The organism is Sporosarcina sp. ZBG7A (genome assembly GCF_000813425.1).
Classification (GTDB): domain Bacteria; phylum Bacillota; class Bacilli; order Bacillales_A; family Planococcaceae; genus Sporosarcina.
On the sequence record NZ_JWIB01000008.1, the window covers coordinates 57672 to 115342 of the forward strand.

Annotated in this window: 65 protein-coding genes (2 of these 65 cut by a window edge); 64 read left to right on the top strand and 1 reads right to left on the bottom strand. The window is 42.6% G+C overall.

All coding sequences use genetic code 11. The features are described from left to right. The 5 genes in view from pknB to spoVM are tightly spaced (at most 13 nt apart) and all read left to right on the top strand, a layout consistent with a single transcriptional unit that may run on beyond the window. Window positions 1-536: the 3' end of a Stk1 family PASTA domain-containing Ser/Thr kinase gene (gene pknB / locus RL70_RS02665; RefSeq protein WP_039041886.1), read on the top strand. Its footprint begins 1444 nt before the window's first position; the window shows 536 of its 1980 coding nt (coding positions 1445-1980); its start codon lies beyond the left edge, outside the window; it ends in the stop codon at window positions 534-536. A 13-nt stretch (window positions 537-549) separates the two neighbouring features. Further along, window positions 550-1431, top strand: a complete 882-nt coding sequence (rsgA, locus tag RL70_RS02670) for a ribosome small subunit-dependent GTPase A (protein WP_039041887.1) — start codon at window positions 550-552, stop codon at window positions 1429-1431. Window positions 1432-1436: 5 nt separating this feature from the next. Continuing rightward, window positions 1437-2105, top strand: a complete 669-nt coding sequence (gene rpe, locus RL70_RS02675) for a ribulose-phosphate 3-epimerase (RefSeq protein WP_039041997.1) — start codon at window positions 1437-1439, stop codon at window positions 2103-2105. Next, window positions 2102-2755, top strand: coding sequence for a thiamine diphosphokinase (locus tag RL70_RS02680; protein ID WP_039041888.1), 654 nt, complete (start codon window positions 2102-2104; stop codon window positions 2753-2755). The genes rpe and RL70_RS02680 overlap by 4 nt, the downstream gene beginning before the upstream one ends. A gap of 13 nt (window positions 2756-2768) precedes the next feature. Then, window positions 2769-2921: a stage V sporulation protein SpoVM gene (spoVM, locus tag RL70_RS17720; RefSeq protein ID WP_156028917.1), complete on the top strand. Its 153-nt coding sequence runs from the start codon at window positions 2769-2771 to the stop codon at window positions 2919-2921. Window positions 2922-2955: 34 nt separating this feature from the next. Here the strand turns inward: spoVM and rpmB are convergent, their stop codons facing one another. After that, window positions 2956-3144 (bottom strand): 50S ribosomal protein L28, encoded by a 189-nt coding sequence (rpmB, locus tag RL70_RS02685; protein WP_039041889.1) that lies wholly within the window; start codon window positions 3142-3144, stop codon window positions 2956-2958. Window positions 3145-3358: 214 nt separating this feature from the next. On the opposite strand from rpmB, the gene RL70_RS02690 reads away from it, so the two are divergent. From RL70_RS02690 to flhF, 59 genes are all read left to right on the top strand, one after another. After that, the gene (locus RL70_RS02690) at window positions 3359-3721 is read left to right on the top strand and encodes an Asp23/Gls24 family envelope stress response protein (protein ID WP_025785100.1); all 363 of its coding nucleotides are present in this window, start codon (window positions 3359-3361) and stop codon (window positions 3719-3721) included. A gap of 17 nt (window positions 3722-3738) precedes the next feature. After that, window positions 3739-5397, top strand: coding sequence for a DAK2 domain-containing protein (locus RL70_RS02695; RefSeq protein ID WP_039041890.1), 1659 nt, complete (start codon window positions 3739-3741; stop codon window positions 5395-5397). Between the two features lie 134 nt (window positions 5398-5531). Then, complete coding sequence (sdaAB, locus tag RL70_RS02700) at window positions 5532-6194, top strand: L-serine ammonia-lyase, iron-sulfur-dependent subunit beta (RefSeq protein WP_039041891.1); 663 nt, start codon at window positions 5532-5534, stop codon at window positions 6192-6194. Window positions 6195-6207: 13 nt separating this feature from the next. Next, window positions 6208-7116, top strand: a complete 909-nt coding sequence (gene sdaAA, locus RL70_RS02705) for an L-serine ammonia-lyase, iron-sulfur-dependent, subunit alpha (protein ID WP_039041892.1) — start codon at window positions 6208-6210, stop codon at window positions 7114-7116. Continuing rightward, window positions 7097-9145 (top strand): ATP-dependent DNA helicase RecG, encoded by a 2049-nt coding sequence (gene recG, locus RL70_RS02710; protein WP_039041893.1) that lies wholly within the window; start codon window positions 7097-7099, stop codon window positions 9143-9145. Before sdaAA ends, recG begins: the two co-directional genes overlap by 20 nt. A gap of 144 nt (window positions 9146-9289) precedes the next feature. Further along, complete coding sequence (gene fapR / locus RL70_RS02715) at window positions 9290-9868, top strand: transcription factor FapR (protein ID WP_039041894.1); 579 nt, start codon at window positions 9290-9292, stop codon at window positions 9866-9868. After that, a complete protein-coding gene (gene plsX / locus RL70_RS02720; RefSeq protein ID WP_039041895.1) occupies window positions 9865-10857 on the top strand; it encodes a phosphate acyltransferase PlsX in 993 nt (330 codons plus the stop codon). Before fapR ends, plsX begins: the two co-directional genes overlap by 4 nt. Then, window positions 10854-11795, top strand: coding sequence for an ACP S-malonyltransferase (gene fabD / locus RL70_RS02725; RefSeq protein ID WP_039041896.1), 942 nt, complete (start codon window positions 10854-10856; stop codon window positions 11793-11795). Before plsX ends, fabD begins: the two co-directional genes overlap by 4 nt. Next, complete coding sequence (gene fabG / locus RL70_RS02730; RefSeq protein WP_039041897.1) at window positions 11795-12541, top strand: 3-oxoacyl-[acyl-carrier-protein] reductase; 747 nt, start codon at window positions 11795-11797, stop codon at window positions 12539-12541. The genes fabD and fabG overlap by 1 nt, the downstream gene beginning before the upstream one ends. Before the next feature lie 309 nt (window positions 12542-12850). Then, entirely contained in the window at window positions 12851-13087 is a 237-nt protein-coding gene (locus tag RL70_RS02740; protein ID WP_025785086.1) for an acyl carrier protein, read from the top strand. A 124-nt stretch (window positions 13088-13211) separates the two neighbouring features. Then, complete coding sequence (rnc, locus tag RL70_RS02745) at window positions 13212-13979, top strand: ribonuclease III (protein WP_039041899.1); 768 nt, start codon at window positions 13212-13214, stop codon at window positions 13977-13979. Window positions 13980-13981: 2 nt separating this feature from the next. Continuing rightward, entirely contained in the window at window positions 13982-17545 is a 3564-nt protein-coding gene (gene smc, locus RL70_RS02750) for a chromosome segregation protein SMC (RefSeq protein WP_039041900.1), read from the top strand. 23 nt (window positions 17546-17568) lie between these two features. Beyond that, a complete protein-coding gene (gene ftsY / locus RL70_RS02755) occupies window positions 17569-18585 on the top strand; it encodes a signal recognition particle-docking protein FtsY (protein WP_039041901.1) in 1017 nt (338 codons plus the stop codon). 63 nt (window positions 18586-18648) lie between these two features. Continuing rightward, window positions 18649-18981 (top strand): putative DNA-binding protein, encoded by a 333-nt coding sequence (locus RL70_RS02760; protein WP_025785080.1) that lies wholly within the window; start codon window positions 18649-18651, stop codon window positions 18979-18981. A gap of 13 nt (window positions 18982-18994) precedes the next feature. Next, window positions 18995-20350 (top strand): signal recognition particle protein, encoded by a 1356-nt coding sequence (ffh, locus tag RL70_RS02765; RefSeq protein WP_039041902.1) that lies wholly within the window; start codon window positions 18995-18997, stop codon window positions 20348-20350. 102 nt (window positions 20351-20452) lie between these two features. Then, window positions 20453-20725: a 30S ribosomal protein S16 gene (gene rpsP / locus RL70_RS02770; RefSeq protein ID WP_039041903.1), complete on the top strand. Its 273-nt coding sequence runs from the start codon at window positions 20453-20455 to the stop codon at window positions 20723-20725. A gap of 15 nt (window positions 20726-20740) precedes the next feature. Beyond that, complete coding sequence (locus RL70_RS02775; protein ID WP_025785073.1) at window positions 20741-20974, top strand: KH domain-containing protein; 234 nt, start codon at window positions 20741-20743, stop codon at window positions 20972-20974. A 92-nt stretch (window positions 20975-21066) separates the two neighbouring features. Then, on the top strand, window positions 21067-21582 hold the full coding sequence (gene rimM, locus RL70_RS02780; protein WP_039041904.1) for a ribosome maturation factor RimM: 516 nt from the start codon (window positions 21067-21069) through the stop codon (window positions 21580-21582). Next, complete coding sequence (gene trmD / locus RL70_RS02785; RefSeq protein WP_039041998.1) at window positions 21582-22316, top strand: tRNA (guanosine(37)-N1)-methyltransferase TrmD; 735 nt, start codon at window positions 21582-21584, stop codon at window positions 22314-22316. The genes rimM and trmD overlap by 1 nt, the downstream gene beginning before the upstream one ends. Before the next feature lie 124 nt (window positions 22317-22440). Beyond that, the gene (rplS, locus tag RL70_RS02790; RefSeq protein WP_039041905.1) at window positions 22441-22785 is read left to right on the top strand and encodes a 50S ribosomal protein L19; all 345 of its coding nucleotides are present in this window, start codon (window positions 22441-22443) and stop codon (window positions 22783-22785) included. Between the two features lie 101 nt (window positions 22786-22886). After that, a complete protein-coding gene (gene lepB / locus RL70_RS02795; RefSeq protein WP_039041906.1) occupies window positions 22887-23444 on the top strand; it encodes a signal peptidase I in 558 nt (185 codons plus the stop codon). A 17-nt stretch (window positions 23445-23461) separates the two neighbouring features. Continuing rightward, complete coding sequence (gene ylqF, locus RL70_RS02800; protein ID WP_039041907.1) at window positions 23462-24316, top strand: ribosome biogenesis GTPase YlqF; 855 nt, start codon at window positions 23462-23464, stop codon at window positions 24314-24316. 103 nt (window positions 24317-24419) lie between these two features. Beyond that, entirely contained in the window at window positions 24420-25202 is a 783-nt protein-coding gene (locus RL70_RS02805) for a ribonuclease HII (RefSeq protein WP_039041999.1), read from the top strand. Beyond that, window positions 25199-27190 (top strand): hypothetical protein, encoded by a 1992-nt coding sequence (locus RL70_RS02810; RefSeq protein WP_039041908.1) that lies wholly within the window; start codon window positions 25199-25201, stop codon window positions 27188-27190. Before RL70_RS02805 ends, RL70_RS02810 begins: the two co-directional genes overlap by 4 nt. After that, on the top strand, window positions 27187-27468 hold the full coding sequence (locus tag RL70_RS02815; protein ID WP_025785064.1) for an EscU/YscU/HrcU family type III secretion system export apparatus switch protein: 282 nt from the start codon (window positions 27187-27189) through the stop codon (window positions 27466-27468). The genes RL70_RS02810 and RL70_RS02815 overlap by 4 nt, the downstream gene beginning before the upstream one ends. A 128-nt stretch (window positions 27469-27596) precedes the next feature. Then, complete coding sequence (gene sucC / locus RL70_RS02820) at window positions 27597-28757, top strand: ADP-forming succinate--CoA ligase subunit beta (protein WP_025785063.1); 1161 nt, start codon at window positions 27597-27599, stop codon at window positions 28755-28757. A gap of 18 nt (window positions 28758-28775) precedes the next feature. Next, window positions 28776-29678 (top strand): succinate--CoA ligase subunit alpha, encoded by a 903-nt coding sequence (sucD, locus tag RL70_RS02825; RefSeq protein ID WP_025785062.1) that lies wholly within the window; start codon window positions 28776-28778, stop codon window positions 29676-29678. Between the two features lie 64 nt (window positions 29679-29742). Beyond that, complete coding sequence (dprA, locus tag RL70_RS02830; protein ID WP_039041909.1) at window positions 29743-30594, top strand: DNA-processing protein DprA; 852 nt, start codon at window positions 29743-29745, stop codon at window positions 30592-30594. 120 nt (window positions 30595-30714) lie between these two features. Further along, a complete protein-coding gene (gene topA, locus RL70_RS02835) occupies window positions 30715-32793 on the top strand; it encodes a type I DNA topoisomerase (protein ID WP_025785060.1) in 2079 nt (692 codons plus the stop codon). Between the two features lie 24 nt (window positions 32794-32817). Continuing rightward, the gene (gene trmFO / locus RL70_RS02840) at window positions 32818-34128 is read left to right on the top strand and encodes an FADH(2)-oxidizing methylenetetrahydrofolate--tRNA-(uracil(54)-C(5))-methyltransferase TrmFO (RefSeq protein WP_039041910.1); all 1311 of its coding nucleotides are present in this window, start codon (window positions 32818-32820) and stop codon (window positions 34126-34128) included. Window positions 34129-34411: 283 nt separating this feature from the next. Next, the gene (gene xerC, locus RL70_RS02845) at window positions 34412-35311 is read left to right on the top strand and encodes a tyrosine recombinase XerC (protein ID WP_039041911.1); all 900 of its coding nucleotides are present in this window, start codon (window positions 34412-34414) and stop codon (window positions 35309-35311) included. Window positions 35312-35323: 12 nt separating this feature from the next. Beyond that, window positions 35324-35869 (top strand): ATP-dependent protease subunit HslV, encoded by a 546-nt coding sequence (gene hslV, locus RL70_RS02850; RefSeq protein ID WP_039041912.1) that lies wholly within the window; start codon window positions 35324-35326, stop codon window positions 35867-35869. Beyond that, window positions 35866-37266 (top strand): ATP-dependent protease ATPase subunit HslU, encoded by a 1401-nt coding sequence (hslU, locus tag RL70_RS02855; protein ID WP_039041913.1) that lies wholly within the window; start codon window positions 35866-35868, stop codon window positions 37264-37266. The genes hslV and hslU overlap by 4 nt, the downstream gene beginning before the upstream one ends. 81 nt (window positions 37267-37347) lie before the next feature. Next, window positions 37348-38124, top strand: a complete 777-nt coding sequence (codY, locus tag RL70_RS02860) for a GTP-sensing pleiotropic transcriptional regulator CodY (protein WP_039041914.1) — start codon at window positions 37348-37350, stop codon at window positions 38122-38124. 356 nt (window positions 38125-38480) lie between these two features. Further along, entirely contained in the window at window positions 38481-38873 is a 393-nt protein-coding gene (gene flgB / locus RL70_RS02865) for a flagellar basal body rod protein FlgB (RefSeq protein WP_039041915.1), read from the top strand. A gap of 2 nt (window positions 38874-38875) precedes the next feature. Next, a complete protein-coding gene (gene flgC / locus RL70_RS02870; protein ID WP_039041916.1) occupies window positions 38876-39337 on the top strand; it encodes a flagellar basal body rod protein FlgC in 462 nt (153 codons plus the stop codon). Between the two features lie 22 nt (window positions 39338-39359). Then, a complete protein-coding gene (gene fliE, locus RL70_RS02875) occupies window positions 39360-39662 on the top strand; it encodes a flagellar hook-basal body complex protein FliE (protein ID WP_039041917.1) in 303 nt (100 codons plus the stop codon). Window positions 39663-39724: 62 nt separating this feature from the next. After that, window positions 39725-41323 carry a flagellar basal-body MS-ring/collar protein FliF gene (fliF, locus tag RL70_RS02880; protein ID WP_039041918.1) on the top strand — a complete coding sequence of 533 codons (1599 nt, stop codon included), beginning with the start codon at window positions 39725-39727 and terminating at the stop codon, window positions 41321-41323. A 13-nt stretch (window positions 41324-41336) separates the two neighbouring features. Then, window positions 41337-42350 (top strand): flagellar motor switch protein FliG, encoded by a 1014-nt coding sequence (gene fliG / locus RL70_RS02885; protein WP_039041919.1) that lies wholly within the window; start codon window positions 41337-41339, stop codon window positions 42348-42350. Further along, window positions 42343-43116, top strand: a complete 774-nt coding sequence (gene fliH, locus RL70_RS02890; RefSeq protein ID WP_052245738.1) for a flagellar assembly protein FliH — start codon at window positions 42343-42345, stop codon at window positions 43114-43116. The genes fliG and fliH overlap by 8 nt, the downstream gene beginning before the upstream one ends. A 2-nt stretch (window positions 43117-43118) precedes the next feature. After that, window positions 43119-44450: a flagellar protein export ATPase FliI gene (fliI, locus tag RL70_RS02895; RefSeq protein ID WP_039041920.1), complete on the top strand. Its 1332-nt coding sequence runs from the start codon at window positions 43119-43121 to the stop codon at window positions 44448-44450. Continuing rightward, the gene (gene fliJ / locus RL70_RS02900; RefSeq protein ID WP_039041921.1) at window positions 44447-44899 is read left to right on the top strand and encodes a flagellar export protein FliJ; all 453 of its coding nucleotides are present in this window, start codon (window positions 44447-44449) and stop codon (window positions 44897-44899) included. The genes fliI and fliJ overlap by 4 nt, the downstream gene beginning before the upstream one ends. 4 nt (window positions 44900-44903) lie before the next feature. Next, window positions 44904-45509: a MotE family protein gene (locus tag RL70_RS02905; RefSeq protein WP_052245739.1), complete on the top strand. Its 606-nt coding sequence runs from the start codon at window positions 44904-44906 to the stop codon at window positions 45507-45509. A gap of 45 nt (window positions 45510-45554) precedes the next feature. Then, window positions 45555-46835 (top strand): flagellar hook-length control protein FliK, encoded by a 1281-nt coding sequence (locus RL70_RS02910; RefSeq protein WP_039041922.1) that lies wholly within the window; start codon window positions 45555-45557, stop codon window positions 46833-46835. A gap of 3 nt (window positions 46836-46838) precedes the next feature. Continuing rightward, window positions 46839-47486: a flagellar hook assembly protein FlgD gene (flgD, locus tag RL70_RS02915; RefSeq protein ID WP_039041923.1), complete on the top strand. Its 648-nt coding sequence runs from the start codon at window positions 46839-46841 to the stop codon at window positions 47484-47486. 22 nt (window positions 47487-47508) lie between these two features. Further along, window positions 47509-47883, top strand: coding sequence for a TIGR02530 family flagellar biosynthesis protein (locus RL70_RS02920; protein ID WP_039041924.1), 375 nt, complete (start codon window positions 47509-47511; stop codon window positions 47881-47883). Window positions 47884-47983: 100 nt separating this feature from the next. Further along, window positions 47984-48778: a flagellar basal body rod protein FlgG gene (gene flgG, locus RL70_RS02925; RefSeq protein WP_039041925.1), complete on the top strand. Its 795-nt coding sequence runs from the start codon at window positions 47984-47986 to the stop codon at window positions 48776-48778. Window positions 48779-48855: 77 nt separating this feature from the next. Beyond that, window positions 48856-49077: a flagellar FlbD family protein gene (locus RL70_RS02930; protein ID WP_039041926.1), complete on the top strand. Its 222-nt coding sequence runs from the start codon at window positions 48856-48858 to the stop codon at window positions 49075-49077. Beyond that, window positions 49067-49495, top strand: a complete 429-nt coding sequence (fliL, locus tag RL70_RS02935; RefSeq protein ID WP_039041927.1) for a flagellar basal body-associated protein FliL — start codon at window positions 49067-49069, stop codon at window positions 49493-49495. The genes RL70_RS02930 and fliL overlap by 11 nt, the downstream gene beginning before the upstream one ends. A gap of 37 nt (window positions 49496-49532) precedes the next feature. Beyond that, window positions 49533-50534 carry a flagellar motor switch protein FliM gene (gene fliM, locus RL70_RS02940; protein WP_039041928.1) on the top strand — a complete coding sequence of 334 codons (1002 nt, stop codon included), beginning with the start codon at window positions 49533-49535 and terminating at the stop codon, window positions 50532-50534. Beyond that, entirely contained in the window at window positions 50527-51696 is a 1170-nt protein-coding gene (fliY, locus tag RL70_RS02945) for a flagellar motor switch phosphatase FliY (protein ID WP_039042002.1), read from the top strand. Before fliM ends, fliY begins: the two co-directional genes overlap by 8 nt. Before the next feature lie 18 nt (window positions 51697-51714). Further along, window positions 51715-52077 (top strand): response regulator, encoded by a 363-nt coding sequence (locus RL70_RS02950; RefSeq protein ID WP_025785037.1) that lies wholly within the window; start codon window positions 51715-51717, stop codon window positions 52075-52077. Next, a complete protein-coding gene (locus RL70_RS02955; RefSeq protein ID WP_156137878.1) occupies window positions 52058-52759 on the top strand; it encodes a flagellar biosynthetic protein FliO in 702 nt (233 codons plus the stop codon). The genes RL70_RS02950 and RL70_RS02955 overlap by 20 nt, the downstream gene beginning before the upstream one ends. Then, the gene (gene fliP, locus RL70_RS02960; RefSeq protein WP_039041930.1) at window positions 52752-53417 is read left to right on the top strand and encodes a flagellar type III secretion system pore protein FliP; all 666 of its coding nucleotides are present in this window, start codon (window positions 52752-52754) and stop codon (window positions 53415-53417) included. Before RL70_RS02955 ends, fliP begins: the two co-directional genes overlap by 8 nt. 12 nt (window positions 53418-53429) lie before the next feature. Further along, a complete protein-coding gene (fliQ, locus tag RL70_RS02965) occupies window positions 53430-53699 on the top strand; it encodes a flagellar biosynthesis protein FliQ (RefSeq protein WP_025785034.1) in 270 nt (89 codons plus the stop codon). A gap of 5 nt (window positions 53700-53704) precedes the next feature. After that, complete coding sequence (gene fliR, locus RL70_RS02970; RefSeq protein ID WP_039041931.1) at window positions 53705-54481, top strand: flagellar biosynthetic protein FliR; 777 nt, start codon at window positions 53705-53707, stop codon at window positions 54479-54481. Between the two features lie 4 nt (window positions 54482-54485). Beyond that, complete coding sequence (flhB, locus tag RL70_RS02975; RefSeq protein WP_039041932.1) at window positions 54486-55565, top strand: flagellar biosynthesis protein FlhB; 1080 nt, start codon at window positions 54486-54488, stop codon at window positions 55563-55565. A gap of 25 nt (window positions 55566-55590) precedes the next feature. After that, window positions 55591-57624, top strand: a complete 2034-nt coding sequence (gene flhA, locus RL70_RS02980) for a flagellar biosynthesis protein FlhA (RefSeq protein ID WP_039041933.1) — start codon at window positions 55591-55593, stop codon at window positions 57622-57624. Continuing rightward, on the top strand, window positions 57621-57671 hold the 5' end (the start) of the coding sequence (gene flhF / locus RL70_RS02985) for a flagellar biosynthesis protein FlhF (protein ID WP_039041934.1). The gene runs 1068 nt beyond the window's last position; 51 of the gene's 1119 nt are visible here — the first part of the coding sequence; it begins with the start codon at window positions 57621-57623; the stop codon falls past the right edge of the window. The genes flhA and flhF overlap by 4 nt, the downstream gene beginning before the upstream one ends.

A 57671-nucleotide genomic window follows, 5' to 3' on the forward strand; every position in this document is an offset into this window, starting at 1 on the left:
GGGAAACAGATGTTGTCTTCACAGTAAGTAAAGGTCCCGAAACGAGGACGTTGGAAAGTTTGATCGGCTTCACGGACGATCAGCTGAATGCTTATGCAACTTCCTCAGGTTTCAATATCATTGTCGTCAAAAAGAGTAACTCGGATACCATTCCTGAAGGACAGGTCATGAAACAGGAACCATCTGCTAGCCAATCGCTACCTATCGGATCGAAAGTCAACGTAACGGTTTCAAAAGGGCCAGCTCAAAGGCCTGTTAAAACTTTCGTGAAACGTATTAAGATTCCTTACGAAGCGATGGAGGATGATGGATCGCCTGATGACGGTGAAGAAGAGCGAGTCCCTCAAACTGTACGAATCTACATTCAAGACCGTGCGAACTCCATGACCGATCCAATAAAGGAATTTGAAATAACAGAGGATAGAGAAGAACAAATTAAAGTCGAGTTGGAAGAAGGTCAACGAGGCGGCTATAAAATTCTTCGGGGAACAACAATCATCGAAGAAAAGACGTTTGACTACAAAGATATTCAATAAGGATGGGGATAGGATGCCGGAAGGTCAAATTCGAAAAGCGATTAGTGGGTTTTATTATGTAAAGTACGATGGAGGAACGGTGCGCTGTAGAGGAAGAGGTGTATTTCGAAAGCGGAAGATCACTCCGCTTGTCGGAGACTGGGTAACGTACGTGCAAGAAGGGGAAGAAGATGCGACGATTACTGAAGTTCATCCACGAAAAAATGAATTAGTACGCCCGCCAGTATCCAATATTGACTTGGCGCTACTCGCTGTCTCTATCGTAGAGCCGACGTTCAGTTCTAACTTGCTGGATCGCTTTCTTGTCCTTGTCGAGTCGCATCATATTGAGCCGGTTATCTGTTTAACCAAAAAAGATAAAGCTGATGAAGCTGAGTTGCAGGCGGCTGAAGAGGCGGCTGCGTATTACCGATCGATTGGTTATTCGGTCTTGATGACTTCTATTGACGAACCAGGACTCTTGGAAAAGTTGCGTCCTTATTTGGAGGGACAGACTACCGTTCTTGCAGGTCAATCTGGAGTTGGGAAATCGACATTGTTGAATACACTATTACCTAATCTATCCCTTGAAACAGGTGAGATCTCGGAATCACTTGGTCGAGGTAAACATACAACACGTCATGTTGAATTACATGAAGTAGGTGGTGGTTTAGTGGCAGATACACCAGGGTTTAGTTCTTTGGAATTTGAAACCCTTGAAAAACAGGAATTGGGAAGCTGTTTTCCGGAGTTCCTTGAAGCCTCGGAACAATGTAAATTTAGAGGATGCCTGCACTTGAAAGAACCTTCTTGTGAAGTGAAAAGACAGGTGGAATCCGGCGAAATCCTTCAAAGCCGATATAATCATTACTTGCAGTTCTTGCAAGAAATATCTGATAGAAAGCCGAGGTATTGAATAGTATGTTAAAAATAGCACCTTCTATCTTATCAGCGGATTTTGCAAAGCTTGGGGAAGAAATCAAAGAAGTGGAGCAAGGAGGTGCGGATTGGATTCACGTCGATGTGATGGACGGCCATTTTGTCCCGAATATTACAATTGGACCATTGATTGTTGAAGCAATCCGCCCTGTTACAACCTTGCCATTAGATGTCCACTTGATGATCGAAGAACCAGATCGCTACATTGAGCAATTTGCAAAAGCAGGAGCGGATTACATTACGGTCCACGTTGAGACATGTCGTCATCTGCATAGAACGATTCAGCTAATCCGCTCTCATGGAGTGAAACCAGGCGTTGTGTTAAATCCACATACACCTGTTGAAACCATTCTCCATGTGCTTGAGGATATTGACCTTGTTCTATTCATGACAGTGAATCCTGGATTTGGCGGACAGAAGTTCATATCTTCTGTCGTTCCTAAAGTCAAACAGCTCTCTGATATAATTAAAGAGCGTAATCTGTCCATCGAGATAGAAATTGACGGTGGAATTACACCTGAAACGATTGGAACGTGTGTGGAGGCGGGCGCAACTGTATTTGTTGCAGGATCAGCGGTTTATAATCAGGATGACCGTGCTGCGGCGATCCAAAACATCCGTACTGCAGGTGAAAAGGCGCAATCCAAGTGAAGACGATCATAATATGTGCAGGGGGGCCAGAGGAAGAAATTATCCCTCTGGCTCTCTTTTTAGATGAAGAAACAGAATTCATAGGGGCTGATCGTGGCACTCTCCAACTGCTAGATGCAGGAATCGTTCCATTGGCGGCAGTTGGAGATTTCGATTCCGTTAGTGAAGAGGAAATGGAGAAAATAGAGGCGTCAGGTTGTTTCATTGAAAGACGTCCTCCAGAGAAAGACGAGACCGATACTGAACTTGCATTAAACCTTGCTTATTCTTGGAATCCGGAAAGGATTATCTTGACTGGAGTAACAGGTGGACGTCTAGACCATATGTTTTCCGCAGTTCAACTCCTAGTTCGTAACGCAGGGGAGATGAAGTCCACACAATTGACCCTAGCGAACAGACAAAATGAGCTGACACTACTTCAAAAAGGTACTCATATCTTCAAGAAGAATGACCGATTTCCGTATCTATCGTTTTATAGCATGACAGAAGCTGTAAGGGATTTGACGTTGACTGGAGTGAAGTATGAAGTATTCTCTGAAGACATACATCTTGGTGATACTCGCTTCACAAGCAACGAGATTGTTGAACCATCTTGTACTATCTCACTGCAAGCCGGCATATGTTTAATGGTAAGGAGCTCAGATTCCTGAAAGGAGTGGGGAGTTGCGGATTTATACTTTTACATTGCCTAAGTTTGTAAGTGGAATTGTACGAAAGTGCATGGTCGTGTTTTCTAAGGAGGATACAGCGAAAGCGAAATCGACCTCTACAGCATCTAAGAAGCGAAAAAAGCGACATGAAAAAACGCCGGGCTGAAATTCAGCCTGGCGTTTTTATTGGTTGCGGTCTATTATACGCGTTGAACTTTACCTGATTTAAGTGCGCGGGCAGATACCCAAACACGCTTCGGTTTGCCGTTTACAAGAATACGGACTTTTTGAAGGTTCGCACCCCATACACGTTTGCTAGAGTTCATTGCGTGGGAACGATTATTCCCTGCACGTGCTTTGCGACCAGTAATTACACATTCCTTAGCCATTTTATAACCTCCTCGCGAATGATGATTAAGCGTTTCACTTATAATTCGCATACTAGATTAATTTATCATATCCGTCTATCCCATGCAAGCTTTTTTCTCTGTTCTCTCAAGCAATTTTCCTTTACACGTTAAAGAAAACGCTTGCTTTCTTTTCTTATATGCTTGTATATAGTACAATGTGAACAGTGAAACTGGATTCAGGAGGGATAACGGCATGTCAATTCAAATGGAAAACGATTATGGAAAAATTGATATAACGAATGAGACAATCGCCCGGATCGTCGGTGAAGCTACAATAGAGTGCTACGGAGTTGTAGGAATGGCCTCTAGACATCAAATTCGGGACGGACTGACAGAAATTCTGAGAAAAGAGAACTTCGGTAGAGGTGTCATCGTTAGAAACGCAGGTGCTGACACACAAATTGATTTGTATATTATTGTCGGTTACGGGACAAAAATCACTGAAGTTGCCTACCAAGTACAATCCAAAGTACAGTATACACTTAAAAAATCACTCGGGATGAAAATCGGTTCCGTCAATATTTATGTACAGGGCGTTCGTGTGACGAACCCGTGAAGGAGGAACACAGTTCTATGAAGTTGATGGATGGACTACAGTTTGCAGAGATGGTGAAAATGGGCGCATACCACCTTAAACAAAATGCTGATTATGTGGATTCCCTGAATGTATTCCCAGTTCCAGATGGGGACACTGGAACAAATATGAATTTATCGATGACTTCGGGGGCAAAAGAGACGGAAGCGAACGTTTCTGAACACCTAGGGAAGACCTCACAAGCATTGTCTAAAGGGTTATTAATGGGCGCTCGTGGAAATTCTGGTGTGATTTTGTCACAGTTATTCCGTGGTTTTGGAAAATCAGTTGAAGACAAAGAATCGTTAACCGCAAGTGAATTTGCTGAAGCGCTCCGATATGGTGTGGAAACGGCTTATAAAGCGGTAATGAAGCCTGTGGAAGGCACGATTTTAACTGTTGCAAAAGATGCAGCAGCTGTTGCTGTGGAAACAGCAACGACGGAAACGGATCTCATTCAGTTAATGGAAGCGGTTTTGACAGAAGCAAAAGCTTCACTCAAAAGGACACCAGATTTATTGCCAGTCTTGAAAGAGGTAGGCGTTGTAGATAGTGGCGGACAAGGTCTTGTGTACGTTTACGAAGGATTTTTGGCTTGTCTTAAAGGTGAAGAATTGCCAGAACGAACAGTTGTCCAGTCGATGGACGAACTTGTAAATGCAGAACACCATCGTAATGTACAAGGTTTCATGGATACTGCTGATATTGAGTTTGGTTATTGTACGGAGTTCATGGTGAGATTTGAAGACGAAAAAACGAAGGACCATCATTTTGATGAAAATGACTTCAGACTACAATTGAACGAAATGGGAGATTCTTTACTAGTCATCTCTGATGAGGAGATTGCGAAAGTACATATCCATACAGAAAACCCAGGGAATGCATTATCTTGCGGTCAACAGTATGGTTCCCTCATCAATATTAAAATTGAGAACATGCGCCAACAACACATGGACATTGTAGGGGATCAATCAGCACGTAAAAATTCCACTGCAAAGAAAACACCTTATGCAATCGTGACGGTTGCAATGGGTGAAGGAATTGCAGAGTTGCTCAGAAGTATCGGAGCCTCCTACGTAATTGAAGGCGGGCAAACGATGAACCCTTCTACTGAAGATATCGTCAAGGCGATTCAAGAAGTTGGGGCGGAACGTGTTCTGATCTTACCGAACAATAAGAATATCGTGTTAGCTGCTGAACAAGCGGCTGAAGTGATTGGAATTGAAGCGGCAGTCGTTCCAACGAAGTCTGTACCTGAAGGGCTCGCAGCCATTTTAGCGTTTAACCCTGAAGCAGACGTGACGACGAATGCAAAATCCATGAACGCAGCAGCTTCTGTTGTGAAAACCGGTCAGGTAACTACAGCAGTGCGAGATACTTCGATTGATGGCGTTTCAATTCATACAGATGATTACATGGCCATATCGAATGGGAAGATTACAGTAGCTACACCTTCACTAGAAACCACAATGAAGTCATTAATTGACGATATGATCACAGAAGATGATGAAATCGTAACTGTGATTTACGGTGAAGACGTTTCTGAACAAGATGCAAAACAAATGGTTGCTTATATTGAAGGTCAGTTCGAACACGTCGAAATTGAATTGTATAACGGGAAACAGCCGTTATACCCTTATATTTTGTCGGTGGAATAACAGAACATGAAAAGCGTCACGACTCCTAGTCGTTGGCGCTTTTTGTCCGTTTATAAGTAGTTATGAATTTTGTTTTCTAGCAGCTGTTCGTGTAGAATGAATACTAGGAATATGGGTAAAAGGGGGAGTTATTGTTGAAATTCAGATCCGTTTTTGAAATTATTGGGCCAGTCATGATTGGACCATCATCATCACATACAGCAGGAGCTGCACGTATTGGACTTGTAGCGAGAGATTTGTTTGGACGTCAACCGGAATGGGCGACGATTCACTTATATGGTTCGTTCGCAGAGACTTATAAAGGCCATGGAACGGATGTTGCGATTATCGGCGGACTTCTTGGATACGATACGTTCGACGAGAGAATCCGCACAGCGTTTGAAGATGCGGAAAGGCTGGGCATGTCTTTTGAATTCATCGCCGAAGTAGAGGAGATGGACCATCCGAATACTGCAAAACTAGTCATCGGAGATAAAGAAGGCGTCATGGAACTCATTGGAATCTCAATTGGTGGGGGCACGATGGAAGTGATCGAGCTGAATGGTTTTCCACTTCGCTTATCCGGACATTTCCCGGCATTACTCGTTGTCCATGATGATCGTGCGGGTGTTATTGCTAATGTATCGAACGCAATTGCTGCGCAAGATATGAATATTGCTCATATGGAAGTTGGACGTAAAGAGAAAGGGAAAATGGCGCTTATGGTTATTGAAGTCGATCAAGTCGTCAACGATGAGCTGATTGAAGAATTGCGTGCACTTCCAAATGTTACACAAGTATCGACATTGGCGAACTAAGGGGGCAGTTAAAATGGATGTTTTGTTTTCAAACGTAAAAGAACTTGTCGAGGTTGCTGAAAAAGAGCAACAACCGATTTCAGAGATAATGATTCGTCAAGAAATGTTATTAACGCGTAGATCACGTGAAGATATAGTTGCACAGATGGAAAACAACTTAGCAGTTATGGAGAGTTCTGTGGAAGAGGGATTGAAAGGTGTCCACTCTTCATCCGGTTTAACGGGTGGCGATGCAGTTCTTATTCAAAATTACATGAAAACGGGTAAATCTTTATCCGGAGAACTTTTGTTGGATGCAGTTAGTAAAGCGGTCGCAACGAATGAAGTAAACGCTGCAATGGGATTAATTTGCGCAACTCCTACAGCAGGAGCTGCAGGGATTGTCCCAGGTACGTTGTTTGCGGTGAAAAACAAATTGAATCCGACACATGAACAGATGGTCAATTATTTATTCACAACTGGTGCATTCGGATTTATCGTAGCGAATAATGCATCCATTTCCGGTGCTGCAGGTGGATGTCAAGCGGAGACAGGATCTGCTGCATCGATGGCGGCAGCAGCGATTGTTGAAATGGCTGGAGGAACGCCACAACAAAGTGCGGAAGCCTTTTCGATAGTGATGAAAAATATGCTCGGTCTCGTCTGCGATCCGGTCGCAGGGCTCGTCGAGGTGCCGTGCGTGAAGCGTAATGCTATGGGAGCAGCCAAAGCGCTCGTTGGTGCCGACATGGCGCTTGCTGGAGTCGTGAGCGTTATTCCGACCGATGAAGTCATTGAAGCAATGCATAAAATCGGTCAGTCGATGCCTTCTGCTTTGCGTGAAACCGCAAAAGGTGGACTCGCTGCTACACCGACAGGAAAAGCGTTGGAAGCGAAAATCTTTGGTAAGGACAAGGAATCACGTGACACGGTCACTAAATGAGCCCGTTACCTTACTAAAAGGAATTGGCAAGTCAGCTGGCGAGCAGCTGGAAAAGCTAGGTGTCGAAACAATTGAAGAATTAGTTATGATGTTTCCGTACAGGCATGAGGATTTCAGGCTGAAAGATTTGTCTGAGACACCTCACGAGGAGCGCGTAACGATAGAAGGACGGGTGGAGAGTGTTCCATCCGTCCTGTTTACCGGGAAGAAACGTTCGCGGATGCAAGTTCAGTTGTTAGTCGGAAACCATCTTGTTAAAGCGGTATTTTTTAACCAGCATTATTTAAAGGATCGAATGAATCCAGGACAGATCGTGACCATAACAGGGAAATGGGATCGAGGTCGCCAGCTCATTAATGTGAGCAATTTTAAAGACGGGCCAAAAATCGGACAAGCTGACTTTGAACCTGTTTATAGTTTGAAGGGTGTTGTTAAACAGCCGACGTTCAGAAGATGGATGAGGACAGCGCTAGACGATGTCGTGCATGAAATTCCCGAAACGTTGCCTGTGCAGTTGCTAGGCTCTTATAAAATTCCAGGAATAGCGGAAACGCTTGAAATGGTTCACTTTCCGAACAGTCCAGAAGACGTGAAACAGGCACGACGTCGTGTTGTGTATGAAGAGTTGTTGCACTTTCAGTTGAAGATGGCTGCACTCAAGAAAGTGCGTAAAGCGGCAGGAAAAGGCACGACTATTGGGTATGACTTGGAAAAATTGAAGCAATTCATCTCTAGTCTGCCGTTCGAGCTGACGGGCGCTCAAAAACGGGTGGTCAATGAGTTATGTGCAGAGCTGAAAAGCCCGTTACGTATGAATCGTCTGCTTCAAGGAGATGTCGGTTCCGGCAAGACGGTTGTAGCAGCCATTGCGCTATATGCCGCCATCACTGCAGGTTTCCAAGGAGCTCTCATGGCTCCAACAGAAATTTTGGCGGAACAACACGCAGAGACACTAGCTAGTTGGCTCGAGCCGGTGGGCGTAACGGTGGCGTTCTTGTCTGGATCTACAAAAGGGAAAGCACGACGTGAAATCATAGCTCGACTTGAAAGTGGAGAAATCGATTTGCTCATTGGTACGCATGCCCTAATTCAGCCAGATGTGAACTTCCATAGGCTTGGCCTGGTCATCACGGATGAGCAACACCGTTTCGGGGTTGAACAGCGTCGAGTACTTCGTGACAAAGGGGAGAGTCCTGATGTTCTCTTTATGACGGCGACACCAATTCCGAGGACACTGGCAATTACCGTGTTCGGTGAAATGGATGTTTCTTTGTTGGATGAAATGCCGGCAGGACGAAAAGAGATTGAAACCCACTGGTTAAAAGAAGATTCACTCGCACCAGTTCTCCGTCGAATGGAAAAAGAATTGCAATCGGGTAGGCAAGCGTATGTCATATGTCCGCTCATAGAAGAATCTGATACGTTGGACGTTCAGAATGCTGTTGATGTTTTCGGCCAGCTATCGACGTATTTTGCGGGTCGTTTTACCGTGGGGCTGATGCATGGAAGACTGCACTCGGATGAAAAAGATGAAGTCATGCGTGATTTCAGTGAAGGGAAAACTGATTGCTTAGTGTCGACGACTGTTGTCGAAGTAGGAGTGAACGTACCGAATGCGACGTTTATGCTAATCTATGACGCGACACGCTTTGGCCTTGCTCAGCTTCACCAATTAAGGGGACGTGTCGGTCGTGGTGCCGATCAATCGTATTGTGTGTTATTAGCAGATCCGAAGACAGAAGAAGGTAAAGAGCGCATGATGACGATGGCTGAAACGAATGATGGGTTTTTATTGGCTGAAAAAGATCTTGAGCTCCGTGGATCGGGCGACTTCTTCGGCAAGAAGCAAAGTGGATTACCCGAATTTAAAATGGCGGATTTAATACATGATTATCGTGCGTTGGAAACGGCTCGACAAGATGCAGAACAGTTGTTGGAAATGGATGCGTTTTGGACAGATCCTGATTATAAGAGCCTCCGGACAACTGTGGAAGAATCAGGCGTGTTGCAAAATGAGCGTATTGATTAACAACTGAAAACGGCACCTATATTTTTGAAAGAAGTTATGCAATGTGAATTTTGGAATGCAAAGAGAATGTCCACTCTTGCATTCTTTTTTTTATCTTTATATACTGTTACTATTACCAAGTGCTAAACGTGAGGAGTGACTATGTTGCGAGTACCTAAAAAAGATCGTCAGCATCAGCTGGCACAGCTGTTAGATGCTACTCCTTTTTTAACGGATGAAGAAATCGCACAGCACTTCAACGTGAGCGTGCAGACCATTCGGCTGGACCGTCTTGAATGTGGAATTCCTGAATTGAGGGAACGCATGAGGACTGCGGCGACTGAAACGATTGCGGATAAAGTAAAAGCGCTGCAACAAGAAGAAGTGATCGGAGAAATCATTGATATCGAATTGGATAGCAAAGCGATATCGATTCTCGATATTACACCACTCCATGTGTTCCAAAAAAGCGGCATCGCCCGTGGACACCATTTGTTCGGACAAGCGAATTCACTAGCTGTTGCTGTTCTTGACGATGAGCTCGCACTTACGGCGAAGTCTGTGCTACACTTTGTCAAGCCAGTTAAAGCAGGAGATCGTGTCATAGCTCGAGCGATTGTCCGTGAAAAAAGGGACAATCGAACTCTTGTCGATGTGACTTCAACAGTTGGAGATGAAAAGGTCTTCAGTGGTGAATTTCAAATGTATCGCTCCACAGGAACGAGTCAGGAGGAAGTTGAATGAAAATCGCAGTAGACGCGATGGGGGGCGACCATGCCCCAAAAGAAATTATCGCAGGCGCATTGCAAAGTCTTCAAGAATATAACGATATACATATACAGCTGTTTGGCGACGAGGAAAAAATGAAGCCTTATTTAACAGCACACGACCGTTTAACCGTCCATCATTGCAGCGAGGTCATTACCTCGGAAGATGAGCCTGTAAGAGCGGTCCGACGAAAAAAAGATGCATCTATGGTCCGTATGGCGAAAGCAGTGAATGATGGTGAAGCAGACGCTTGTGTATCCGCAGGAAACACAGGTGCATTGATGGCAGCGGGGTTGTTCATCGTCGGTCGAATTGACGGTATTGAAAGACCTGCCCTTGCTCCGACGCTACCGACGATTGGTGGAGAGGGATTCGTTTTACTTGATGTTGGAGCGAATGCTGACGCGAAACCGAGCCAGCTCGTTCAATATGCGATTATGGGAAGTATTTATGCAGAAAAAGTTCGTGGTATTCAAAATCCGAGAGTTGGCTTGTTGAATATCGGGACAGAAGCAGGTAAAGGAAATGACTTAACAAAAGCTACTTATGATGAGTTAATGAAAGCCCCATTGAACTTTATTGGCAATATTGAGGCACGTGATTTGTTAACCGGTACAACAGACGTTGCTGTCACAGATGGGTTTACAGGTAATATGGTATTGAAAACGATAGAAGGAACAGCTTCAGGTTTGTTTTCTATGATTAAAGATGTGTTTGCATCTTCCATTAAAACGAAAATCTCTGCAGCACTTGTAAAAGACGATTTGCGTGGCTTGAAAAAGCAGATGGATTATACAGAATACGGGGGAGCAGGTCTATTCGGTTTGAACGCCCCAGTAATTAAAGCACATGGATCGTCCAATGCAAATGCAGTAAAAAATGCAATCCGTCAGGCACGTATCATGGCGGAACATCACGTGAGTGAAACAATTCGTGAAACCATTAAAGAGGAGGAGACACGATGACAAAGGTAGCGTTTCTATTCCCGGGACAAGGTTCCCAAAAAGTGGGCATGGGTGTTGAATTAGCAGCACAAAAAGGAAGTCAGCGATTTTTTGAAACAGCAGATCGCGAATTAGGATTCGGGTTAAGTGGATTGATAACAGACGGGCCACAGGAAGAATTGACAGTCACATATAATGCTCAACCCGCATTGTTAACTGTTGGGGCAATGATATCTGACCGTTTGAAAGAGGCGGGAATTCAGGCGTCTTATACGGCAGGTCATAGTCTGGGAGAGTACACAGCGCTTTACGCATCAGGGGTTCTTTCCTTTGAAGATGCAGTGAAAACGGTGCACAAACGTGGATTATTCATGAACGAAGCAATGCCTGCAGGTGAAGGTGCAATGGCAGCAATCCTTGGACTTGATTTAGAAACACTGACTGAGGTGACGAAAGCGGTCTCTGCTGAAGGGAATCTTGTTCAGCCAGCAAATCTCAACTGTCCAGGACAAGTTGTTATTTCTGGAACAAAAGCTGGAGTGGATGAGGCGTGTATCCGCTTGAAAGAAGCAGGAGCTAAACGTGCCCTCATGCTTGACGTGAGTGGTCCGTTCCACTCTGAACTTATGCGTCCAGCAGCAGGAAAACTCGGTGAAGTGCTAGAAAGTATAGATATGAATGAAGCGGAAGTTCCAGTCATTGCCAATGTGACGGCTCAACCCGTAACAGAAAGCATTGAAGTAAAACGTTTGTTGATCGAACAGTTATCGTCACCTGTCCGATGGGAAGAATCCGTTCGTCAAATGCTTGAATTAGGGGTAACGCAATTCATAGAGTGCGGACCTGGTAAAGTACTGAGCGGTCTCGTTCGTAAAATCGACAGAAATGCAACGGTTTGGCCAGTATACGATGAAGAGACACTGAATGCAGTGATAGAAGCGTCGAAGGAGTGGTCGTAATGGGGAAGTTTGCAGGGAAAACAGCGGTTGTGACGGGTGCGTCTAGAGGGATTGGGCGTGAAGTTGCATTATTACTCGCTCGTGAAGGTGCGAATGTGACGGTTAACTACAGCGGAAGTCAGGAGCGAGCTGAGCAAGTCGTTCAGGAAATTGAAACGAATGGCGGCAAAGCGATTGCTGTTCAAGCGGATGTAACGTCAGCTGATAGTGTGAAAGCTCTTATGGAACAAACCCTTGAGACATTCGGATCGATTGATCTCCTCGTCAATAATGCAGGGATTACGAAAGATAATTTGCTCATGCGTATGAAAGAGGACGAGTGGGATGCGGTTATCGATACGAATTTAAAAGGTGTTTTCTTATGTACAAAAGCGGTATCCAGACAGATGATGAAGCAACGTGCAGGTCGTATCGTGAACATGGCGTCAGTTGTTGGAATCGCAGGGAACCCAGGCCAAGCAAACTATGTAGCGGCGAAGGCTGGCGTGATCGGACTGACGAAAACGACAGCCAAAGAACTTGCATCTCGTGGAATCACGGTCAATGCAGTCGCACCTGGATTCATCACAACAGACATGACAGATGCATTAGGTGAGGATATGAAGGATCAGCTACTTAGTGGAATTCCTTTAGGATCACTAGGACGACCTGAAGATGTTGCAAAAGCAGTAGCCTTCTTCTTGTCTGATGATGCTTCTTATGTAACTGGACAAGTATTGAATGTAGACGGCGGCATGGTTATGTAAGTGGGGTGCGTTTTTAATCTCTTGAATTGGATTATTTTTAACTTGATGCTAGTTGATTGAAGTGAAAGATGGCGACTCCAGAGGGAAATGCGAAGATTGAAGACCCCGCAAGGAGCAACGCGTCTGAGGAGGCTGAGATCAAGCCCCTCGGAAAGCGTCCACCTGAAACGGAAATCAACGGTGGCCAGGGCTCGGGGTTGCTTCAGAGAAAACGACAAGGTAAAGAGCACGTTGACGGTTTCTCCTCCAGCACCTGTCGCCCCTAACCAGGCTGCCTACGCTTTTTACTTTGAAAGGAGGTGAAATACAGTGGCTACAGTCTTAGAGCGTGTTACAAAGGTAGTTGTCGACCGTTTGGGAGTCGATGAAAGCGAAGTGAAACCAGAAGCTTCTTTCACTGATGATCTTGGTGCAGACTCATTGGATGTTGTTGAATTGGTTATGGAACTAGAAGACGAATTCGACATGGAAATTTCTGATGATGATGCTGAAAAAATCAGTACTGTTGGAAGTGCTGTCTCATATATCGAAGAAAAAACTAAATGAGTATAGCACAGAGACTCTTTCGACCCTTCACATAAGGTCGGGAGTGTCTCTTTTCTATTTTGCACTACGCTAGCGGACAGGGTAGAATAAAGAGGAACTTGTTAAAGAAGGGCGGATTTTTTGAATGACGACGAATAAAAGAGTAAAAGATAAGCCAGCTAAGACCGTGTTACCAGTAGCGGTACGGAAAAAGTTTGAGGAGCTGCAAGAACGACTTGAAGTTCGCTTTGAGAATGTATCCTTGCTGTACAACGCATTTACCCATTCATCCTATGTGAATGAGCATCGAGGTAAGAAGTACTCGGACAATGAACGGTTGGAGTTTTTAGGAGATGCTGTTCTTGAGCTGGCTGTGTCGCAATATTTATTTGCAACTGAACCGAACAAAAGTGAAGGAGAGCTAACGAAGTTGCGTGCAGCTATTGTTTGTGAACCGTCCCTTGTGACGTTCTCTACCGAACTTAACTTTGGAGAGTATATCCTTTTAGGAAAAGGCGAAGAGCTAACTGGCGGACGCACACGACCTGCTCTACTAGCAGATGTGTTTGAAGCTTTTATCGGAGCCCTTTATCTCGATCAAGGATTTGAAGTGTCGATTGATTTTCTAGAACGTACGGTATTCCCGAAAATTGGACTTGGAGCTTTTTCGCATGTGATGGATTACAAAAGCCGGTTACAAGAAATTGTCCAACAGACAAATCATGGGCAGCTTAACTATCGGATTGTTGAAGAATCAGGTCCTGCACATGCGAAAAAGTTTCTCACATACGTACAACTTGGAGACACAAAACTTGGAGAAGGTATCGGGAGATCGAAAAAAGAAGCTGAACAGGAAGCGGCTCGTCAGGCGATCCAGCAGTTATTGGATGAGCATACGAAAGAGGAGAGCTGAACGTGTTTTTAAAACGTCTTGAAATTATTGGATTTAAATCATTCGCCGAAAAGGTATCCATTGAATTTGTACCTGGTGTCACGGCCGTTGTTGGCCCAAATGGTAGCGGCAAAAGTAATATTATCGATGCCATTCGATGGGTACTCGGTGAGCAATCTGCCAAATCGTTGCGAGGAGCGAAAATGCAAGATGTCATTTTTGCCGGCAGTGATTCTAGAAAACCTTTAAACTTTGCAGAAGTGACATTGGTTTTAGATAACACAACAGGGCTATTTCCGCTCGATTATACTGAAATCAGTGTAAGTAGACGAGTGTTCCGCTCGGGAGAGAGTTCCTTTCAACTGAACGGGCAGGCATGTCGTCTAAAAGACATTAACGATGTCTTCGTTGACTCAGGTCTAGGGAAAGAAGCATTCTCAATCATCTCACAAGGGCGGGTTGACGAAATATTGAATAGTCGACCTGAAGACCGGAGAAGCATATTTGACGAAGCTGCAGGCGTCTTGAAGTATCGGATGCGTAAAAAGAAAGCAGAGTTCAAGCTTATTGAAACAGATGATAATCTGGATCGTATTTTAGATATCTTAAAAGAACTCGATGATCGTATGGAACCGCTCGCTGCGAATGCCCGCGCTGCTGAGCGTCATGGCAAACTTGTGACTGAACTGAGAGATGCCGATGTGCGTCTTCTCAATGTGGAGGCATCCTATCTGCAAACGGAACTATTGAATAATAAAACAGTTGTGGAAAGCAAGACTAAAAACAAACTTGAACTGGAAAAAGAAGCGAATATCGCTGAACAACAACTGCAACAAGCTAAATCTTCACTTTCTTTTTTAGATAAAAAGATTTCAGAGCTTCAAGAACAACATGTGGTATCAAGCTCTGAAGCTGAGAAGTGGGAAGGGCGAAGACTTCTTTCATTAGAAAAACAACGCAACGTCAAAGATCGCTCCAAGCGTCTTACAGAGGATTTGGAAAGCTTAAAGCAATTGCTTCTCCAACTGGAAGCGAAAAAAGCAGAACTCACAGAACATAATCATGAAACTGAACTTCAATTATCTAGTAAGTCGGAAGAAATGACGTCGATTTCGAGAAAATTGAAACGTTCTCTTGCTGAAACTGAACAAGAAATCGAAAATCTTAAATCGACATATATTGAAGTGTTGAACGAAGAAGCCACTGTTCGCAATGAGTTGAAACATATTGAAGAACGGCTTACAGGTGAGCAGTATTCATCGGAAAAGAGTGGCAAGCAAACGGAAGCACTTCGATCTAAACTCGACACACTTCATGAACTGAAAGAACAGCAAACTGCTGAACTTGGTAAGCTTAAGCGAAACATGGAGGAAGCGACGAAACAGGTAGCAACAAATCGATCGCAGCTTCAAAAAACAGAAATCCAGCTTGAAGAGACGAAAACAATGCATCAGCAAGCTGTTAATAAGCGCTACGAACTACAAGGAAGACTTCGTGCTTTAAAGAGTATGGAAGCTGATTTTTCTGGGTTTTATTCGGGTGTTAAAGAAGTTCTCGTAGCTAAACAATCGGGAACACTCCAAGGAATAGAAGGCGCTGTAGCCGAACTGATATCTGTTGATAAAAAACATATCAAAGCAGTGGAGACTGCGCTCGGTGGGGCGATGCAACATATTATCGCGACAACTGAGCGAGATGCAAGAGCTGCCATCGGCTTCTTGAAAAAGAAGAATGCAGGGCGCGCAACGTTCTTGCCGCTCGATGTGATGAAGGCGCGATTTGTTCCGAAAGATGTTTTATCAAAAGTCAATCATCATCCTGACTTTGTTGGAACGGCCGATCAACTTGTAACTGTACAATCAGCTTATCGAAATGTGACGGCGAATTTGCTCGGAGCATCCATTGTTGCAAAAACACTGAATGGTGCGTCTGAAATCGCTAAACTTGCTGGCTATCGATTCCGAATTGTTACTCTCGATGGGGATGTTGTGAATGCAGGAGGTTCCCTTACAGGTGGGGGTTCAAAAGTACAATCTACCGTATTCTCCCGTAAAGCTGAACTGGAAACATTGACGAGTCAACTCGATCAGTTGAATCATTCCATTGGCGCCGCAGAAGAAAAATTAAGTGCCATCAAACTGACGATTGCTAGTGAAATGCAAAAAGCTTCGGTATCCGCGCAAAGCACGGATGAACTACAGCTTGCTATCACTCGTATTGACTCAAACCTTCAAGAGACGACTTTTGAAATTCGAACTGCTGAATCTGAATGGAAAACGATTGAAGCAGGAAGAAAAGGTTCAGAGGATACGCGTAGTTCATTGTTTGTAAAACGAGATGAACTACAGCTGCAACGTGAACGTTTGACAGCACAGCAACAAGAAATTCAAACTTCAGTTGCTTCTCTAGAACGTCTCGCTGCAGATCGGCGCAACGAAGAGCAAGCCCTTCGGGAGCGTTATAGTGAACTGCGTGAAGAAACAGCGATTTTACGTGAACAAGTCACCAATCGATCGTCTCTTGCAACCTCGGCGGAACAAGAACTCCAAGATGCAAAACGCAAATTTGTTCAAACGGAAGAAGAACTTCAATTTTTGTCAGGTCAAGAAGAAGGAGAAGTTCTAACCCCTGAAGAAATTGAACAACGAATAGCTGCAGAGACAAATATTGTAACTGAAGTGAAATCAGAATTACTCGCTAAACGGACGGAACGGGATCAACTTTCATCTTCTTGTGACGAGCAGGAGATCACACTAAAACAGATTTCTGACCAGATTCGGATGATTTCTTCAGAACTTGGCAATTTGAATGTCGTGTTTTCTAGAAATGAAGTGAAGCTGGAGTCAGTCCTTATACGTTTGCTTGAAGACTACGGACTTTACCCTGATTATGAAGTTCCTGAAGATTTCAATGCGTCCGATGTGAGATCTCGTGTGGAACAGTTGAAACGAGAGGTTGAATCCTTAGGTCCAGTGAATCCAGGAGCAGTCGAAGAGTACAAAGAAGTGCTCGAAAGACATACTTTCCTAACTGATCAACGAAACGATCTACTAGAAGCGAAAACGACGCTAGAAGAAGCGATGTCAGAAATGGATATGGAAATGAAAATGAGATTTAAGTCCACGTTTGACGCCGTACAACAGCGTTTCCGTACCGTTTTCAAGGAAATGTTTGGCGGTGGGGAAGCGGATCTTGTTCTAACAGATCCGGAGAACCTACTTGAAACAGGTGTGGATATCATCGCTCGACCACCGGGGAAAAAGCTTCAGAATTTGAGCCTTCTTTCAGGAGGAGAACGTGCATTGACAGCAATTACGTTGTTGTTTTCCATTATCGAAGTACGCCCAGTACCATTTTGTATATTGGACGAAGTCGAGGCAGCATTGGATGAAGCGAATGTCATTCGGTATAGCCGATATTTGAAAAAGTTTTCGGAGGATACTCAGTTCATCGTCATTACCCATCGAAAAGGGACGATGGAAGGAGCCGATGTCTTGTACGGAATTACGATGCAAGAATCTGGCGTATCCCGACTCATATCAGTAAAAATGTCCGAAGTTCCGGAAACCGCGTTAAGCACACCATAATTTTATAAAGGAATGTGAGAATGATGTCTTTTTTTAAGAAAATGAAAGAGAAAATCACAGGCACAAATGATTCGGTAACGGTGAAATTCAAAGAGGGTTTAACTAAAACTCGCGATTCATTCACGTCTAAAGTGAATGATTTGGTTGCCCGTTTCCGTGAAATTGACGAAGAGTTTTTCGAGGAATTAGAAGAGGTCTTGCTTCAAGCGGATGTTGGATATGAAACAGTAATGGAATTGATCGACCTACTGAAAGTCGAAGTGCAACGCAAGAATATTAAAGATACAGCTGGAATTCAAACGGTTATTTCTGAAAAGCTTGTTGAAATCTATAATTCTCAAGGTGAAATTGATAATAGCTTGAATATCCAAGAAGACGGAATCACAGTCCTTCTCATGGTAGGAGTAAACGGTGTAGGAAAAACTACGACAATTGGTAAACTAGCTTCCCGTTTGAAAGCTGAAGGAAAGACCGTCATGCTTGCAGCAGGTGATACATTCCGCGCCGGGGCCATCGACCAACTTGTTGTTTGGGGTGAGCGTGCTGGAGTTGAAGTGATTCGACAGTCTGAAGGATCCGATCCTGCTGCAGTTATGTTTGATGCCGTTAGTGCTGCAAAAAAACGCAATGTGGATGTCTTGATTTGTGATACAGCTGGTAGATTACAAAACAAAGTGAACTTGATGAATGAATTGAAAAAAGTTCACCGTGTCATCGACCGTGAAATCCCGGGAGCACCTCATGAAGTGTTACTCGCACTTGACGCGACAACGGGTCAAAATGCATTGATTCAAGCAGAAACGTTTAAAGAAGCTACAGACGTGACCGGGATTGTTCTTACGAAGCTTGACGGGACTGCAAAAGGTGGAATCGTTTTAGCAATCCGTAATAAGTTGAATATTCCTGTTAAGTTTGTAGGATTAGGTGAAGGCATCGATGATTTGCAGCCATTTGATCCTGAAAAGTATGTGTACGGACTTTTTGCTGATGGGTTGGAGTTAGAAGCGGATCAGGAAGTTGAAGAGGATAAAGACAAGTAAAATACCTTGACGGACTATGAGGCAACAGCTACTATTAAGAGAAGGTCTGAGGAGGAATTGTACATGCTAGAGAAAACGACACGTGTTAACTTCCTCTTTGATTTTTATCAATCATTATTGACGGATAAGCAGCGCATTTATATGGAACTGTATTACCTAGACGATTTGTCATTAGGCGAAATTGCGGAGGAATACGAAGTGTCCAGACAAGCTGTCTATGATAATGTCCGCAGAACAGAAGCGATGCTCGAAGACTATGAAGCAAAACTTTCGTTGTTCAATAAATTTCAAGAACGCTCAGAGTTAATCGAGCAGATCGAACAGCGACTTTCCACTGAAAAAGCGCTGACAGATGAAGTACAAATTTTATTACAACAAATTAAAGAACACGACTAAGGGGGCTCTATGCATGGCTTTTGAAGGATTAGCGCAGCGCCTGCAAGGGACGCTTCAGAAAATCACAGGCAAGGGTAAAATTAGTGAAGCTGATGTAAAAGAAATGATGAGAGAAGTCCGCTTTGCGTTAATCGAAGCGGATGTCAATTTGAAAGTCGTAAAAGAGTTTGTGAAGACAGTTAGTGAGCGTTCGGTCGGTCAAGACGTCATGAAGAGTCTGACACCTGGTCAACAAGTCGTGAAAATCGTAAAAGATGAACTCACAAAGTTGATGGGAGAAGAGCAAACGGCTATTCAGTTTGCCCGTAAGTCGCCAACTGTCATTATGATGGTTGGTTTACAAGGTGCCGGTAAAACAACGACATCTGGGAAACTTGCAAATTCGTTGCGAAAGCGGAACAACAAATCTCCATTACTCGTCGCAGCAGACGTTTATCGACCTGCAGCCATTCAGCAGCTGGAAACGATAGGGAAGCAATTGACGATTCCTGTTTTTTCTATGGGAACTGATATCTCACCTGTGGAAATTGTTCGTCAAGCACTCAAAAAAGCAGATGAGGATCACAATGACGTCGTGATCATTGATACGGCAGGACGATTGCATATTGATGAAACTCTTATGCAAGAGTTGAAAGATATTCGTGAACTTTCATCGCCTGATGAAGTCTTCCTCGTTGTAGACTCAATGACTGGTCAAGATGCGGTAAACGTGGCGAAAAACTTTGACGATGCGATTGGTATTACAGGTGTCGCTCTTACAAAACTTGATGGAGATACACGTGGTGGTGCGGCACTTTCAATTCGTGCAGTTACTCAAAAGCCCATCAAATATGTCGGTATGGGTGAAAAAATGGATGCGCTTGAGCCATTCCATCCTGAACGTATGGCCTCCCGGATTCTCGGCATGGGTGATGTGATGTCTCTCATTGAAAAAGCTCAGGAAAATGTCGATGAAGACAAAGCGAAAGAACTTGAACAAAAGCTTCGCACACAAACCTTCACTTTGGATGATTTCCTAGATCAGTTGCAACAAGTGAAGCAAATGGGTCCACTTGATGAGATTTTAAAAATGATGCCAGGATTCAACAAAATTAAAGGTCTTGACAATGCAAAAGTCGATGAGAGCCAAATGGGGAAAGTGGAAGCAGTCATCTACTCGATGACAACGCAAGAACGCACCACACCTGAGATGATTAACGCGAGCCGTAAAAAACGAATTGCGAAAGGATCAGGTACTTCAATCCAAGAAGTCAACCGATTACTGAAGCAGTTTGAAGAAATGAAAAAGATGGTCAAGCAGATGACCGGTGCACAACAACGTGGTAAAAAGAAGATGAAAATGCCGGGAATGGATGCTTTTTTTAAGTAATTTTATTCGAAAAACAAGGTGTTAAGAAAAAACACTTTACAAACAACAAAAAGCTTGATAATATACTATCTTGTGTGAAACTATTCGGAGGTGCAACTAAAAATGTCAGTAAAAATTCGTCTTAAACGTATGGGTGCAAAGAAATCACCTTTCTATCGTATCGTAGTAGCAGATTCACGAGCTCCTCGTGATGGCCGTCAAATCGAAACAGTTGGAACTTACAACCCGCTTACAAAGCCGGCTGAAGTGAAAATTGACGAAGCAAAAGTTTTGGATTGGATGCAGAAAGGCGCTAAGCCATCTGATACAGTTCGTAACTTGTTCTCAGAACAAGGTATCATGGAGAAATTCCATAACGCAAAACTTAGCAAGTAATCAGGAGGTGCGCTAATGGAGCAGCTGATTAAGACAATCGTAAAACCGTTAGTCGATTATCCCGAAGCGATTCACGTCGAACAGGATGAACAAACGAATCGGGTTGCCTACAAACTTTCTGTCCACCCTGAAGACATGGGGAAGATCATTGGAAAGCAAGGACGTGTCGCAGATGCGATACGGACAATTGTTACATCAGCTGCAGGCAGCCACCGAGGTAAACGAGTTTACCTGGATATCGTTGACTAACACTGCGTAAAGGGAGGAGCCTCGGTTCCTCTCTTTTTCTATATCAATGAATTTTTAACTTCATATAAACGAACAAAGGAAGTGAATGGATTATGCAATGGTTTAACGTCGGGCAACTCGTCAATACGCACGGAGTACAAGGTGAGGTACGAGTCACTCCTCGGACAGACTTCCCAGAAGAACGGTTTGCAGTCGGTAGTGAACTATCCCTGTTCATGCCAAACGAAACTACACCCATCAAGCTTAAAATCTCAGGAGCGCGCATTCACAAAAACTTCTACTTGCTCACTTTTGAAAACCACTTCAATCTTAGCCACGTAGAAAAATACAAAACCGGTATGCTGAAAATATCAGAGAAGCAACTTGGTGAACTTGAGGAAAACGAATTCTATTATCACGAAATCAAAGGTTGCGATGTCGTCACTCTCGAAGGGGACTTAATCGGCAAGGTTACAGACATATTAGAAACCGGCGCAAACGATGTGTGGACAGTTACACCAGCCCAAGGTAAACCACACTACATTCCTTATATTGAAGATATCGTCAAAGAGATTGATATCGAAAATAAGAAAATTACGATTGAGGTCATGGAAGGGCTTCTTTCATGATGAATATCAATATTCTCTCGTTATTTCCAGAAATGTTCGAAGGGGTCCTTCATACTTCGATTCTGAAGAAAGCTCAAGAGAACAAAGCTGTCTCATTTTCAGTTACTGATTTCAGAAACTACTCCGAGAATAAGCATCACAAAGTTGACGATTATCCGTATGGTGGAGGCGCCGGAATGGTATTGAAGCCAGAACCGCTCTTCAATGCGGTTGAAGCTGTCACAAAGGATGCTACAAAGCCGCCTCGAGTCATTCTGATGTGTCCCCAGGGAGAACGTTTCACCCAGGCTAAAGCTGAGGAGCTGGCGTCAGAGGAGAACCTTGTTTTCATCTGTGGCCATTATGAAGGATATGATGAGCGGATCCGAGAGCATCTTGTGACAGACGAACTTTCAATCGGAGATTTTGTGCTAACTGGCGGTGAAATTGCGTCGATGGCGATTATAGATAGTGTCGTACGTTTGCTGCCAGGAGTGCTAGGGAATAACGTGTCATCTGTGGAAGATTCTTTCTCAACAGGGTTGCTAGAGCATCCACACTATACACGCCCAGCGACCTATAAGGGCCATTCAGTGCCAGATGTATTACTATCAGGAAATCATGGTGAAATTGACAAGTGGCGTACGGAGCAATCACTTAAACGTACACTCGAACGTCGTCCAGATTTGTTAGATAAAATTTCGTTGACATCGGAGCAAGAAAAGATGTTGAAGCGACTGAAATCTAGCCGGTGACTGTTGCACACAACCTCGGTTTATGCTAATATGATATACGTGCTTCTATGTAAGCACATACTTAACTGATGTTCCGCTGCGGTCATTCATCGCAAGAGCCTCTAAGGATAGGAGAGAAAAAATCATGCAACAACTAATTGCAGATATTACAAAAGATCAGCTTAAAAGCGATCTACCGGCATTCCGTCCGGGAGACACAGTGCGTTTGCACGTAAAAATCGTTGAGGGAACGCGTGAGCGTATTCAGCTATTTGAAGGTGTCGTTATTAAGCGTCGTGGAGGCGGAATCAGTGAGTCATTCACAGTTCGCAAAATCTCTAACGGTGTTGGCGTGGAGCGTACATTCCCTGTACACACACCAAAAATCGTAAAATTAGAAGTTACTCGTCGTGGTAAAGTACGTCGTGCGAAGTTGTACTACCTTCGCAACCTACGCGGAAAAGCTGCACGTATCAAAGAACTTCGATAAGCATAGAAAGATCAGGAGACCGTTTATACGGCCTCCTTTCTTTTTGCCTCTAAGTGGAATTGAAGGTACAATGGGTTTAATAGACTACAGGGGGCAATGGCATGAACGAAAAGAAAAAGAAAAATGAAACCTTTGAATGGGTGAAAGCGCTACTTATTGCATTTGGAATTGCAGCGATCATTCGTGTTTTTCTCTTCACGCCGATTGTTGTAGATGGAGTCTCCATGATGCCGACACTGGAAGACGGCGACAAAATGATTGTGAACAAAATCAGTTATTCAATTGGCAAGCCGGATCGTTTCGATATCGTTGTATTCCATGCACCTGAACAAAAAGATTATATTAAACGCGTCATTGGGCTTCCCGGCGATACCGTAGAATATAAAGATGATGTTCTTTATATAAATGATCAAGCGTATCCGGAACCTTATCTGGATGCATATAAAAAAGAGATTACAGAAGGCACGCTAACTGAAGACTTTACGTTGGAAGAGAAGATTCAACAGCAAACCGTTCCTGAAGGGCATGTGTTTGTAATGGGGGATAATCGAAGAAAAAGTAATGACTCGCGACATATTGGTGTAATCGACATAGATGAAATTATAGGGACGACAAAATTTGTTTTCTGGCCGATGGATGATATTGGGCTAGTGGATTGAGAAAGTAGGGGGAGCAGATGACCATTCAATGGTTTCCCGGTCACATGGCGAAAGCCCGAAGAGAAGTAACAGAACAGTTGAAACTTGTAGATATTGTATTTGAACTTGTAGATGCACGACTTCCATTATCTTCTCGGAATCCGATGATCGATGAAGTCATTCATCAAAAACCAAGAATACTAATTCTAAACAAAATGGATTTGGCGGATGAACATGAAACTGCTAAATGGATTCGATATTTTGATGAGCAAGGCATTCGTGCAGTCGCAATTAACTCTTTTGAAGGCAAAGGGCTGCAGGCTGTAACGAAGGTAGCTAAAGAAGTTTTGGCGCCTAAAATTGAGCGGATGAAAAAGCGAGGGATCCGTCCAGGTGCAATTCGCGCGATGATTGTCGGAATTCCGAACGTTGGAAAGTCAACGCTAATTAATCGACTTGCTCATAAGAACATAGCTAAAACAGGAAATAAGCCAGGTGTCACAAAAGCTCAGCAATGGATTAAGTATGAAAAAGAATTAGAACTGCTTGATACGCCGGGAATTCTATGGCCGAAGTTTGAAGATCCTGAGATAGGTCAAAAGCTCGCGCTGACAGGTGCGATTAAAGACACGATTGTAAATATGGAAGATCTAGCGATGTACGGTTTAAGATTTTTGTCTAATCGTTATTCAGGACGATTAGAAGAACGGTATGGCTTCGCTACAGTAGAGGACAATACGGCCGAACTGTTTGAAGCAGTCGGTGCACGTCGAAAAGCCTATACGACTGGTGGAGAAATCGACTACGATAAAGTTGCAGAGCTAATCATACAAGATGTCAGAACAGGTAATTTTGGAAGGTTAACATTCGACTGGACAGAAGAACAGGAGTGACCTAGCCGGAGCCGGCAACCGGCTTCGGCTTTTGTATATCTAAAAATCAGTGGAGTGACCGATAAAAGAGGTAAGGAACTGAAGAAGGATGGAAGGTGAGCGTGTGAAAACAATACAATCGATTAAATTACTACTCAAAGAAACGAACGAGCTTGAGCCGTGGATGGCGGAGTTGTCAAAGGATGAACGTAAAGGAGTACAACAAGCGCTCATTAGCTGGAATAGAGCGTATGACAAACGCTGCGCTTCTAAGGCTAGCCACATAGAGAAACAGCAATTTGATGCTTCGTATGCACCGTTTGAAGGAGCTCGAGTAGCGGGGACGGACGAAGCTGGCAGGGGCCCTTTAGCAGGTCCAGTTGTGACAGCAGCTGTCATTCTGCCACTTGAAGCAGACGAGCTGATCGGATTGGATGACTCTAAACAGATCCCCAAGAAAGAACGCGAACGCCTTGCAGAAATTATCAAACGAATCGCGGTAGCTTGGTCTGTGCATGTGCAATCTGCTAAACGGATTGATGACATCAATATTTATGCAGCGACACGCGAATCGATGGAACAGGCAATTTCCACATTGTCTATTGAACCTGATCAAGTCCTTGCGGATGCGATGCCACTAACAGTAAACTGTCCATCTGTCTCTATTGTGAAAGGAGATGCTCAAAGTTTAGCGATAGCTGCCGCATCCATACTTGCGAAAACGACAAGAGATCAGTTGATGGATGAATTACACGAGGAATATCCAATGTATCGTTTTGATAAACATGCAGGTTATGGTACGCCAGAACACCTGGATGCGCTCAAAGATCATGGTCCGAGCATTCACCATCGGAAAACATTTGAACCGATCAAGACAATGATCGCAAGAAAGGCGGCTGACAGATGAACAATCCGTCAATATCCCCAAACCTCAAACCAGCCAATTTAGGAAATGTACAATCGTCACAGTCCGCTCAACTAAGAGAAGGGCAACTTTTCCATGGGACGATCAAACAACTATATCCAGGTGAAATGGCGGAAGTCCAAATCGGCAACCAAAAGCTTAATGCAAAATTAGAAGTCCCACTAAAGGCGGGAGACTCTTATTATTTTCAAGTGAAGGCAACTGAACCTGAATTACAGTTGAAATTGGTCTCTGGACCACATGCGCAAGGGGAGAGTCAAAGCGCGAAAATCGGCAGTTTGCTCGATACTTTACAACTTACTAAGACGCCAGAAATGCGTAAACTTGTGGACTTTTTCATGAAACAGCAAATTCCTATCACCCGGGAATCATTGATTGCAGGTGAAGCACTTCTGAAGCAAACGTCACCTGGACAACAGCAGGAAGCGCTTCAATCGATAGGGAAGTTGGTGTCCCTCAAGTTACCTATAACACCCCAACTGTTTCATGCGATGATGGGCATTAAAACGAAAGCGGGGCTTCAAGGTGTCCTTGATGCACTTCAGCAGGCAGTCAGCGCGGATAGCAAAATCCCCTCCACTCAAAAGACGGATATTCAAACGATTCTTCAGCAAATAAAACAGCCGTTATTGGAAGCTAATGGAGGCAAACTGTTGGCACAAACACTTTCGACTGCACTGGACAAAACAGCTCCTCCCGAACTTAGGTTCCAAGCGGTCCAACTTCTAAAGTCAGCAGGGATCTTACCTGCACAAACATCTCTTGCCAATCTTCCAACCATGTTAGCAAAGCTTGTCAATTCATCTCAAAACACCCAAGTTCAAATGCAGACTGTTGAAAAACAAGTGGCGCAACAAACCAATACTACTTCTAGTGCCACTGGACAATCGGAAAATGCTCCTAAAATGGACGCAAAGCAGTTGTTAACAGCGCTTCAACAAGCAACAGCTGGTGCAACTAAGCTCCCTGTAGGAGCATCCGCAGAACTCCAACGAATCACTCAACAAACGGATTTACCTACAGGTGTGAAAACCCAGTTAACGAATTTTTTATCAGCTCATTCTCAAACTAATGAATCTGCAAGCGCCTTACTTGCGAAGTTTAGTGAGACATTATTCAGTGTAGCCACAAAACAAATGCTACTTAGCCAAAATCCCGCTCAGTCTTCTGCGAATTCTAGTTCCACTTCATTACAAACGGGGATGCCGGCTCTGTTACAAGCAGTACTTGATGCTCAAGGGGGGCTAGACAAACTCCCTGCACTTGTTAAACAAGCTATGCAATCGAATGCCCCTGTCATTCAATCCTTCTTAGCTGCAGCAGAAGCGGCAACAAGTGAAGAACTTTCAGGCAGTACTATTAAACAAGCAATACAATCTGTATTAGTAAAGCTGGGTGTTCACTACGAAGCAGGTCTCGCATCAAAAGAACTTCACATTTCACAAATTCAGGATTCCCTAAAACCTCAGCTTGTTGCACTTTTACAAGAAGGTTTGGCAGGAACAGCTCTACGCGAAGCAGCAGAAACAGTCGTTTCAAGATTGAATGGGCAACCTCTACAATCCACAGAATCTGGTGTACAACAGCAGATAATCATGCAAGTACCACTTCACTTGCAGGGGAAGAGAATTGAAGCAACGATTGAGTGGAACGGGCGGATGAAAGAGGATGGTAAGATTGATCCGGATCATGCACGTGTCTTGTTTTACTTAGATTTAGAGGCGCTTCACAAAACAGTGGTCGATATGCAAGTACAAAACAAAGTAGTGACATTAACTATTTTCAATGAAGATCCTACATTGAAAATGCTAGGAGCGGTCCTTGAGGATAGACTAGCTGAAGGATTAGATGCGGAAGGATATCGTCTTTCCGCTGTCCGTTTTAAACAATTCCAAGAAGAAGTGAATACTCCGATTAAGTCTAGCATATCTGCAGATAGCGGAACGCAAGGAGTCGATTTCCGGATATGAGTGAAAAGCGATATAAGCGCCGTGAAGCAGTCGCGTTGACCTATTTGCCTGAGCTCAACGAAGCACCGAAAGTGACGGCCAAAGGAAAAGGTCAAATTGCGGAGAATATACTCGAGAAAGCTCGAGAACATGGTGTTCCTATACAAGAAGATCCAAGTCTAGTGGAATTACTCGGTCAGTTAGAAGTAAATGAGACGATTCCTGATCAGCTATATCAAGCGGTGTCGGAAGTTCTGGCCTATGTTTACAGATTAGATCGTTCAAAAAGCGGAAAATAAACAGTTTAAGACTGTAGTAGAACAGAAATTTCGCACTTTACGAGTACAAATATGGACATAGTATGACAAGTTTACTACAATAGAGTACGCAGTAAAGAATAGTTATCAGTTTGATTGGAGGATATAAGATGAATATCCATGAATATCAAGGGAAACAACTGCTTCGTGATTATGGAGTTGCAGCTTCAAAAGGGATTGCAGCATTTTCTCCAGAAGAGGCAGTAAAAGCAGCGAAAGAACTTGGCACTGAAGTATTTGTCGTAAAAGCGCAAATTCATGCAGGTGGTCGAGGTAAAGCGGGCGGCGTCAAAATTGCTAAAAATCTTGACGAAGTACGTGCTTACGCAAAAGAACTTCTTGGCAAAACGTTGGTGACTCACCAAACGGGTCCTGAAGGGAAAGAGGTCAAGCGTTTACTTATTGAAGAAGGCGCTGACATCAAAAAAGAATACTACATCAGTCTTGTTGTAGACCGTGCTACGGATCGTGTTACACTTATGGGATCTGAAGAAGGCGGAATGGATATTGAAGAAGTTGCAGAAGCGACTCCTGAAAAGATCTTCCATGAAGTCATCGACCCAGTCTCTGGATTGACTGGATTCCAAGCACGCCGTATGGCATTCAACATGAATATTCCTGCACATCTTGTGAACAAAGCAGCGAAATTCATGACAGGTCTTTACCAAGTATTCGTTGAAAAAGATGCTTCTATCGTAGAAATCAACCCACTCGTTGTCACAGGTGATGATCAAGTGCTTGCACTTGATGCTAAATTTAACTTTGACGACAACGCATTGTTCCGTCACAAGGACATCGTTGAGTTGCGCGACTTCGAAGAAGAAGACGCAAAAGAAATCGAAGCTTCCAAGTATGACTTGAGCTATATTTCTCTAGACGGGAACATTGGTTGTATGGTCAATGGTGCTGGACTTGCTATGGCTACAATGGATACGATCAATTACTACGGCGGATCACCCGCAAACTTCCTTGACGTTGGGGGCGGCGCGACTGCTGAAAAAGTAACTGAAGCGTTCAAAATCATCCTTTCAGATGAGCATGTTAAAGGAATTTTCGTTAACATCTTTGGCGGAATTATGAAATGTGATGTTATCGCTGAGGGTGTTATCACTGCAGCGAAAGAAGTCGGCCTTGAAGTACCACTAGTTGTTCGCCTTGAGGGAACAAACGTGGAAAGAGGTAAAGCATTGCTGAACGAATCAGGACTTAATATCATTGCAGCTGGCTCAATGGCAGACGGCGCGCAAAAGATTGTTGAAATCGTAGGCTAAGAAAGGCAGGGACAAACGATGAGTATTTATATCGATAAAAATACAAAAGTAGTCGTCCAAGGTATCACTGGCGGGACTGCAAAATTTCATACCCAGCAAATGCTTGAATACGGAACGAAAATCGTTGCAGGTGTAACACCAGGCAAAGGCGGCACAGAAGTTGATGGCGTTCCTGTATTCAATACAATGGAAGAAGCTGTCAAAGAAACCGGCGCAAATGTTTCCGTAATCTACGTACCAGCACCTTTCGCAGCAGATGCAATCATGGAAGCGGTAGACGCTGAACTTGATATGGCAATCTGTATTACAGAGCACATTCCTGTTCTTGATATGGTGAAAGTAGTACGTTACATGGACGGTAAAAAGACACGTCTTGTTGGACCGAATTGTCCTGGTGTCATTACACCTGAAGAATGTAAAATCGGTATCATGCCTGGATACATTCATACAAAAGGTCACGTAGGCGTAATTTCACGCTCTGGTACATTGACGTACGAAGCGGTTCACCAACTATCTGAAGCAGGTATCGGTCAAACGACGGCTGTTGGTATTGGTGGAGACCCTGTCAATGGAACAAACTTCATCGACGTGTTGAAAGAATTCAACGAAGACGAAGATACGTACGCAGTTGTTATGATTGGTGAAATCGGCGGAACTGCTGAAGAAGAAGCAGCTGAGTGGATCAAAGCCAACATGAAGAAACCGGTTGTAGGATTCATCGGTGGACAAACGGCACCTCCAGGAAAGCGTATGGGCCATGCTGGTGCCATCATTTCTGGCGGTAAAGGAACTGCTGACGAAAAGATCAAAGCACTCAATAACGCTGGCGTAGAGGTTGCAGAAACGCCATCTGTTATCGGAGAGACATTGATTAAAGTAATTAAAGAAAAAGGGCTATACGAAAAGTGTAAAACCCACTAATATAGAAGATGCAGCGTATTCAATGGATACGCTGCATCTTTTCTATACAAAGAGGAGAGATTTAATGAAGCTTTCTGCACAAGAACATCAGCTTTTGAAACTTCACTATGCGTTGCCTGTCCCTTATCCCCAACTTGCTAGATTGCTTGAAAATAACCTTGACCATAAATGCGTACCTAATTTATCACAAAAACAACGGACAAACCTGAACCTGAAACTTGCCCAACTAACCCCACTCCCTCTCTTAGATTTGCTACTCGAAAAAGGAATCATCCCCATTCCTTATACACATCCTGATTATCCCGAACGACTAAAACAGTTAATAGATCCACCTGCCGTACTTTATACGAAAGGTAATCAGAGTTTACTGAAAAAACCAAGTAAAGTTGGAATAATTGGTTCTCGCAAAGCTGGGAAATACTCGGTCTGTGCTATGGACATGATTGTCCCACCACTCGTCCAACATGGATCTGTAATTGTTTCAGGACTTGCGAAAGGTGCAGACACAATGGCTCATCAAGCTGCTATAAAATTTGGTGGTCAGACATTAGCGGTACTTGGACACGGGTTCCTTCATCTGTATCCGAAAGAAAATGCGGAGCTTGCAGCAACTATGGCAAAAGAGCACCTTTTAATAACTGAGTATCCGCCATACCATCCACCTGCTAAATGGACATTCCCAATGAGGAACCGGATTATAAGTGGACTGTCCAACTCCATTGTCATTACGGAATCCGCAGTGAAGAGCGGAACGATGAGTACAATTGAGCATGCTCTCGATCATGGAAAAGAAATATTTGCAGTCCCTGGACCGATAGACTCGCCATTGTCATTAGGGCCGAACAAATTATTAGATGAAGGAGCACGACCGATTTGGAGTGGCTTTCAAATCATAGAATCTCTTGTCGAATCTTGACGAGAGAAATGTCTTTTTACTAAAATAGTTGCTTTTCCATGAAAACTGTTATACATTTTGCAACAGATATTCTTTTAGATGAATAAATACAAAGAACCTCTTTAAGGGGGGCACATTAGAATGGCAGATTACCTAGTAATCGTGGAATCACCAGCAAAAGCAAAGACAATTGAACGCTATTTAGGAAAGAAATACAAAGTGCGCGCATCCCTTGGCCACTTAAGAGACTTGCCTCGCAGTCAAATGGGCGTCGATGTAGAAAACAACTATGAACCGAAGTATATTACGATTCGGGGAAAAGGCCCGATCCTACAAGATTTGAAAAAAGAAGCAAAAAAAGCGAAAAAAATCTTTCTCGCGGCTGACCCCGACAGAGAAGGGGAAGCAATTGCCTGGCATCTTGCGCATCAGCTTGGTGTGGATGATCATTCCGACTGTCGCGTCGTCTTTAACGAAATTACAAAAGATGCAATTAAAGAGTCGTTTAAAAATCCACGTCCAATCAATACGGATTTAGTAGATGCCCAACAAGCGCGTCGTATTCTTGATAGGCTCGTTGGCTATAATATCAGTCCGATTCTATGGAAGAAAGTCAAGAAAGGTTTGTCAGCAGGTCGTGTTCAATCTGTTGCCTTGAAGCTCATTATTGATCGCGAAGAAGAAATTAAATCCTTCGAACCTGAAGAGTATTGGTCAATCGGTGCTGGATTCAGTAAAAAAGAAGGTGATTTTGAGGCTTCTTTCTATGGAACAGCTGGTAAGAAAGTCAAACTGACAGACAAAAGTCAAGTAGACGAGATTCTCTCTAACTTGGATGGAGATGACTTTAAGGTACACCAAGTCGTGAAGAAAGAACGTAAACGTAATCCTGCTGTGCCATTTACAACGTCTTCACTACAGCAAGAGGCAGCACGTAAGTTGAACTTCCGTGCGAAGAAAACGATGATGATTGCCCAGCAATTGTACGAAGGGATTACAATCGGTAAAGAAGGAATCGTCGGACTCATTACGTATATGCGAACGGATTCGACGAGAACATCCGAGACGGCTCAAGCTGAAGCGAAATCTCATATTGAGACGATGTATGGTGAAGAGTTTACACGTAAAACAAAAGCGGCTAGCAAGTCTTCAGCTGCGAAGACACAAGACGCTCACGAAGCCGTCCGTCCAACATCTGTCCTACGTACACCTGAAGCGATGAAAGCGTTTTTATCAAAAGATCAGTTGAAATTATACAAACTCATTTGGTCGCGTTTTCTCGCAAGTCAAATGGCACCTGCCATTCTTGATACGGTGACTGTAGATTTACTTAATAATGATGTACAGTTCAGAGCAACAGGATCCCAAGTGAAGTTCCAAGGATTCATGAAAGTGTATATTGAGAGTCATGATGATAAGGAAGAAGAAAAGGATAATGTCCTTCCTCCGCTTACTGAAGGGGAAACGGTCAAGTGTGCTTCGATTGATCCGAAACAACATTTCACTCAACCGCCTCCACGTTATTCCGAGGCACGCCTTGTGAAAACTTTGGAAGAGCTAGGGATAGGACGACCATCGACGTATGCGCCAACATTGGATACTATTCAAAAAAGAGGCTATGTCACTTTAGATGCAAAACGATTTGTTCCAACTGAATTAGGTGGAATTGTCAATGCTGCGGTCAACCAATATTTCTCAGACATCACCAATGCGGAGTTTACGGCTAAAATGGAACAAAGTCTGGATCATATTGAAGTGGGAGAAATCCCCTGGGTAACGGTCATTGATGAGTTTTACAAAGACTTTGAAAAGCATTTGAAAGTCGCAGATGAAGAAATGGAAAAAATCGAAATTAAAGATGAGCCTGCCGGAGAAGATTGTGAAAAGTGTGGGTCTCCAATGGTCTATAAAATGGGTCGTTATGGTAAGTTCATGGCCTGCTCAAACTTCCCGGATTGTCGTAATACAAAAGCGATCATTAAACCGATAGGCGTGACTTGTCCGCTTTGCAAAGAAGGGGAAGTCGTCGAACGGAAGAGTAAGAAAAACCGGATTTTCTATGGTTGTGATCGATATCCTGAATGCGAATATATTTCTTGGGATAAACCAATTTCGAGACCATGTCCGAAATGTGAAAGTACACTTGTTGAAAAACGATTGAAAAAAGGATTGCAGATCCAATGTACGGAATGTGATTATAAAGAGAAACCACAAGAATAATTTAGCTAGAGAGAAGGGTTCAATGTGACACCAATTGTAAATGTCATCGGTGCAGGACTTGCGGGAAGTGAAGCGGCTTGGCAAATTGCAAGCAGAGGGGTACAGGTCCGTTTATATGAAATGCGACCTGTTCAACAAACTCCAGCGCATCATACAGACAAATTCGCAGAACTCGTTTGCAGTAACTCGTTACGTGCAAACTCACTGACGAATGCTGTAGGTGTTATCAAAGAAGAAATGCGACGTCTTGACTCGATCATTATTGCAGCAGCGGATGCTTGCTCCGTTCCTGCTGGTGGAGCACTTGCTGTCGATCGTCATGAGTTCTCTGCGCATGTAACGGAAAAAGTACGCAATCATCCACTAGTGGAAGTTGTAAATGAAGAAGTGACGGGGATTCCTGAAGGCATAACAGTGATTGCGACAGGTCCACTCACTTCTCCCGCTCTGGCTGGAAAAGTTCGTCAGCTTACTGGTGAAGAGTACCTATACTTTTATGATGCGGCAGCACCTATCGTCGAGAAAGATTCTATCGATATGGACAAAGTGTACTTGAAATCACGTTACGACAAAGGAGAAGCTGCTTATCTCAATTGTCCGATGAATGAAGAGGAATTTGCTGTATTTTACAATGCATTAGTCAATGCGGAAGTAGCGGAACTTAAAGAGTTTGAAAAAGAAGTGTACTTCGAGAGTTGTATGCCTGTTGAAGTTCTTGCAAGTCGAGGTGAGAAGACACTACTGTTTGGTCCGATGAAGCCAGTTGGATTGGAAGATCCGAAAACCGGTAAACGTCCAAAAGCCGTCGTACAGCTTCGCCAAGATGATGCAGCTGGAACTCTTTATAACATTGTCGGATTCCAGACGCACATGAAATGGGGCGCACAAAAAGAAGTATTGCGACTCATACCAGGTCTTGAAAATGTTGAAATTGTACGTTACGGTGTGATGCATCGGAACACGTTCATCAATTCACCGAGAGTGTTGCAACCAACCTATCAGCTAAAAGCCAATCCGAATTTATTCTTCGCGGGTCAAATGACAGGCGTTGAAGGGTATGTGGAGTCTGCGGGAGCAGGTTTAGTCGCAGGTATGAACGCAGCAAGACTTGCTTTAGGTGAAGAACTCTATGTTCTACCGCATCAGACAGCATTAGGTAGTATGGCAAGATATATTACTGAAGCAGATTCAAAGAACTTCCAGCCAATGAACGTGAACTTTGGATTATTCCCAGATTTAGGAGAACGTGTCCGTTCTAAACTAGAGCGAGCTGAAAGACATGCGAATCGGGCACTCGAAGCGCTGGATACGTTTAAGAGTGATAACCAACTATAAGAAATGTGTAAAGAAGGAAGGTATTACCTTTCTTCTTCTTTTTAATGTATGAATATGAGGTTTTTGTGAACTTTTAGTGGCAATGTAGAAACAGAATGTGTAGAGGTCAGACTTCCTAGGGGCTCATAGTTGAAGAAATACCAGTAAATCGTGTATAGTAAATCGTGGATGAATTTGAATTAAAGGAGTAATCAGCATTTTCAATTAGTTTGGGTAATCGAATACGCTAGTTGCCAAGCGTTTAAATGATGATTATTTATTCATTTTTCGGGAGGTGTGTTTTATGGATGAAAAGACGCTCCAAATGCGTAACGAGTATATCATGTACGTCCGTTTGGAAAAAAACTATTCAGTCCACACTGTATCCGAATATGAAAAAGATGTAGATGAATTTCTTGAGTTCTTAAAAACTGAAGGTATTCTTACGATAGAGAGCATTACATATCAAGAAGCACGGCTTTTTGCGTCGCGTCTGTATGAGCGCGAATTATCGAGAGCAACCATTTCGAGAAAGATTTCTTCAGTTCGTTCATTCTTTCGATTTGCCAATTCCCGATATGACATTAATGACACGGCATTCCGTTTACTACACCACCCTAAAAAGGAAGAACGGCTTCCTGCTTTTTTTTATGTGGAGGAACTTGAGAAGCTTTTTGTTGCGTGTCTTGGAGAAAAACCTAGAGACCTGCGAGATCGAGCTTTACTTGAACTTCTCTACGCTACAGGTATTCGCGTAAGTGAACTTACATCAATCTGTTTAAGTGATATCGACAACGATCTTGGTATTGTTCGCGTTATGGGTAAAGGCCGAAAAGAGCGCTACGTTCCATTCGGCAGCTTTGCGCAGTCGGCGATCGAGCGATACATAGAAAATAGCCGGTCTTTCCTTATGAAAAGTACTAAACACGATCGATTATTTGTTAATTTACGAGGCGGCCCTCTTACTGAACGGGGTGTCAGGCATGTGCTAGATGCCATTGTTGAGCGAGCATCCATCCAGTCAAAAGTTTATCCCCATATGTTGCGTCATACGTTTGCAACCCATTTACTATCTGCTGGAGCGGATATGAGAACTGTCCAAGAACTACTCGGACACAGTGATCTGTCTTCGACACAAATATATACCCATACAACGAAAGAGCATTTAAGAAGAACCTATATGAATACGCATCCGCGTGCTTAGGAGGAAATTTAAATGGAATTTCATGCAACTACGATTTTTGCCATTCGGCATAAGGGAGTTTGTGCAATGTCTGGTGATGGTCAAGTGACCATGGGAGAAAGTGTAGTTATGAAACATACCGCAAAAAAAGTCCGCAGATTATTTAACGGGAACGTACTCGCAGGATTTGCAGGGTCTGTTGCCGATGCATTTACACTGTTCGATCTATTTGAAGATAAATTGACAGAGTACAACGGTAATCTACAGCGGGCGTCTGTGGAACTTGCAAAAGAATGGCGAGGCGACCAGATACTTCGCAAACTAGAGGCAATGCTACTTGTGATGAACGACGAGAGTCTCCTCCTAGTATCAGGAACAGGTGAAGTGATCGAGCCTGATGATGGCATTCTTGCGATTGGATCAGGTGGAAACTATGCATTAGCAGCTGGACGTTCACTTGCAAAATATGCGGGGGAGTCCTTGACTGCTGAACAGATTGCTCGCGCAGCACTTGAAACGGCTTCTGAAATTTGTGTATTTACAAACGACAAGATTATCGTGGAGGTGCTGGGGGAATGACTTCACAACAACTAACGCCAAAAGAAATGATTGCATTTTTAAATCGTTACATTGTTGGGCAAGATAAGGCGAAGCGAGCAGTGGCGGTTGCAATACGAAATCGCTATAGACGTAACTTGTTGACTGACGAAGAAAAAAACGAAATCATCCCGAAAAACATTTTGATGATTGGACCAACCGGAGTAGGGAAAACGGAAATCGCACGTCGCATTGCAAAACTCGTGGATGCGCCTTTTGTAAAAGTCGAAGCAACGAAGTTTACAGAGGTTGGTTACGTTGGACGAGACGTTGAATCTATGGTGCGTGACCTCGTTGAAACGGGTGTCCGGATTATCAAGGAAAAACAGCGCGCTCAAGTGAAAGGTCAAGCAGCGGTTCAAGCGGAAGAACGCTTAGTGGAATTGCTCGTTCCTTCAAAGAAAAAGAAGGGATCTATGCAAAATCCGTTTGAAATGCTGTTTGGTGGGCAAAAGAATGAGAGTGACGCTGAAGAGCATGAAGAAGTTACAGAGATGACACGTAAGCGTAGTGAAATTGCTGACTTGCTGAAACAAGGAAAGCTTGAAGAAGAGCAAGTGACTGTTGAAGTCGCTTCCCAACAGCCTTCCATGTTTGATGCGCTTCAAGGTTCTGGAATGGAACAGATGGGGTCGAATATGCAAGATGCTCTTTCTTCGCTTATGCCGAAAAAAACGACAACAAGAAAACTTTCTGTAAAAGATGCAAGAAGAGTATTAGAAGCCGAAGAAGCGGACAAACTAATTGATCATGACGAAATTGCACGCCAGGCAGTCCAGTTAACGGAGCAATCTGGAATTATCTTCATTGATGAAATGGATAAAATCGCAAGCAAGAGTGGCGGCTCTTCTAGTGCTGACGTCTCCCGTGAAGGGGTTCAACGTGATATTTTACCAATTGTAGAAGGCTCAACTGTGAATACGAAGTATGGTGCGGTGAAAACCGATTATATTTTATTCATAGCTGCGGGTGCTTTCCATATGGCAAAGCCGTCTGATATTATACCGGAATTACAAGGGCGATTCCCGATTCGTGTTGAATTAGACAAATTAACCAAAGAGGATTTTGTCAGGATTTTGAAAGAGCCAGATTTCTCCCTTCTTCGACAATACGAGAAACTTCTGGCAACAGAGGACGTCCTGTTAGAGTTCGCAGATGATGCTATCAATCGAATCGCTGAAATTGCATTCGATGTGAATGATAACACTGAAAACATCGGTGCAAGACGACTTCATACAATTGTCGAACGTCTACTTGAGGAACTTTCGTTTGAAGCATCAGATATTGGTCCAACAAGCATTAAAATTACACCTGCTTATGTCGATGAAAAGTTGCAAGGTATCGTCAAGGACAAAGATTTGTCACATTTCATCTTGTGACAAAGTCAAAATAGTTTAATTAACAATTAAAAACCTTTAGAATATTCTTATCAGTTCCGAAATAATGAGGAGGAAAATATAATGACACTGTTAGTAAAAACGAGAAAGATTAATGCTATGCTTCAAGAAACTGCAGGTAAGCAAGTGAACTTCAAACAAATGGCTGAGCAACTTAGTGAAGTAATTGACTGTAACGCATTCATCGTGAGTCGAAAAGGAAAGCTACTTGGGCTTGAAATCCATCACCAGATTGAAAACGAGCGCATGAAACAAATGTTTGAGGATCGTAAATTCCCTGAAGACTACACAAAACAGCTTTTTGAAATTCGCGAAACATCACCAAACATTGGAATTGATAGCGAATATACAGTATTCCCTGTTGAAAACCAGGAACTCTTTAAAGCTGGATTAACAACAATTGTTCCAATCATCGGTGGCGGCGAACGTCTTGGAACACTTATTCTTGCTCGTTTGAGCGATGAATTTAAAGAAGACGACCTTATCCTTGCTGAATACGGTGCAACTGTTGTCGGAATGGAAATTCTTCGAGAGAAATCTGAAGAAATCGAAACAGAAGCTCGCAGTAAAGCGGTCGTTCAAATGGCTATCAACTCACTATCATACAGTGAACATGAAGCAATTGAGCATATCTTCAATGAGTTAGATGGAAATGAAGGACTTCTGGTTGCTTCTAAAATTGCTGACCGCGTTGGAATTACACGCTCAGTTATCGTAAACGCACTTCGTAAGCTTGAAAGTGCTGGAGTAATTGAATCACGTTCACTAGGAATGAAAGGCACATATATCAAAGTGTTGAACAGCAAATTCCTAGAAGAGCTTGAAAAGCAAAAATCATAACCTGTCAACTTAAAAAGAAATTTAAAACGAGTAAAAGCGATTGCCGCTTTTCACTCGTTTTTTTTTATGTAAATAATACTTCTCTACTGGATATATTAGACAAACATTAAAAATCTTTTAAAAATAATCTAAAATATTTAGATTTATCAAATGAAGAAAAAGGGGACATTGGAACTAATAATAGGGGAATTACTGTGAACAAATGCGATATTGTAAGTAAAATTTCTGGTAATTATATATAATTTGTATAGACAAAATGGTTCACTATCCGATACAATGAGAATAAATTGTTGGATTTTAATAGATTATGTCGAATTTAATAGATTTCTTAATAATAAACGAAGGAGGAATACAGTATGGACCTTTTTGGAGGAACGATTTCCGCTTTAGAAAAAGGACTCAATTTCTCATCTGACAAATCTAAAGCAATTTCTCAGAACGTGGCGAATGTTGACACGCCAAATTATAAAGTGAAAACGGTGGACTTTAAAAATTACTTAAACGATGCAAAGACGGCTCAGTTAGAAGCGTATCGAACGGATCAGAGACACCTGCAGTTTGCTCCAACTGCAACTGGTGGAACAAAGCATACCTATGCAAATTATAGTTATAACCAAAATGGTAATGGTGTGGATATGGATAAAGAACAGGCGGATCTAGCTGCCAACCAGATCTATTACAATGCTCTTGCCGATAGAATTAGCAGCAAGTTCAATTCACTTAATAATGTTATCAAGGGAGGACGATAATCATGTCAATCTTCCATAGCTTGAATTCTTCAGCTTCTGCTTTAACGGCACAACGGCTTCGTATGGACGTTATTTCTTCTAATATGGCGAATGTAGAAACAACTCGAGGGAAACTAGTTGACGGTGAGTGGCAACCCTATCAAAGGAAATCTGTATCATTTCAACCGAAACAAGAACAGTTTTCAAACTTCTTAAATGCTGCGATGGGCACTCGTGACAGAGGTGGAATCGGCAATGGGGTCACTGTATCGAAAATTCAAGAAGATACAGAAACTCCTTTTAACCAAGTCTTTGATCCTACACATCCAGACGCAAATGCAGAAGGGTACGTAGAAATGCCTAACGTCGATCCATTACGAGAAACAATCGATATGATGTCTGCGACTCGTTCGTATGAGGCAAACATTACGGTTCTTAATTCGAACAAAGCGATGTTAATGAAAGCACTTGAAATCGGAAAATAAGAGAATGAAAGGATGAGAGCTTATGGCAATTTCTTCAATCATGGCACTGGCACCAGGCCTTTCGCCTGATGCAACGAAAACCTCGCCTACCACATTTGAATCACAACAAAACTTCAGTAGTTTTTTAAAAAATGCTATCCAAGATGTGAATTCTGCTCAAGTTCAGTCTGATGTCATGACTGAAAAGCTGGTTCGTGGTGAGGATGTCGATCTGCATAATGTGATGATTACTGCACAAAAAGCTTCTGTAGCATTGAATGCCACTATGGAAATTCGTAATAAAGTAATTGAAGCATATCAAGAAGTTATGCGCATGCCAGTGTAAGAAAAATATGGCGTTATTCATTAGATTGAGTACGGATGACGTTTGCCGACCGGAGGATCAGAATGAAAGAGAGATTGACAAAGATCAAAAACGACTTACAAGCGTTTTGGTCGAACCGGACAAAAAAACAGAAAATCTTGTACATTAGCATTGCTGCTTCAATTCTCATTGTTGCAGCACTTCTTACTTTCTTCCTATCTCGTACGACGTTTGTTCCGTTATACAAAGACCTATCTCGGTCGGATATTGGTAGAATAAAAGAAGAGTTAGATGCACAAGCAGTGCCGAACCAAATCGCACCAGGTGGTACCTCTATACTAGTACCTGCAGAGCGAGTGGATGATTTACTTGTTTCGATAGAGTCTCAAGGTCTAGCAAATTCAGGAAAAATCGACTACTCGTTTTTCTCTGAAAACGCAGGTTTCGGAACCACTGATAATGAGTTCAATATGATTAAGCTTGCAACGATGCAAAATGAACTTGCGAAACTAATCACTGGAATTGAAGGTGTGCAGGACGCCAAAGTAATGATTACTCTTCCTACTCAAGGGGTCTTCGTTAACGAAGATGTTCAAGCAGCGAGTGCTTCCATTGTCCTGCAGACAGAACCTGGTCAGCAGTTCAGTGAGCAACAGATCAAAGGGCTGTACAACTTGATCTCTAAAAGTATTCCGAATTTATCTCCGGAAGATATCGTAGTGATGAACCAGTACTTCGAATACTATGATTTGAACCAAGAGAATAATCAGTTCGGTTCAAATGTTGCAGATCAGATGACAATCAAGAAATCGATTGAACGTGATCTGCAGCGTCAAGTTCAAATGATGTTAGGATCCATGATGGGGCAAGATAAAGTCGTAGTATCGGTAACGACGGATATCGATTTCCAACAAGAAAAACGTGAAGAAAATCTTGTTACACCGGTTGACGAAGAAAGCATGGAAGGAATAGCACTTAGTGTACAACGTATAACAGAAACATTTACGGGTGATGGTGCTGTGCCAGGTGGTATCCCTGAAGGAGAAGATCCGACCGATAACCGAACAACAATTGTTGAAGGATCCACTGGTAGTGGCGATTATGAACGAGTGGAAGAGACAATTAATAACGAAGTGAATCGTATTCGTAAAAACATTGTCGAAAGTCCTTATAAAATTCGAGATATTGGTTTACAAGTAATGGTTGAACCACCAACTGCGGATGACCCTGGATCTTTAGAACCGGGTGTTGAAGATGACATCAAACAAATTCTTGAAACGATTGTACGTACGTCTATCGACAAAGTTTCTGCAGGAGAACTGACTGAAGAACAACTAGCCGAGAAAATTGCAGTATCGATTCAACCGATTCGCGGTAAACAAGCTGATTTCGATGCAGAACGAACCGTTATTCCTTGGTGGGTTTATGTTGTAGGTGGAGTGCTTGTCCTCGTAATAATTGTGTTAGTTATTCTTTATGTTAGAAAACGACGTAAAGATAAGGCACTAGCATTAGAAGAAGCACGCGCACTGGAGGAGCAATTGGAAGCAATTGAAGTCAGTGATATCAATGGTGAAGTTGAGACTGAAGGAACCTTACGTAGAAAACAACTTGAAAAAATGGCGAAAGAAAAACCGGAAGAATTCGCGAAATTGCTACGCACTTGGATAGCAGAGGACTAAGGAGAGGTCAGACATGGTAAAAAAAGATAAAGATATGTCCGGGAAGCAAAAGGCAGCTCTCCTTTTGATCTCTCTCGGTCCTGAAGTTTCCGCTGCGATTTACAAGCATTTAACGGAAGAAGAAATTGAGCGCTTAACACTCGAAATCTCCGGAGTCCGGAAAGTAGAGTCTGTCGTTAAAGAAGAAATCATTGAGGAGTTTCATAATATTGCCCTTGCTCAAGATTATATTTCTCAAGGCGGTATTGGATATGCTAAAACAGTTCTCGAGAAAGCGTTAGGCAAAGAGCACGCACAGGCAGTTATTAACCGATTGACTTCTTCTCTGCAGGTTCGTCCGTTTGATTTTGCTCGAAGGACTGAGCCAAGCCAGATTTTGAATTTTATTCAAAATGAGCATCCACAAACGATTGCACTCATTTTGTCCTACTTGGAATCGGAGCAGGCAGGTATGATTCTTTCTTCCTTACCGCAAGAAATGCAAGCAGATATCGCTAAACGGATTGCGACGATGGAATCTACTTCACCTGAAGTCATCAGTGAAATTGAGGCTGTGCTTGAACGTAAACTTTCTTCGACTGTTACGCAAGATTACTCGGATACAGGTGGCATAGATGCGGTAGTTGAAGTTCTTAATGGAGTGGATAGAGCCACTGAGAAAACCATCCTTGATGCACTCGAGATTCAGGATCCTGAACTTGCAGAAGAAATCAAAAAGCGAATGTTTGTCTTCGAAGATATTATTACGCTCGATAACCGGTCAATTCAACGTGTCATCCGTGATTGTGAAAATGAAGATCTCATTCTTTCTATGAAAGTATCCAGTGAAGAAGTTAAAGACATACTCTTCAAAAATATGTCTCAGCGCATGGCCGAGTCGTTTAAAGAAGAGATGGATGTCATGGGACCAGTCAGACTTCGTGATGTTGAAGAAGCGCAATCCCGTATTGTTGCGACAATACGTCGTCTAGAAGATGCGGGCGAAATTATTATTGCACGCGGTGGAGGAGATGATGTGATTGTCTAATATTTACAGACCTGGCTCGAACCAAATGGCAGGTGTGAAGAAGATTGGGATTCGCAGTCTCCAGACTGTTACGGACAACGAAGAAGCTGCAGCGGCTCCACAGATGAATTTAGCAGAGATTATTATGGAGCGAGACCGTTTAATGAATGACGCACGTACTCATTCGAGTATTGAAAAAGCTGCAATTGAACAAATGCGTGTAACAGCTCATGATGATATTGATGCGATGAGAAATGCTTGGGAAGCTGAAAAAGCAGTTCTCCAACAACAAGCATATGAAGAAGCGTTCCAAGTAGGATTTGAAGAAGGAACGAAAAAAAGTATTTCAGATATGCAAGGTACAATCAACCATGTCAATGAAACGATCGAGGTTGCACAAAAGAATGGTCAGTCCTACTTGGATCATCAAGAGCGATTGATCTTAGAAATTGCAATGAAATCTGCAGAACGCATTCTCGGTCAGGCGCTAGAGGAAAACGCGGAGTTGTATGTCTCTATTGTGAAGCGAGGCTTGAAAGAGGCTCGTGAAATGCGTGAAGTGAAAGTGTATGTATCTCCTGAATACTATAAACTCGTTTCAGATAGCCGAGAAGAACTAGCTTCGATTTTTCCGCCTGACGTACCGATACTTATTTTTGTGAATGATGAGTTCGAAAGTACAGAGTGTTACATCGAAACGAATCATGGCAGAATCGTCGTGAGTGTTGATGAACAGTTAAATGAGATGAAAGAGCGCCTTGTGGAACTATTGGAAAGCGAGGGCTGATCATGAATAAAGCTGAAGAACTTTCGAATAAAATATCTAGTGTCAAAACGTTTAAGAAGTATGGTCGTGTCGCAAGGGTCGTTGGTTTAATGATTGAGTCTAAAGGGCCGGAAAGTTCAATCGGTGATTTATGTATCATCCATTTAAATCCGACAAGCACATCAGAATCAAAAATTTTAGCCGAAGTGGTTGGTTTCCGTGAAGAAATAGTCATGTTGATGCCTTTTACAAATGTAACTGAGATTTCGAGTGGTTGCTTAGTGGAAGGAACAGGGAAGCCGCTTGAAGTAAAGGTCGGTATGAATTTGATCGGTAAAGTACTTGATTCGATGGGGAATCCCATTGACCAATCGTCACTACCAAAAGGGCTTGCAACAGTTCGAACGGAGCAAAACCCTCCCAACGTTTTAACTCGACCGACCATTAATGACAAATTAGCAGTCGGCGTTAAAGCAATTGACGGAATGTTGACAGTAGGTAGTGGTCAGCGAGTAGGGATTTTTGCTGGTTCAGGTGTAGGGAAAAGTACACTACTCGGTATGATTGCACGAAATACAACAGCCGATCTAAACGTCATCGCACTCATCGGGGAGCGTGGTAGGGAGGTTCGCGAATTTATCGATAGAGATTTAGGTTCTGAAGGGTTAAGTAGGACGATAGTCGTTGCTGCAACTTCTGACCAACCTGCGCTTATGCGTATAAAAGGCGCGTTTACGGCGACAGCTATCGCAGAATACTTCAGAAATAAGGGCATGAATGTCATGCTCATGATGGACTCCGTGACACGTGTTGCAATGGCTCAACGAGAAATTGGACTGGCTGTCGGAGAACCTCCTGCAACAAGAGGATACACGCCTTCCGTTTTTGCAATTTTACCTAAGCTGCTTGAACGAAGTGGTACGAACGAATTCGGAGCGATAACTGCGTTCTATACAGTCTTGGTCGATGGCGATGATATGAATGAGCCAATCGCGGATGCGGTTCGAGGAATTTTGGATGGTCATATCGTGTTAGATAGGACGCTTGCGAACAAAGGCCAATATCCTGCTATAAACGTATTGAAAAGTGTCAGTCGACTTATGAATCACATTGCTGACCCAGAGCATGTGAAAGCTGCAGAGAAACTACGTGAATTGTACTATACGTATGATAAGTCAGAAGACCTTATCAATATAGGTGCATACAAACGAGGGACTTCAAAAGAAATCGACCAAGCTATCGAATACGAACCGCTCATTACAAAATTCCTTAAACAAGGGTACAAAGACAATATTTCGATGGAAGAAAGTATTGAAGAGCTGATTGCGCTCGCTACTGGGGGCGGTCATACGTGAAGTCCTATCACTATCGTTTCGAGAAAGTCCTAACGTTTCGGGAGCAGGAAAAGAATGAGACGGAGTCTGCATATAAGGAATCCGTTGAAACATTTGAAACGATTGCTACTGAACTTTATGATCTTTTGAAAAAGAAAGAGAATGTTTTAGTAGAGCAACAAGAAAAGATGATAAAAGGATTTGCGGTGAATGAAATTCATCACTATGCTAGATTCATTGAAAGCTTAGAAATGAAAATTAACTCTGTGCAACAACGAGTCATTCAAGCACGGGGCAAGATGAACTGGTATGAAGAGCGCTTGCTCGATAAAACGATAGAAGTGAAGAAATACGAAAAAATGCGGGAAAAAGATCGGGATGCTTTTCAAGATGAAATGGAACATAAAGAAGCAGAACGGTTGGATGAGCTATCGACACTGAAATTCCGCAAAAATGAAAATGGGTGGTAAGCCGGTGAAACGAAAAAAGAATAAGACCCCAGACTCGTTTAAAGAAGAGCGTAAGGCAGGTAGTTTCTTTCAGATGTTGCTTGCGTGGTTTGTAATTCCGCTTATTTTTGCGATTGCTGTTCTGCTCATTATTGCAAAAGTTGCAGATGTAAATGTAGTTGAAAAAGCAAAGGAATGGACAGCTACTGTTCCAGTGCTTGAGCAGAAAAAACAAGACTCTTCAACAAAAAAAGACAAAAAAATATTAGAAGAGCGTGTCGTTGCTATGAAAGAAGAATTGAAACAAAAAGAACAACAACTTATGGGAATTCAAGAAGACTTGAAAAAGTCCAACGCGAAAAACGAAGAACTTGTCTTAGCGCAAGAAAAATTGCAAGCGGAAATTTTAGTTATAAAGAGAACGAATGATGATTCAAAAAAGGAAATTGGACAGCTTGTCTCGACTTTTGAACAAATGTCTGCAAAATCAGCTGCGCCTGTTATTACAGAGATGGACGATGCCCGGGCTCTTCAACTTTTGTCCCAAATGAAAGCAAATACGCTGGCTGCTATTCTCGAAAAAATGTCTGCGAAAGATGCCGCTAAATATACTGCTCTTTTAGCAAAATGATGATATAATCATAAAGTAATAGATTTTATCTAAGGAGGTGAAAAAATGAATGTTGGTTCAATGCCAATGGCAATGATATCACCAACTGCTGTAGCTGGAAATGCAATTCGATCTTCTGGAGATCCAGGCGGAAAATTTGGTTCAGTGCTTGCGGGAATGACGAAAAGTGTTGAAACAGCGAAAACTTCACCTTCGAGCGATCAGTTAGGTTCATTAACTGAAACAATAGGTAATATCTTTTCTGCTTCAAATGTCGAAGATCTTGCTGCAGCGCTAGAAGAACTAACTGGAATTCCACAAGAAGATATTTTAAATGGTCTTGGTAAGCTGGGACAAGCTAGTCCTCTTGAAGAATTGGGTAGGGCTTTAGAAATTGACCCTACAGAGCTAATGGAAACAATCAGTTCAATGTTAGAAGAAGCAGGCGTTTCGAAAGAAGAATTAGCGGAGGTTATGTATTCTAACGATCTCTGGACTCTTTTAAATGTCGTAAACGCACATGCATCAAAACTATCTAGTTCACTAGAAAGTATGCTGAATAGCAAGGATCAATTAGTTCAACAACAAGCTACAAATGTTTTAGCTTTACTAAAAACTGTTGAAACTGTGCTGCCGACAAGAGACTTGCTCGGATGGCAACAAGGTAGTTTGATGCAGTTGAGTGGACAGTTGAAAGGTATTCATGATAATGAAGCCATTCCAAAAACGATTGTTAATAGAAATGAGACTCAAGTTCAAACAGCTTTCGTGAATACGATGGTAAATGTGACAAAGAATAGTCAAGAACAGGCATCTAATGAAGGAAAAAGCGAGCAAAATCAATCGCAACTTCTTCAAAATACGGGTGTTCAACCGATAGTATCTAGGAATGTTTTTTCATTAGAGACTCAAGAAGCACGACCGACCAGTCAATCTGAAGCGTTGCTTGCAAAATTACAAGGACTTTTTAAACAAACGAACTTTGGTCAACAGGGTGGCACAAATCGTTTGTTAGTCAAGCTGAATCCAGAACAACTTGGTCAAATTCGTATTGAGCTTATTCAAATTAACGGTGTTATGACTGCTAGGATACTTGCTTCAACAGCACTCGGAAAAGAGATGCTCGACAGCCAACTACATCAATTAAGACAGTCATTTAACCAGCAAAACATTCAAGTAGATCGGATTGACGTAACACAAGCTGTTCAAGATCCATCGAGAAATGATCGCAGTCAGAACTTTAACCATCAACAGTTCAAAGGGAATGACAGCGAGCAAGAACAACAAGAGCATGAACATGATGAACAACAATCATTCCAAGAATATTTGCTTGATGTGGAGGTGTAACAAATGGTAGATGGGCAACAACCTATAAAAGAATCCATGTATCTCATGAACAAACAACGGGATGAAAGGAAAACCGGTCAGGGGACTTTAGGAAAAGACGATTTCATGAAGCTACTGATTGCACAGTTGCAAAACCAAGATCCTACAAACCCGATGAAAGATAATGAGTTCATTGCACAAATGGCGCAATTTTCGGCACTGGAACAAACAATGAATCTCACGAAAGCTTTTGAGAAATTTGCAGAATCCCAAAACCAAAGCCAGTTGATTCAATACAATTCTTTTGTTGGAAAAGAGATTAAGTGGCATAAAGTTGCTGAAGAACCTGACGAGGACGGTAAGCCTGTCATTACAGAGGGTACAGGGACAATAACATCTATTAAATATGTAAATGGATCTGTAGTATTCACGATGGATGATGGTCAAGAATTGTCGCCGGGGAACATTTCAGAAGTACTATCAGGTGATATGAATTCCAATAGTCTAGTAGAAGCCAGCATGCTAATCGGAAAAACAGTAGGTTATCTAGATGGTGAAACCGAAAAGACGGGAACAGTTACATCAGTTTCTAATAAAGATGGGAAACTTTTGTATATTCTCGATAACGGAGAAAAGATTGAAGGTAACAAATTCACTTCAATAAGCAAATAACTAGTTAGAACGGAGCGATTGTATGGAACAGCTCAACATTCAGCGTCTCCAATCGCAGCCGCACATACGACCCGGACAATTGAAACAGTCCGTACCCAAACAGTCATTCGTCGAACAACTGAACAACGCGCTTACACCACAACCGTTGAAAGTCAGTAAACATGCGACAGAACGTCTGACGGAACGGAATATCTCGATTTCTGAAGCTGAATGGGCTCATGTCACGGACAAAGTAAACGAGGCAAAAGCGAAAGGAATTCGCGACTCACTCGTACTGATGGACCAAGCTGCACTGATCGTCAGTGCTAAAAACTCTACAGTCATTACTGCGATGGATCGTAAAGAAGCAAAAGATCAGCTTTTCACGAACATTGATGGAACAATTATCTTAAGCTAACAAACGAACAACTGGCAGGACCTTGTGAAATGAGGATGCCACCGCACTGCCGACCGACAGAGGCAGATGCACTCTACAATCCGAGAGGGGAAAACACATTATGTTACGCTCAATGTACTCAGGAATTTCAGGACTCAAAAACTTTCAAACGAAACTAGACGTGATTGGTAACAATATCGCAAACGTTAATACGTATGGCTTTAAGAAGGGGCGTACGGTTTTTAAAGATTTGTATTCTCAAACTGTGGCGGGAGCTAGTGCACCAGGTGGAAATCGTGGAGGAGTTAACCCTAAGCAAGTGGGCTTGGGTTCACAACTAGCTACTATTGATACTCTTCACACCGCAGGTTCTACTCAGTTCACAGGTAATACACTAGATTTGGCAATTGAGGGTGATGGTTTCTTTGTTGTAAAAGATGGAACAAAAGATGTTTATACAAGGGCCGGAAATTTTTATATGGACCAAAACGGAGACGTAGTTGATGGTGACGGAAGGTACTTACAGAAAACTGGAGGTGGGAAAATCACCATTCCTCCTACTGCGACTAGCATGTCAATCGGTCAAAATGGTTCTGTTACGTATGTTCCTGACACAGGTGGCAACCCAGTTGAAGTGGGAATTATTAATATTGCTAAATTTAATAATCCTGGAGGACTTAATAAAGTGGGCGGTAATATCTTTGAAGCCTCAACCAACTCAGGGCCAGTCATTCCTGGAGCTCCTCAATCAGGTGGTCGTGGTACTATCAAATCCGGCTCCCTAGAAATGTCCAACGTCGACCTTTCTGAAGAATTCACAGAAATGATCGTAGCTCAACGTGGTTTCCAAGCAAACACAAGAATTATCACAACATCCGATGAAATCCTTCAAGAACTCGTTAACTTGAAGCGATAATCAATATAGCATACAGCAACACATAATTTGCTCGTTAAAGGAGGGTCGGGCCGGCTCTTGTGCCTGGCCCTTTACATATGATACAAGTAACACGCTTAAACGGAGCTGCATTCCATTTAAATGCTCTCTACATAGAAAAAGTAGAATCGTTTCCCGATACGACGATCACGTTAACGACGGGAACGAAATACGTCGTCCTCGATCCTATCGATACCGTGAACGAACGTATCATTAACTTCTATCAATCTGTTCAACTACTGTCGAACCCACATTTGAGAGGTGAAAAAGATGAAGAATAAAATATTGACAATTTCTCTAATCATTTTAGTTTGTATTACTCTCGTTGGTGTTGTGGGACTCATTTTAATGATGCAACTGAACAAAGGTGACGCTGCGGATAAAGAACCTTCCATTGATGAGATTATCGAATCATCCGTAGACATTCCAGAAATCACAACTAATTTGAATGGAAGACAATTTATCCGGATTTCATTAAAAATCCAAACTAGCAATAAAAAAGCAGCAGAGGAACTTACGAAACGTGACTTCCAAGTGAATAACATCGTCATCCAGGAGCTTTCCGAAAAGACGGCTAAAGACTTCGAAGGAAAAACAGGGAAGCAAGCTTTTGAAGATGCCATAAAAGCTCAGCTGAATCCTCTCATGAAAGAAGGAAAGATTGAGAAGGTATATATCGTTTCCTATATTATTCAGTAATGGTTCGACCAATTCAGAGTGAGAAGGAGGTGGCCAAATGTCGGGAGATATCTTATCTCAAAATGAGATAGACGCACTACTGTCCGCCATTTCAACAGGGGAAATGACAGCGGACGAAATTAAAAAAGAAGATGAAACTAAAAAAGTAAAAGTATATGACTTCAAGCGGGCATTACGATTTTCTAAAGACCAGATTCGTAGTTTGACGAGAATTCATGAAAACTTTGCACGATTGCTCACTACTTATTTTTCAGCTAAATTACGTACTTATATTCAAATCAATGTGGCGTCAGTTGACCAAATTCCTTTTGAGGAGTTCATTCGGTCGATCCCGAACATGACGCTCCTCAATATTTTTGAAGTCCCACCACTTGAAGGGAACATCATCATGGAGGTCAACCCGAATGTCGCATATTCTATGCTGGAACGACTGATGGGTGGCTATGGTGAGAGTTCAGGGAAAATTGATAACATGACAGAGATTGAAACGAAAATCCTGACAGGGCTATTCGAGCGTTCCTTTGACAACTTACGTGAAGCTTGGTCGAATATTGCCGACATCGATCCGTTTCTAGCTGAAATGGAAGTGAATCCGCAATTTCTTCAGATGATATCTCCGAATGAGACGGTTGTTGTCATTTCGTTCAATATTGTAATCGGTGAATCAAGTGGAATGATTAACATCTGTATTCCTCATGTTGTTCTCGAGCCAATCGTACCGAACCTTTCTGTAAGGTATTGGATGCAGACGAATAAGAAAGAACCGACACCTGAGCAAAGTATAGTGTTGGAAAAAAGAATTAAAAAGGCTGACCTACCGGTTGTTGCGAAACTCGGTGAAGGAGCTATGACAATTGAAGACTTATTGTATTTACAACTTGGCGATTGTATCGAACTGGATACCGCATATGACGCGCCACTTACTATAGAAGTAAGCGGCATTCCTAAATTTACCGCACAACCTGGCCATTTGAGAAATCGTATGGCTGTCCAAATACTTGATACCCTGATTGGAGGGGATGACGAAGATGATGAGTGACAATATCCTTTCACAGGAAGAAATAGAAGCTCTATTACGTGGAGAATCCATAGATACTGGAGCTGAAGCGGAGCAGGAGATGCAAGGTATTTCAACAGACGATTATCTCGATGAAATGGAGCAAGATGCTCTAGGGGAAATTGGGAATATTTCATTTGGAAGTTCAGCAACAGCGTTATCTAGTTTGCTAGGTCAAAAAGTTGAAATCACGACACCTGCGATTTCTGTAATTGATCGAAATGATCTTGAAACAGAATTTGTTCATCCATATGTCGCAGTAGGCGTTGAATATACAGTTGGACTAAGCGGAACAAATTTACTTGTCATCAAGCAAAGTGATGCTGCTATAATTGCTGATCTGATGCTTGGTGGAGATGGGCTATCACCGGATGAAGATTTGGGCGAGATTCATCTAAGTGCTGTACAAGAAGCGATGAACCAAATGATGGGCTCTGCTGCAACTTCGATGTCGACAGTGTTCAATAAAAAAGTAGATATTTCACCACCGACGATTGAGTTACTAGATGTCCAAAAAGATAAAGGCACAGGAAGCATACCAAACGAAGATTTACTCATACGTGTATCATTCAACTTAAAAGTGGGTACTCTCATTGATTCGAATATTATGCAACTGTTTCCTTTAGGTCTCGGTAAAGAGCTAGTTTCGTCTTTAGTCGGAAATTCGACGGCAGAAGCAGCGCCAACAGTTGCAGAACCAGCACCACAGGCGGTACCACAACCTGAACAGCCTCAGCAAGTTCAGCAGCAACAAACTGCACAACAACATTCAGGCTATAACGAAACACAGCAATTGCCACCACGACAGCAACAAAATCAGCATGCGAATGTACAGCAAGCGCAGTTTGCGAGTTTCGAATCACCATCTTTGAGTCAAAACGAAACTTCTAATTTAAACTTATTGCTAGACATTCCGTTGAAAGTTACAGTTGAGTTGGGCCGTACGAAGCGATCTGTTAAGGAAATATTGGAAATGTCGAGCGGATCTATTATTGAACTCGACAAATTAGCAGGAGAGCCTGTCGATATTCTCGTGAATAACAGACACATTGCAAAAGGTGAAGTTGTTGTTATAGACGAAAACTTCGGTGTTCGGATTACGGACATCTTAAGTCAAACAGAACGGTTAAATAATTTACGATAAACCTTGGAGGTCATGGAAATGTCAAAACGTATTTTAATAGTGGACGATGCAGCATTTATGCGAATGATGGTAAAAGATATTCTATCAAAAAATAATTTTGAAGTAGTTGGAGAAGCTGCAGATGGTGTTCAAGCAGTCGAAAAGTATTTCGAATTAAAACCAGACCTTGTAACAATGGATATTACTATGCCGGAAATGGACGGAATCGCAGCGTTAAAGGCGATCAAAGAAAAAGATCCGAATGCGACAATTATTATGTGTTCAGCAATGGGGCAGCAAGCAATGGTAATTGACGCGATTCAAGCAGGTGCAAAAGACTTCATTGTGAAGCCATTCCAGGCAGACCGGGTTGTTGAAGCAATTGAAAAAGCACTTAGCTAAATTCCAGACGTTTGCAGTCATTTCTATGCTGTTGCTTGTAACACTTTGCATAGTTTCTAGTGTGACTCCTTTGACTGTCCAGGCAGCAACAGATTCATCGGTAACAGACTACCTTAATAAAAATAATGAAAAAGATGGATCACCTGCTACAGAAAGCAAGACTCCTGAAGAAGCAGATTTGAGTCGCAATCCGTCACCGGTCGGTTTAACTGCATGGGATTATATTAAGACACTTTTAGCTCTTGCGTTTGTCATTGCCTTGATTTATGGCATGGTGAAGTTCATCAACACGAGAAATCGTGTGACTCAACATGGCAAGCTCATGCAAAACATGGGTGGCTTGTCACTTGGCCAGCAGAAGTCGATTCAATTAGTGAAAATTGGTGAGCAGTACTTCCTGATTGGTGTTGGGGATGATGTACAGCTGCTAAAAGAACTTTCGAATCCAGAGGAAATTGCGCAGCTGGCTGCCTATTACTCTGAAGAAGATGAAGTCCTTCAACAAAGTCTCGTAATGAAACTTGTGAATGGATTGAAAAATCGAAAGACCAACCCTTATCAGAAACAAGAAGAACCAGACGATTTCGGTAAACTGTTTAAACATAAGTTGACTGAAGTCGAGAACGAGAGGAAACGTCAGCTCGATCAACTGACGGAGAAGGAGCGCAATCGGAATGAATGACTTTATGCAATTTTTTTCGGATAGTGATCCGGGTGCAGTATCGACGTCCGTAAAGATGCTTCTTCTATTGACCGTTCTATCCCTAGCTCCAGCGATTCTGATCCTGATGACATCGTTCGCCAGGATCATTATTGTTTTATCGTTTGTCCGTTCAGCGTTGGCAACCCAACAAATGCCACCAAACCAAGTTCTTATAGGACTAGCTCTGTTTTTAACTTTTTTCATTATGGCGCCTACATTCCAACAAGTGAACGATGACGCTTTGAAACCGTTGTTTGCAGAAGAAATATCATTAGATGATGCCTACGAAAAAGCTAGTGTACCTTTCAAAGAATTTATGGGAAAACATACGCGGCAAAAAGATTTGGAGTTATTTTTAAGATATAACAACGCAGATCGACCTGAAACGATGGAGGACATTCCATTAACAATGATGGTTCCTGCTTTTGCATTAAGTGAGATAAAGACAGCCTTCCAGATGGGATTCATGATCTTTATTCCATTTCTGGTCATTGATATGATTGTTGCTAGTATTCTAATGTCAATGGGTATGATGATGCTACCACCGGTAATGATTTCATTGCCATTTAAAATATTGTTATTCGTACTAGTGGATGGCTGGTATCTGATAGTTAAATCACTGCTGCAAAGCTTTTAGGAGGGGTTCAGATTGACAGGTGAAATGATCATTGCTGTCGCCGAGCGATCGGTGTGGGTGATTTTAATGACAGCAGGACCCCTGCTGATTGTTGCATTAGTAACCGGGTTAGCGGTCAGTATTTTCCAAGCGACTACTCAAATTCAAGAACAGACCCTTGCATTTGTACCGAAAATTGTTGCGGTACTCGTCGCTCTTGTTTTTTTCGGACCTTGGATGTTGTCCAAAGTAACGGCTTATGCGGCTGATATCTTTGATAATTTATCCCGGTATATAGGGTAGCTCCAATGGATGCATTCATGCCGTTTGTTGCAACCTATTTATTAGTTTTGACCCGGATATCTGCGTTTTTTGTTACACTTCCGTTATTTTCGTACAAAGCTATACCGCCCGTAATGAGAATCGTATTTGCTGCTCTACTTGCATGGATGTTTGTATTTACTCTGAACGTACCAGACCTTGAAATCAATGGAGCTTATATTCTGCTCGTTCTGAAAGAAGCATTGATAGGATTAACGATTGGTATTATCGCCTTTATCGTAATGGCAGCAATTCAAGTAGCAGGAGGTCTCATTGACTTTCAAATGGGATTCGCAATTGCCAACGTCATTGATCCTCAAACTGGAACGCAATCACCTTTGATGGGTCAATTTTTCAACTCACTAGCGTTGCTATTGCTTCTCGCAGTAAATGGACATCATGTTTTGTTGGATGGTGTGTTTTATAGTTATCAGTTTCTTCCAATCGACCAATTATGGCCATCATTTGGAAGTGAGCGTGTCGCTGAACATGTATTGAAAACGATGGCTGCTGTGTTTGGGATTTCCTTTCAAATGGCCATTCCCATAGTCGCTACATTGTTCCTGGTCGATTTAGCCCTTGGCATTACTGCACGAACAGTGCCACAACTTAACATTTTCGTAATTGGTTTCCCGATTAAGATAGGGGTGGGGTTCCTTGTGCTTTTCATCATGGGAGGCGTCATTGTAGCGATGATGCAAAAGATATTTGAAGTGATGGCAGTAAGTATGAGAGATTTGATGGTGTTGTTAGGAGGGGGATAAGTACATGTTGCGCTTGGATCTTCAGTTTTTCGCAGGTGAGAAAACGGAAAAAGCGACACCGAAAAAGCGAGAAGATTCTCGAAAAAAAGGTCAAGTCTTAAAGAGTCAAGATGTGACTAGTGCAATTGTGCTGCTTTCAGTATTCCTATTTTTATTTTTTGCAGCAGGATTCATGAAAGATCGTTTTTATAAGTTTTTCAAGGAAACATTTCATACATACATAACGATGGAAAAGCTAGATATTGATCAGACCATGATAATCTACATGGAAGTCATTAAAGAAATGGCATTCATTATGTTGCCTGTCATGCTGGTTGCGATGGTAGCTGCAATTGCGGGTAATTTGATACAGTTTGGACTGCTATTCACGGGAGAGCCGTTGAAATTCGATTTGAAGAAAATCGACCCGATTAAAGGACTTAAACGAATTTTTTCTATAAAAGCAATCGTCGAGTTACTTAAATCATTGTTAAAGATTTCATTTATCGGTGGTGTTACATCAATAATTCTTTATTTTAATATTGATAAAGTATTGAATTTAGCGTTTAAAACACCGTCAGCTGTCATGAAGACCGTCGGTGAACTTGTTGCTTTGATGGGAATCACAGCTTCGTTTGTCTTGTTGTTTATTTCCATCCTCGATTTTCTTTACCAGAAATATGACTATGAAAAAAACTTAAAAATGTCGAAACAAGACATTAAAGATGAATATAAGAACTCAGAAGGCGATCCGTTGATAAAATCTAAGATCAAACAGCGTCAGCGTGAAATGGCCATGCGGAGAATGATGCAAGAAGTTCCGCAAGCTGATGTGGTCATTACGAACCCGACGCACTACGCGATCGCGATTAAGTATACAGATGGAGAAATGGATGCGCCTGTAGTTGTTGCTAAAGGTGTCGACTTCATTGCCCAAAAGATCAAACTCATAGCGAAAGAGAACGAAATTGTGACTGTCGAAAATCGACCGCTTGCTCGTGCGCTCTATACAGATACAGAGATCGGGGATCGAATTCCCGATCAATTTTTTAAAGCAGTTGCTGAAGTACTGGCGTATGTATACCGGATTCAGCGCAAAATTTAAATGAACAACAGAAAGTGGGGATGACATGCAGTTTAAAGATATCGGTGTACTCGCATCCGTAATTATGATTGTTGCGATGCTTGTCATTCCGTTGCCTCACTGGTTGCTCAGTTTCCTGATTATTATTAATATCACTCTCGCGCTGTTAGTGCTTCTCACAGCAATGAATATGCAAGAAGCGCTTCAGTTTTCAATATTTCCTTCATTGCTCCTTTTACTGACACTCTTTCGACTTGGTCTTAACGTATCTACTACTCGTGCGATTTTGAGTGACGGAAGTGCAGGGGGAGTCGTTGACACGTTCGGTTCGTTCGTAACCGGAGGCAACGTAATAGTAGGACTTGTCGTGTTCGTGATTTTGATCATTATTCAATTTATCGTTATTACTAAAGGATCGGAGCGTGTTTCGGAAGTTGCCGCTCGATTCACACTGGATGCAATGCCAGGGAAACAAATGAGTATTGACGCAGATTTGAACGCAGGAATGATTTCTGACACACAAGCAAGAGAACGCCGGGAAAAAGTGAGTAACGAAGCGGACTTTTATGGTGCCATGGATGGTGCGACAAAGTTCGTAAAAGGAGACGCAATAGCAGGGATTATCATCGTTATGATCAACTTGCTTGTTGGGATGATTATCGGGGTTGTCCAACTCGGTCTACCGTTTGCAGAAGCGGCAACAACGTTTTCTAAACTAACAGTCGGTGACGGAATCGTTTCCCAAATTCCAGCATTGCTCATTTCAACCGCAACCGGAATCGTGGTTACACGAGCTGCTTCAGAAGGCAACTTAGGAACAGATATTACGAGTCAGTTGCTGGGGCAACCTAAGTTATTATACGTAGCAGCCGTAACGATTCTTTTGTTAGGACTTGCAACACCTATCAATGATATTTTAACAATTCCAATTGCGATTGCTCTTGCGGTAAGTGCATTTATGATGTCACGACCTAAAGACGAGGATCCAGATGAATTACTGGAACTTGAAGAAAGCGAACAAACAGAAGGGCTGAAGAGTCCAGAAAACGTCGTAAACTTATTGAATGTAGACCCAGTTGAGTTTGAATTTGGCTATGGACTAATCCCTCTAGTCGATGCTTCCCAAGGTGGGGATTTGCTCGATCGCGTTGTTATGATAAGAAGACAGCTTGCACTAGAACTTGGCCTCGTTATTCCAGTTGTGCGGATTCGTGATAACATTCAGCTTCAGCCGAATGAGTACAGGATAAAAATTAAAGGTAGTGAAATGGCAAGAGGAGAGTTGTTGCTCGATCACTATTTAGCAATGAGTCCTGGTGGTGATGATTCAATCTCAGGAATAGACACTGTAGAACCTTCTTTCGGTCTTCCAGCAAAATGGATTACTGAAGAAGTAAAAGAGGATGCGGAAATCTTAGGATATACCGTAGTAGATCCTCCGAGTGTCGTTTCAACCCACTTGACAGAAATCATTCGTGCAAATGCCTCAGATTTGATTGGTCGTCAAGAGACGAAGCAACTGATCGATCATGTGCATGAGTCCTATCCGATTCTTGTGGATGAACTTACACCAACGCCGCTATCTGTTGGTGAGATTCAAAAAGTGTTGGCGAAGTTGTTAAGTGAGCATGTATCGATCCGGAACTTGCCAATTATCTTTGAAACACTAGCGGATTCTTCAAAATATACGGCTGACGTAGATTTGTTGACGGAGTATGCTAGACAGTCACTCGCGCGGCAAATCACTGAACAATATACGCCTCAAGGACAAGCATTGAAAGTCATGACTGTCTCTGGAAAAGTTGAAAAACTGATTGCAGATAGTGTCCAACAAACTGAACAGGGGAACTACTTAACGATTGACCCTCAAAACTCGCAGGCAATCTTGGAATCGATTGCTAGTGAAGTGGAACGTGTTGCGTTACTGGACCAATCGCCTGTCATACTCTGTTCACCAGCAGTCAGAATGTACCTGAGACAAATTACGGAACGCTATTTCCCGCAAATCCCAATCTTGTCTTATAATGAATTGGAAGCTTCTGTGGAAGTACAGAGTGTAGGGGTGGTGGATGTCGCATGAAAATGAAAAAGTATACAGCAGATACAATGGTCCAAGCGATGGAGAAA

Excerpts from the sequence above, each read along its gene's own strand:
- RL70_RS02695 (WP_039041890.1), top strand. The coding sequence starts at position 3,739 with ATGAAGTTGATGGATGGACTACAGTTTGCAGAGATGGTGAAAATGGGC.
- plsX (WP_039041895.1), top strand. The coding sequence starts at position 9,865 with ATGAAAATCGCAGTAGACGCGATGGGGGGCGACCATGCCCCAAAAGAA.
- RL70_RS02910 (WP_039041922.1), top strand. The coding sequence starts at position 45,555 with ATGAATGTTGGTTCAATGCCAATGGCAATGATATCACCAACTGCTGTA.
- sucD (WP_025785062.1), top strand. The coding sequence starts at position 28,776 with ATGAGTATTTATATCGATAAAAATACAAAAGTAGTCGTCCAAGGTATC.
- RL70_RS02690 (WP_025785100.1), top strand. The coding sequence starts at position 3,359 with ATGTCAATTCAAATGGAAAACGATTATGGAAAAATTGATATAACGAAT.
- fliR (WP_039041931.1), top strand. The coding sequence starts at position 53,705 with ATGGATGCATTCATGCCGTTTGTTGCAACCTATTTATTAGTTTTGACC.
- rimM (WP_039041904.1), top strand. The coding sequence starts at position 21,067 with ATGCAATGGTTTAACGTCGGGCAACTCGTCAATACGCACGGAGTACAA.
- rpmB (WP_039041889.1), bottom strand. The coding sequence starts at position 3,144 with ATGGCTAAGGAATGTGTAATTACTGGTCGCAAAGCACGTGCAGGGAAT.
- RL70_RS02930 (WP_039041926.1), top strand. The coding sequence starts at position 48,856 with ATGATACAAGTAACACGCTTAAACGGAGCTGCATTCCATTTAAATGCT.
- dprA (WP_039041909.1), top strand. The coding sequence starts at position 29,743 with ATGAAGCTTTCTGCACAAGAACATCAGCTTTTGAAACTTCACTATGCG.
- fliG (WP_039041919.1), top strand. The coding sequence starts at position 41,337 with ATGGTAAAAAAAGATAAAGATATGTCCGGGAAGCAAAAGGCAGCTCTC.
- RL70_RS02815 (WP_025785064.1), top strand. The coding sequence starts at position 27,187 with ATGAGTGAAAAGCGATATAAGCGCCGTGAAGCAGTCGCGTTGACCTAT.
- trmD (WP_039041998.1), top strand. The coding sequence starts at position 21,582 with ATGAATATCAATATTCTCTCGTTATTTCCAGAAATGTTCGAAGGGGTC.
- fliM (WP_039041928.1), top strand. The coding sequence starts at position 49,533 with ATGTCGGGAGATATCTTATCTCAAAATGAGATAGACGCACTACTGTCC.
- rpsP (WP_039041903.1), top strand. The coding sequence starts at position 20,453 with ATGTCAGTAAAAATTCGTCTTAAACGTATGGGTGCAAAGAAATCACCT.
- rnc (WP_039041899.1), top strand. The coding sequence starts at position 13,212 with ATGACGACGAATAAAAGAGTAAAAGATAAGCCAGCTAAGACCGTGTTA.
- sucC (WP_025785063.1), top strand. The coding sequence starts at position 27,597 with ATGAATATCCATGAATATCAAGGGAAACAACTGCTTCGTGATTATGGA.
- ffh (WP_039041902.1), top strand. The coding sequence starts at position 18,995 with ATGGCTTTTGAAGGATTAGCGCAGCGCCTGCAAGGGACGCTTCAGAAA.
- flgC (WP_039041916.1), top strand. The coding sequence starts at position 38,876 with ATGTCAATCTTCCATAGCTTGAATTCTTCAGCTTCTGCTTTAACGGCA.
- rsgA (WP_039041887.1), top strand. The coding sequence starts at position 550 with ATGCCGGAAGGTCAAATTCGAAAAGCGATTAGTGGGTTTTATTATGTA.
- fliF (WP_039041918.1), top strand. The coding sequence starts at position 39,725 with ATGAAAGAGAGATTGACAAAGATCAAAAACGACTTACAAGCGTTTTGG.
- RL70_RS02920 (WP_039041924.1), top strand. The coding sequence starts at position 47,509 with ATGGAACAGCTCAACATTCAGCGTCTCCAATCGCAGCCGCACATACGA.
- fliL (WP_039041927.1), top strand. The coding sequence starts at position 49,067 with ATGAAGAATAAAATATTGACAATTTCTCTAATCATTTTAGTTTGTATT.
- RL70_RS02950 (WP_025785037.1), top strand. The coding sequence starts at position 51,715 with ATGTCAAAACGTATTTTAATAGTGGACGATGCAGCATTTATGCGAATG.
- rplS (WP_039041905.1), top strand. The coding sequence starts at position 22,441 with ATGCAACAACTAATTGCAGATATTACAAAAGATCAGCTTAAAAGCGAT.
- fliY (WP_039042002.1), top strand. The coding sequence starts at position 50,527 with ATGAGTGACAATATCCTTTCACAGGAAGAAATAGAAGCTCTATTACGT.
- flgD (WP_039041923.1), top strand. The coding sequence starts at position 46,839 with ATGGTAGATGGGCAACAACCTATAAAAGAATCCATGTATCTCATGAAC.
- lepB (WP_039041906.1), top strand. The coding sequence starts at position 22,887 with ATGAACGAAAAGAAAAAGAAAAATGAAACCTTTGAATGGGTGAAAGCG.
- fabG (WP_039041897.1), top strand. The coding sequence starts at position 11,795 with ATGGGGAAGTTTGCAGGGAAAACAGCGGTTGTGACGGGTGCGTCTAGA.
- RL70_RS02760 (WP_025785080.1), top strand. The coding sequence starts at position 18,649 with ATGCTAGAGAAAACGACACGTGTTAACTTCCTCTTTGATTTTTATCAA.
- RL70_RS02775 (WP_025785073.1), top strand. The coding sequence starts at position 20,741 with ATGGAGCAGCTGATTAAGACAATCGTAAAACCGTTAGTCGATTATCCC.
- flhA (WP_039041933.1), top strand. The coding sequence starts at position 55,591 with ATGCAGTTTAAAGATATCGGTGTACTCGCATCCGTAATTATGATTGTT.
- flhB (WP_039041932.1), top strand. The coding sequence starts at position 54,486 with ATGTTGCGCTTGGATCTTCAGTTTTTCGCAGGTGAGAAAACGGAAAAA.
- codY (WP_039041914.1), top strand. The coding sequence starts at position 37,348 with ATGACACTGTTAGTAAAAACGAGAAAGATTAATGCTATGCTTCAAGAA.
- ftsY (WP_039041901.1), top strand. The coding sequence starts at position 17,569 with ATGTCTTTTTTTAAGAAAATGAAAGAGAAAATCACAGGCACAAATGAT.
- hslV (WP_039041912.1), top strand. The coding sequence starts at position 35,324 with ATGGAATTTCATGCAACTACGATTTTTGCCATTCGGCATAAGGGAGTT.
- RL70_RS02810 (WP_039041908.1), top strand. The coding sequence starts at position 25,199 with ATGAACAATCCGTCAATATCCCCAAACCTCAAACCAGCCAATTTAGGA.
- rpe (WP_039041997.1), top strand. The coding sequence starts at position 1,437 with ATGTTAAAAATAGCACCTTCTATCTTATCAGCGGATTTTGCAAAGCTT.
- xerC (WP_039041911.1), top strand. The coding sequence starts at position 34,412 with ATGGATGAAAAGACGCTCCAAATGCGTAACGAGTATATCATGTACGTC.
- fliP (WP_039041930.1), top strand. The coding sequence starts at position 52,752 with ATGAATGACTTTATGCAATTTTTTTCGGATAGTGATCCGGGTGCAGTA.
- sdaAA (WP_039041892.1), top strand. The coding sequence starts at position 6,208 with ATGGATGTTTTGTTTTCAAACGTAAAAGAACTTGTCGAGGTTGCTGAA.
- fliI (WP_039041920.1), top strand. The coding sequence starts at position 43,119 with ATGAATAAAGCTGAAGAACTTTCGAATAAAATATCTAGTGTCAAAACG.
- fabD (WP_039041896.1), top strand. The coding sequence starts at position 10,854 with ATGACAAAGGTAGCGTTTCTATTCCCGGGACAAGGTTCCCAAAAAGTG.
- flgB (WP_039041915.1), top strand. The coding sequence starts at position 38,481 with ATGGACCTTTTTGGAGGAACGATTTCCGCTTTAGAAAAAGGACTCAAT.
- hslU (WP_039041913.1), top strand. The coding sequence starts at position 35,866 with ATGACTTCACAACAACTAACGCCAAAAGAAATGATTGCATTTTTAAAT.
- ylqF (WP_039041907.1), top strand. The coding sequence starts at position 23,462 with ATGACCATTCAATGGTTTCCCGGTCACATGGCGAAAGCCCGAAGAGAA.
- topA (WP_025785060.1), top strand. The coding sequence starts at position 30,715 with ATGGCAGATTACCTAGTAATCGTGGAATCACCAGCAAAAGCAAAGACA.
- fliE (WP_039041917.1), top strand. The coding sequence starts at position 39,360 with ATGGCAATTTCTTCAATCATGGCACTGGCACCAGGCCTTTCGCCTGAT.
- flgG (WP_039041925.1), top strand. The coding sequence starts at position 47,984 with ATGTTACGCTCAATGTACTCAGGAATTTCAGGACTCAAAAACTTTCAA.